General features: G+C 67.2%; 51 protein-coding genes (2 of these 51 cut by a window edge). 35 read left to right on the forward strand and 16 right to left on the reverse strand.

All coding sequences use genetic code 11. The features are described from left to right. The 3 genes from flgK to ACSQ3O_RS23750 form a co-directional block, all read left to right on the forward strand. Positions 1-1795: the 3' portion of a flagellar hook-associated protein FlgK gene (gene flgK, locus ACSQ3O_RS23740; protein WP_436140676.1), read on the forward strand. The gene continues 182 nt to the left of window position 1, outside the view; 1795 of the gene's 1977 nt are visible here — the last part of the coding sequence; the start codon falls outside the window, past its left edge; it ends in the stop codon at positions 1793-1795. A gap of 27 nt (positions 1796-1822) precedes the next feature. Beyond that, positions 1823-3076, forward strand: coding sequence for a flagellar hook-associated protein FlgL (flgL, locus tag ACSQ3O_RS23745; protein WP_137747637.1), 1254 nt, complete (start codon positions 1823-1825; stop codon positions 3074-3076). 72 nt (positions 3077-3148) lie between these two features. After that, on the forward strand, positions 3149-4393 hold the full coding sequence (locus ACSQ3O_RS23750; RefSeq protein WP_137747636.1) for an HDOD domain-containing protein: 1245 nt from the start codon (positions 3149-3151) through the stop codon (positions 4391-4393). A gap of 22 nt (positions 4394-4415) precedes the next feature. On the opposite strand, the gene ACSQ3O_RS23755 is transcribed toward ACSQ3O_RS23750, so the two are convergent. Next, entirely contained in the window at positions 4416-5897 is a 1482-nt protein-coding gene (locus ACSQ3O_RS23755) for a PLP-dependent aminotransferase family protein (RefSeq protein WP_436140677.1), read from the reverse strand. 137 nt (positions 5898-6034) lie between these two features. On the opposite strand from ACSQ3O_RS23755, the gene ACSQ3O_RS23760 reads away from it, so the two are divergent. From ACSQ3O_RS23760 to ACSQ3O_RS23815, 12 genes are all read left to right on the forward strand, one after another. Then, positions 6035-6649 (forward strand): LysE family translocator, encoded by a 615-nt coding sequence (locus ACSQ3O_RS23760; RefSeq protein WP_137747634.1) that lies wholly within the window; start codon positions 6035-6037, stop codon positions 6647-6649. Beyond that, positions 6646-7566: a DMT family transporter gene (locus ACSQ3O_RS23765; RefSeq protein WP_436140678.1), complete on the forward strand. Its 921-nt coding sequence runs from the start codon at positions 6646-6648 to the stop codon at positions 7564-7566. Before ACSQ3O_RS23760 ends, ACSQ3O_RS23765 begins: the two co-directional genes overlap by 4 nt. Next, complete coding sequence (locus tag ACSQ3O_RS23770) at positions 7563-7892, forward strand: DHCW motif cupin fold protein (RefSeq protein ID WP_137747632.1); 330 nt, start codon at positions 7563-7565, stop codon at positions 7890-7892. The genes ACSQ3O_RS23765 and ACSQ3O_RS23770 overlap by 4 nt, the downstream gene beginning before the upstream one ends. A gap of 72 nt (positions 7893-7964) precedes the next feature. Then, the gene (locus ACSQ3O_RS23775) at positions 7965-9170 is read left to right on the forward strand and encodes a PLP-dependent aminotransferase family protein (RefSeq protein WP_298453189.1); all 1206 of its coding nucleotides are present in this window, start codon (positions 7965-7967) and stop codon (positions 9168-9170) included. A 6-nt stretch (positions 9171-9176) separates the two neighbouring features. Then, complete coding sequence (locus ACSQ3O_RS23780) at positions 9177-9803, forward strand: glutathione S-transferase (protein WP_436140679.1); 627 nt, start codon at positions 9177-9179, stop codon at positions 9801-9803. Between the two features lie 6 nt (positions 9804-9809). Continuing rightward, positions 9810-10673: a PhzF family phenazine biosynthesis protein gene (locus ACSQ3O_RS23785; protein ID WP_436140680.1), complete on the forward strand. Its 864-nt coding sequence runs from the start codon at positions 9810-9812 to the stop codon at positions 10671-10673. Between the two features lie 168 nt (positions 10674-10841). Further along, positions 10842-11717, forward strand: a complete 876-nt coding sequence (locus ACSQ3O_RS23790) for a PhzF family phenazine biosynthesis protein (protein ID WP_436140681.1) — start codon at positions 10842-10844, stop codon at positions 11715-11717. A 23-nt stretch (positions 11718-11740) separates the two neighbouring features. Next, positions 11741-12427, forward strand: a complete 687-nt coding sequence (locus tag ACSQ3O_RS23795; protein WP_436140682.1) for a VOC family protein — start codon at positions 11741-11743, stop codon at positions 12425-12427. Positions 12428-12433: 6 nt separating this feature from the next. After that, a complete protein-coding gene (locus ACSQ3O_RS23800; protein ID WP_298453199.1) occupies positions 12434-13075 on the forward strand; it encodes a LysE family translocator in 642 nt (213 codons plus the stop codon). Continuing rightward, on the forward strand, positions 13072-14058 hold the full coding sequence (locus tag ACSQ3O_RS23805; protein WP_298453202.1) for a threonine dehydratase: 987 nt from the start codon (positions 13072-13074) through the stop codon (positions 14056-14058). Before ACSQ3O_RS23800 ends, ACSQ3O_RS23805 begins: the two co-directional genes overlap by 4 nt. Positions 14059-14130: 72 nt before the next feature. Next, entirely contained in the window at positions 14131-15948 is a 1818-nt protein-coding gene (locus tag ACSQ3O_RS23810; protein ID WP_436140683.1) for a hypothetical protein, read from the forward strand. 108 nt (positions 15949-16056) lie between these two features. Further along, positions 16057-16728, forward strand: a complete 672-nt coding sequence (locus ACSQ3O_RS23815) for a histidine phosphatase family protein (protein ID WP_436140684.1) — start codon at positions 16057-16059, stop codon at positions 16726-16728. Between the two features lie 126 nt (positions 16729-16854). On the opposite strand, the gene ACSQ3O_RS23820 is transcribed toward ACSQ3O_RS23815, so the two are convergent. Continuing rightward, positions 16855-17706, reverse strand: coding sequence for a creatininase family protein (locus ACSQ3O_RS23820; protein WP_137747623.1), 852 nt, complete (start codon positions 17704-17706; stop codon positions 16855-16857). 64 nt (positions 17707-17770) lie between these two features. On the opposite strand from ACSQ3O_RS23820, the gene ACSQ3O_RS23825 reads away from it, so the two are divergent. The 6 genes from ACSQ3O_RS23825 (at position 17771) to ACSQ3O_RS23850 (ending at position 27615) form a co-directional block, all read left to right on the forward strand. Beyond that, positions 17771-18529: an alanyl-tRNA editing protein gene (locus ACSQ3O_RS23825; protein WP_436140685.1), complete on the forward strand. Its 759-nt coding sequence runs from the start codon at positions 17771-17773 to the stop codon at positions 18527-18529. Positions 18530-18819: 290 nt separating this feature from the next. After that, entirely contained in the window at positions 18820-22650 is a 3831-nt protein-coding gene (locus ACSQ3O_RS23830) for a DUF748 domain-containing protein (protein ID WP_436140686.1), read from the forward strand. 113 nt (positions 22651-22763) lie between these two features. Next, entirely contained in the window at positions 22764-25013 is a 2250-nt protein-coding gene (locus ACSQ3O_RS23835; protein WP_436140687.1) for a protein-disulfide reductase DsbD family protein, read from the forward strand. Between the two features lie 51 nt (positions 25014-25064). Next, positions 25065-25679 carry a thioredoxin family protein gene (locus tag ACSQ3O_RS23840; protein ID WP_436140688.1) on the forward strand — a complete coding sequence of 205 codons (615 nt, stop codon included), beginning with the start codon at positions 25065-25067 and terminating at the stop codon, positions 25677-25679. A gap of 40 nt (positions 25680-25719) precedes the next feature. Continuing rightward, a complete protein-coding gene (locus ACSQ3O_RS23845) occupies positions 25720-26235 on the forward strand; it encodes a CoA-binding protein (RefSeq protein ID WP_298453224.1) in 516 nt (171 codons plus the stop codon). Positions 26236-26298: 63 nt separating this feature from the next. Next, positions 26299-27615 (forward strand): O-acetylhomoserine aminocarboxypropyltransferase/cysteine synthase family protein, encoded by a 1317-nt coding sequence (locus tag ACSQ3O_RS23850; RefSeq protein WP_436140689.1) that lies wholly within the window; start codon positions 26299-26301, stop codon positions 27613-27615. A gap of 20 nt (positions 27616-27635) precedes the next feature. Here the strand turns inward: ACSQ3O_RS23850 and ACSQ3O_RS23855 are convergent, their stop codons facing one another. The 4 genes from ACSQ3O_RS23855 to ACSQ3O_RS23870 all read right to left on the reverse strand — a co-directional run bounded on the left by ACSQ3O_RS23855 (position 27636) and on the right by ACSQ3O_RS23870 (position 31766). Further along, a complete protein-coding gene (locus ACSQ3O_RS23855; RefSeq protein WP_436140690.1) occupies positions 27636-28463 on the reverse strand; it encodes an HpcH/HpaI aldolase/citrate lyase family protein in 828 nt (275 codons plus the stop codon). A 4-nt stretch (positions 28464-28467) separates the two neighbouring features. Continuing rightward, a complete protein-coding gene (locus tag ACSQ3O_RS23860) occupies positions 28468-29460 on the reverse strand; it encodes a Bug family tripartite tricarboxylate transporter substrate binding protein (protein ID WP_436140691.1) in 993 nt (330 codons plus the stop codon). A gap of 83 nt (positions 29461-29543) precedes the next feature. Beyond that, positions 29544-30404 carry an FAS1-like dehydratase domain-containing protein gene (locus tag ACSQ3O_RS23865; protein ID WP_436140692.1) on the reverse strand — a complete coding sequence of 287 codons (861 nt, stop codon included), beginning with the start codon at positions 30402-30404 and terminating at the stop codon, positions 29544-29546. A 66-nt stretch (positions 30405-30470) separates the two neighbouring features. Beyond that, complete coding sequence (locus ACSQ3O_RS23870; protein ID WP_436140693.1) at positions 30471-31766, reverse strand: CaiB/BaiF CoA transferase family protein; 1296 nt, start codon at positions 31764-31766, stop codon at positions 30471-30473. Positions 31767-31851: 85 nt separating this feature from the next. Between ACSQ3O_RS23870 and ACSQ3O_RS23875 the strand changes: the two genes are divergently transcribed. Then, positions 31852-32739: a LysR family transcriptional regulator gene (locus ACSQ3O_RS23875; RefSeq protein WP_436140694.1), complete on the forward strand. Its 888-nt coding sequence runs from the start codon at positions 31852-31854 to the stop codon at positions 32737-32739. A gap of 47 nt (positions 32740-32786) precedes the next feature. Here the strand turns inward: ACSQ3O_RS23875 and ACSQ3O_RS23880 are convergent, their stop codons facing one another. Continuing rightward, a complete protein-coding gene (locus tag ACSQ3O_RS23880; protein WP_436140695.1) occupies positions 32787-33584 on the reverse strand; it encodes an IclR family transcriptional regulator in 798 nt (265 codons plus the stop codon). A 142-nt stretch (positions 33585-33726) separates the two neighbouring features. Here ACSQ3O_RS23880 and ACSQ3O_RS23885 point away from each other — a divergent pair, with 142 nt between their 5' ends. From ACSQ3O_RS23885 to ACSQ3O_RS23905, 5 genes are all read left to right on the forward strand, one after another. Then, on the forward strand, positions 33727-34686 hold the full coding sequence (locus tag ACSQ3O_RS23885; protein WP_436140696.1) for an MBL fold metallo-hydrolase: 960 nt from the start codon (positions 33727-33729) through the stop codon (positions 34684-34686). Between the two features lie 27 nt (positions 34687-34713). Beyond that, entirely contained in the window at positions 34714-36366 is a 1653-nt protein-coding gene (locus tag ACSQ3O_RS23890) for an FAD-dependent oxidoreductase (protein WP_436140697.1), read from the forward strand. 14 nt (positions 36367-36380) lie between these two features. Then, complete coding sequence (locus tag ACSQ3O_RS23895) at positions 36381-36638, forward strand: DUF2783 domain-containing protein (protein WP_296340281.1); 258 nt, start codon at positions 36381-36383, stop codon at positions 36636-36638. 99 nt (positions 36639-36737) lie between these two features. Beyond that, positions 36738-37706: a Bug family tripartite tricarboxylate transporter substrate binding protein gene (locus ACSQ3O_RS23900; protein WP_436140698.1), complete on the forward strand. Its 969-nt coding sequence runs from the start codon at positions 36738-36740 to the stop codon at positions 37704-37706. 79 nt (positions 37707-37785) lie between these two features. Beyond that, entirely contained in the window at positions 37786-38214 is a 429-nt protein-coding gene (locus ACSQ3O_RS23905) for a hypothetical protein (protein WP_436140699.1), read from the forward strand. 1 nt (position 38215) lies between these two features. On the opposite strand, the gene ACSQ3O_RS23910 is transcribed toward ACSQ3O_RS23905, so the two are convergent. Genes ACSQ3O_RS23910 through ACSQ3O_RS23920 form a run of 3 tightly spaced genes read right to left on the reverse strand, consistent with a single transcriptional unit; the run spans position 38216 to position 39946 of the window. Further along, on the reverse strand, positions 38216-38776 hold the full coding sequence (locus ACSQ3O_RS23910; protein ID WP_436140700.1) for a DUF2062 domain-containing protein: 561 nt from the start codon (positions 38774-38776) through the stop codon (positions 38216-38218). Between the two features lie 11 nt (positions 38777-38787). After that, on the reverse strand, positions 38788-38949 hold the full coding sequence (locus tag ACSQ3O_RS23915) for a hypothetical protein (RefSeq protein ID WP_171012227.1): 162 nt from the start codon (positions 38947-38949) through the stop codon (positions 38788-38790). 16 nt (positions 38950-38965) lie between these two features. Then, positions 38966-39946 carry a TerC family protein gene (locus tag ACSQ3O_RS23920; RefSeq protein WP_137747605.1) on the reverse strand — a complete coding sequence of 327 codons (981 nt, stop codon included), beginning with the start codon at positions 39944-39946 and terminating at the stop codon, positions 38966-38968. A 160-nt stretch (positions 39947-40106) separates the two neighbouring features. Here ACSQ3O_RS23920 and ACSQ3O_RS23925 point away from each other — a divergent pair, with 160 nt between their 5' ends. Beyond that, positions 40107-41009 (forward strand): LysR family transcriptional regulator, encoded by a 903-nt coding sequence (locus tag ACSQ3O_RS23925; protein WP_137747604.1) that lies wholly within the window; start codon positions 40107-40109, stop codon positions 41007-41009. Positions 41010-41087: 78 nt separating this feature from the next. Here the strand turns inward: ACSQ3O_RS23925 and ACSQ3O_RS23930 are convergent, their stop codons facing one another. The 4 genes from ACSQ3O_RS23930 to ACSQ3O_RS23945 all read right to left on the reverse strand — a co-directional run bounded on the left by ACSQ3O_RS23930 (position 41088) and on the right by ACSQ3O_RS23945 (position 45493). Further along, positions 41088-41816: an alpha/beta fold hydrolase gene (locus tag ACSQ3O_RS23930; RefSeq protein WP_436140701.1), complete on the reverse strand. Its 729-nt coding sequence runs from the start codon at positions 41814-41816 to the stop codon at positions 41088-41090. Between the two features lie 184 nt (positions 41817-42000). Then, complete coding sequence (locus ACSQ3O_RS23935; protein ID WP_436140702.1) at positions 42001-42972, reverse strand: helix-turn-helix domain-containing protein; 972 nt, start codon at positions 42970-42972, stop codon at positions 42001-42003. 84 nt (positions 42973-43056) lie between these two features. After that, positions 43057-44391 (reverse strand): sulfatase family protein, encoded by a 1335-nt coding sequence (locus ACSQ3O_RS23940; protein WP_436140703.1) that lies wholly within the window; start codon positions 44389-44391, stop codon positions 43057-43059. 148 nt (positions 44392-44539) lie between these two features. Then, complete coding sequence (locus ACSQ3O_RS23945; protein WP_137747600.1) at positions 44540-45493, reverse strand: Bug family tripartite tricarboxylate transporter substrate binding protein; 954 nt, start codon at positions 45491-45493, stop codon at positions 44540-44542. Between the two features lie 117 nt (positions 45494-45610). Between ACSQ3O_RS23945 and ACSQ3O_RS23950 the strand changes: the two genes are divergently transcribed. From ACSQ3O_RS23950 to ACSQ3O_RS23975, 6 genes are all read left to right on the forward strand, one after another. Further along, positions 45611-46162, forward strand: a complete 552-nt coding sequence (locus tag ACSQ3O_RS23950) for a MarR family winged helix-turn-helix transcriptional regulator (RefSeq protein WP_137747599.1) — start codon at positions 45611-45613, stop codon at positions 46160-46162. 127 nt (positions 46163-46289) lie between these two features. Continuing rightward, positions 46290-47870 carry an MFS transporter gene (locus ACSQ3O_RS23955; protein ID WP_298453287.1) on the forward strand — a complete coding sequence of 527 codons (1581 nt, stop codon included), beginning with the start codon at positions 46290-46292 and terminating at the stop codon, positions 47868-47870. Positions 47871-47971: 101 nt separating this feature from the next. After that, entirely contained in the window at positions 47972-49084 is a 1113-nt protein-coding gene (gene hemE, locus ACSQ3O_RS23960; protein ID WP_436140704.1) for a uroporphyrinogen decarboxylase, read from the forward strand. A 758-nt stretch (positions 49085-49842) separates the two neighbouring features. After that, positions 49843-51966, forward strand: coding sequence for a replication restart helicase PriA (gene priA / locus ACSQ3O_RS23965; protein ID WP_436141169.1), 2124 nt, complete (start codon positions 49843-49845; stop codon positions 51964-51966). A 370-nt stretch (positions 51967-52336) separates the two neighbouring features. Further along, complete coding sequence (locus tag ACSQ3O_RS23970; protein ID WP_137747595.1) at positions 52337-52546, forward strand: hypothetical protein; 210 nt, start codon at positions 52337-52339, stop codon at positions 52544-52546. 115 nt (positions 52547-52661) lie between these two features. Beyond that, entirely contained in the window at positions 52662-52997 is a 336-nt protein-coding gene (locus ACSQ3O_RS23975) for an RNA recognition motif domain-containing protein (RefSeq protein WP_137747594.1), read from the forward strand. A 129-nt stretch (positions 52998-53126) separates the two neighbouring features. Here the strand turns inward: ACSQ3O_RS23975 and ACSQ3O_RS23980 are convergent, their stop codons facing one another. Beyond that, on the reverse strand, positions 53127-54080 hold the full coding sequence (locus ACSQ3O_RS23980; RefSeq protein ID WP_436140705.1) for an AEC family transporter: 954 nt from the start codon (positions 54078-54080) through the stop codon (positions 53127-53129). Between the two features lie 228 nt (positions 54081-54308). Continuing rightward, a complete protein-coding gene (locus ACSQ3O_RS23985) occupies positions 54309-55586 on the reverse strand; it encodes an ABC transporter substrate-binding protein (protein ID WP_137747592.1) in 1278 nt (425 codons plus the stop codon). Between the two features lie 311 nt (positions 55587-55897). Here ACSQ3O_RS23985 and ACSQ3O_RS23990 point away from each other — a divergent pair, with 311 nt between their 5' ends. Further along, positions 55898-56758 carry the start of an ATP-dependent helicase gene (locus ACSQ3O_RS23990; RefSeq protein WP_137747591.1) on the forward strand. The gene runs 1215 nt beyond the window's last position, so only the first 861 of its 2076 coding nucleotides appear in the window; its start codon is at positions 55898-55900; the stop codon falls past the right edge of the window.

Consider the following 56758-nt stretch of genomic DNA (forward strand, 5'->3'; position numbering starts at 1 on the left):
CATCCTGCGCAACCAGAGCGAGCTGCTCACGCGCCAGTCGGCGGCGGCGGGCTCCACACAGGCCGCAGACATCGTGCGGGCCGAGCGCCTGCGCCAGCTGCAGGAGGTGTTCAGCGGCGGCACGGCCGGGCTGGGCGCCGCCATCAACGACATGATGAATGCGTTCACGGACGTCGTGAGCGCCCCGACAGACATCACGGCGCGCACAGTCGTGCTCACGCGCATTGACGAAACCGCCGCGCGCATGCGCACTGCTTCTGACCGCCTGAACGAACTTCAGTACACCGTCACCGAGCAATTGCAGAGCAGCGTCACGGCCATCAACGCACTGGCCAAGCAGATGGCCGGAATCAACGAGCAAATTGCACGCGCCAACGGCAACGGCCAGAGCCCCAACGACCTGCTGGACCAGCGCGACCAGATCATCCGCGACATCAACCAGTATGTGCAGACCACGCAGATCCCGGCCGACGATGGCACGGTAGGCCTGTTTGTGGCGGGTAGCCAGCCGCTGGTGCTGGGCACCACGGCCTCCAGCCTGTCCATCGACGATGCCACCCAGTTCCCCGCCAGCGGGCAGATCAAGCTGTTCTTCAACCGCACCGGGGCGCCCCCGGTGGAGATGGACGAAAACGTACTGGGTGGCGGCTCGGTCTCGGGCCTGCTGCGCTTCAACAACAACGACCTGACGGAAGGGCGCAACCTGCTCGGCCGCATGGCCATGGCCATCGGCATGACCATGAACGACCAGCAGAATCTGGGCCTCACGCTTGATGGCGTGCCTGGCAAGGACCTGTTTGCATTGCCCACCAGCATGCCGGGCTACACCAACGGCGCGGGCGTTGGCACCGTCTCGTTCACGGGGCCCACGCAGTTCGCAGCCTCGGACTACGAAATCCGCTTCACCACCGGCACGGCGGGACAGGTCGTGCGCCTGTCCGATGGCAAGGCCACCGCTTTCACCAGTGCCGCCAATCTGGCCACGTTGCAGATCGACGGGCTCAACTTCAACCTGACCACGCCCGGCAACCCCGGCGAGCGCATGTTGTTCAAGCCGTTCAGCACGGCGGCCAACAACATCCAGGCGCTGGTGTACTCGCCACGCGATCTGGCCGTTGCCAACCCCATCAATGCCGCCATGGGCACCGCCAACGGGGGCACCATGCAATTGGGGGGACTCAAGGCCACGGGCCTGCCCAATCCGCCGGGGCTGGTGCTGCCCGCCAATGCCAACCCCGCCGCCCTCCCACCCATCCTGGGCGGCGTGCAGCTGCAGTTCACCGCCGGCCCACCCACGACCTACGACGTGCTCGACCGGGGCACCGCCCCACCGACCGTGCTGGCCGCTGCACAGCCCTACACATCGGGTGCGCCCATCTCCATCAACGGGTGGGAGATCAAGCTGCAGGGCAGCCCCAAGACCGGCGACACGGTGGTCATCGGCAATGCGCTGGACCCCCAGTACGGCGATGCATTCACCCGCAACGCGGGCAATGCCAGCGCCCTGATGGGTCTGCGCGATGTGAAGATGTTCGACGAGTCCACGCTCTCTGACGGCTACGCCAGCGCCATCGCCCAGGTGGGCACGCGCACGCAGAGTTCGTTGTTTGCGGCCGAAATGTCCACCACCATCGCCACCAACCTGGAGCGCGACCGCACAGCGGTGTCGGGCGTGAACCTCGACGAAGAGGCCGCCCGGCTGATCCAGTACCAGCAGGCCTACCAGGCATCGTCCAAGATGATCCAGATTGCGCAGAATATCTTTGACTCGCTGCTGCAGGGCATGGGCCGCTGATCGCCATCCAGGAGCTAGGAGTTCGACATGAGCAACAGCATCTACCGCCTTGGCACTGCCAACATGTACGACAACGCCCTGCGCAACCTGGGCACGCGTCAGACCAACCTGTCCAACCTGCAGGAAAACCTCACCTCGGGCAAGCGCGTGGTGCGGGCCAGTGACGACCCCGTGTCGGCCGCCCAGGCCGAGCGTGCGCTCAACCGCCTGGCACGCATCCAGACCGAGCAGCGCGCGCTGGAGACCCAGCGCAATGCCATTTCTCAGGGAGAGTCCTCGCTGGGTGATGCTGTGGACCTGATCCAGCAGTTCCGCCAACTGGTGGTGAGCGCAGGTGATGCTGCGATGACACCCAACGACCGCGTCACGGTAGCCAACCAGCTCCAGGGCCTGCGCGAGCAACTGCTAGCGGTTGCCAATCGCAAGGATACCAATGGCATCCCGCTTCTGAGCGCGCTGGGCAGCGCTCTGGCACCCTTCCTGGGCCCGCAGAACGGCTCGCCGGACTACACTTTCGAGGGCCTGCCCGGTCAGACGGCCAGTACGGGAGTGACCCTCCCCGGGGCGCTGGACGGCGATTCGGCCTTCATGTTCGACCCCAACCGCGACGGCGTCTACACCGCCGGTGTAAGCGCCATTCCGGTGGGCCGCCAGCTCACCACCACGGCCATCACGCCAGGGGACAAGAGCCTGATCACTGGCGACAGCTACACCATCACCTTCAGCGCCGTGGGCCCGGGTGCCACCACTGGCACCAGCACGGCCACCTACACGATCACCAACACCACCACGGGCGCAGTGTCCGCTCCAGTGGTGGTGCCTGACTACCCCAGCGACAAGCCTGTGACGATCACGGTACCTGGCATTCCTGGCCTGAGCTTTGACATCAAAGGCAACCCAGCCAACGGCGACACCATCACCCTGCAGCCCAGCGCCAGCATGTTCAGCACGCTGGACAGCGCGATCAACGGCATCCGCAACTCCTCCAACAACAACGCAGCCATCCAGGCCGTGGGGCAGGCGCTGGCCAACATCGACATCGGGCTGGAGCGCGTGCACAACATGCGCAGCTATGCCGGTGAGCTGCTCAACCGCGCCGACCGCATCACGGGCGACCAGGAAAAGCGCTCCATCCAGCTCGAAGGTGACCGCTCGCGCGCCGAGGATCTCGATATGATCAAGGGCATTTCGGACTTCCAGAACCAGCAGGTGGGCTACGAGGCAGCGCTCAAGTCCTATGCCCAGGTTCAGAAGTTGTCGCTGTTCAATTTCATCAGTTAAAGCGGGTCTTCCCACGCCGCACAATCCGGGCAGGGGACAGGCCCCAACGACGAGACAACCGCCTGAGAGCACATGGTCCAATCTGTCCTTGGCAGCCTGATTCTGGGCTACCGCCCTCTGTGGAACCGGGCCCGCAAGCTCGCGGGCATCCAGCTGTATGCACACAACGAGGCCACAGCGGTGGTCGATGCCGGCCACCTGCTGCGCACGCTGCAGGAGCTGTGGTCTGCCAGCTCCCCGCCCCTGCTGATCTCCGCCCAGACGCGCCAGCTGCTGTGCGACCTGCTCGAAAACGCGCCGCGCGGCGCACCCTGGATCGAGGTGCGGGGCGACTGGCTCTCGGACTCGGCCATCTATTCCCGCGTCAAGGCCGCGCACCAGCGGGGCCTGCGCCTGGTGTGGCGCGGCGACGCCAACAAGCTCCCCGAGCCCGAGATTGCGCGCTGCTTTGACAACAGCCTGCTGACCCTGCGCCCCGAGGACGCCGTGGCGGCCCTGCAGACGGCCCCCGCGCGCCCCGGGGCCCCAGCAGCCCCCGCCCGGGCCGCCGCCAGCCCGGTGCTGGCCGGACAGATGTATGAAAACGTGGCCAGCCGCGCACTCATGGAGCATTGCCTGGACCAGGGCAATGCCATGGCCCTGGCGGGCTGGCCGTCGGAAGACGTGCTCTACAGCATGCGCCACCACCCGCAGCAGCCGTCGCACGCGGTGATCTTCAAGCTCATGAAGGCCATCGATGCGGAGCAGTCGCTGGAGACCTTTGAAGACATCATGGGCGAAGACCCGCTGCTCGCGTACCGCTTCATGGTCTATACCAACTCAGCAGCCCTGGGCCTGCGCACCGGCATCGACTCACTGCGCAGGGGCCTGGTGATGATGGGCTACAGCTCCATCAAGCGCTGGCTGTCCGACCAGTTGCCCCACGCCAGCACCGACCCCAACATGCTGCCCGTGCGCGCCGCCATGCTGATCCGCGCCCAGCTCACCGCCCACCTGCTGGACGCTGGCATCGAAAACGACCTGCGCCGCGAGATCTACCTGTGTGGCCTGTTCTCGCAGCTGGACGAGCTGCTCGGTGAGCCCCTGGGCACCATCTTGCGCCGCCTGCCGCTGTCCGAGCGCATATACGACGCCACCGTGCTGCGCACCGGCCCCTACACCAGCGGCCTGCAGATGGCCTGCGCGCTGGAGACCGACGACGCCAGCGCGATCCGCCAGCTCTGCGAGACCTATGAGATGGACCTGGAAGAGGTCAACCGCGCGCTGCTGCGCGTGTTGGCCGACCTGGAAGTCGAACGTCCTGCCGCCGGGCGCTGAGCGCCCCGCTCACCGCGCCTGCTCACCGCCCCTGCTCAGCCCGCACGCGCTCGAAGATGCGCCAGAACGTCGCATCCTGCGTGGTTGCAAAGTTGATGCGCATCAGCGTGCTGGGTTTGCGCTCAGCATGGAACAACGCACCAGGCGCGAGCAGGTAGCCTTCGTCCAGCATCCGCTGTGACAGCGCATCGGTGTCCACCCCCGTTTCCACCCAGCCAAACAGGCCCACGGGTTCGGCCGCAAATGTGCAGCCCGCGCTGAGCGCCAGCTTGACGCTGCGCGCACGCGCCGCATCGAGCCGGGTGCGGATGCGCTCGGCATGGCGGCGCAGCTGGCCCTGCTCGATGCACAGGGCCAGGGCCTTTTCCAGCAGCGCGGGGGTGGTGAGCGTGGCCAGCAGCTTGGTGTCGAGCAATTGCTCCACCAGCGTGGGCGGTGCAGCCAGGTAACCGATGCGCCAGTTGGGCGCGAGGATCTTGGCAAAGCCGCTCACGTAGATGGTGCGCGAGAGGCCATCGAGCGCGGTGAGGCGTGTGGCGTGCTCGGGCGCGATGTGGCTGTAGGTGTCGTCCTCCACCACATGGAAGTTGTGCTGGTTGGCCAGCTGCAGGATGCGGTGCGCGCTGCCCGGCGTGAGGCAATAGCCCGTCGGGTTGTGAAACACGCTCACGCTCACATACAACTTGGGCTTGTGCACCTCGCAGTACCGGGCCATCACGTCCAGATCCGGGCCATCTGCGCGGCGCGGCACAGGCAGGATGTGCATGCCCAGGGCAGCCAGGCGCGCAAACTCCACGGCCCAGCCGGGCTCCTCCACCATCACCGGGTCACCGGGGCGCAGCAGCGTGCGGCTCACGATGTCGAGCGCATGCGTGGCGCCCACGGTGGTGATGATGTGCTCGGGCGCGGTGTGCACATTGAGCGTGGCCAGCTTCTTGGCCAGCAGGCGGCGCAGGCCCGCGTCGCCCAGGGGTTCGCCGTACTGCAGCGAAAAATCCTGCAGGCTGCGCGAACTGGTCACCTTGCGCACGGCGGCGGGCATGAAGGTGGACTCCAGCCAGTCCGGCGGAAACACGCCCATGCCGGGCTGGGGTTTGTCACTGACCTTGTGGAACATGCCGCGTATCAGCGCCGTGGCATTGACGGGCGACACCCCTCGGCGCCCTGCGGCCCGCGCGGCAAACCAGTGGGCCGTGCTCCAGTTCGCGGCAGCGCTCTCCAGCCCCGGGTCCACGGGCGGCACGTCCTCTTCGTCGGCCGCGTGGGCGGCACGGCCGCTCTCGCGCACAAAAAAGCCCCGGTTCTTGCGCGCCTCCACCAGGCCCTGCGCCAACAGCTGGTCATACGCAGCCACCACGGTGGAGGGGCTCACCCCGTTTTGCTGCGCACACTGACGCACCGACGGCAGGCGCGCGCCCGGCGCCAGCAGGCGGTTGCGGATGCGCTCGGAGATCCGGGCCGACAACTGCTCGGTGAGAGACTGGGTGGAAGATTTCATCAACATGGCAAGGCCCCGGGCGGTGTACTGTCTTCGCAACCAGTACAGATTCAGCACTGCGCTGAATGACTGTACTGGTGATGTATTGGTTTGCAAGATTACATTGAACCCACACAACCGACAAGACCCCCCTGCCATTCCCCATGAGCGCCGCCGAACTCACTGCCCTGCTGCTGTTTTGCACCGCCATGAGCTTTTCGCCGGGGCCCAACACCACCTTGTCCACCGCGCTGGCGGCGAACCTGGGCCTCAAGCGCGCACTGCGCTTTTGCCTGGCCGTGCCAGCGGGCTGGACGCTGCTCATGCTGGGCAGCGGCCTGGGCCTGGGCGCCCTCATCACCGGCGTGCCCGCCCTGCGCTGGGCCGTGACCTTGCTGGGCGTGGCCTACATGCTCTGGCTGGCTTTCAAGCTCAGCCGCGCCGGGCAACTGACCGAAGTGGACAGCCACCGCCTGAACGTGACCTTCTGGCAGGGCGTGGGCCTGCAGTTCGTGAACATCAAGGCCTGGATGCTGGCGCTCACGCTCAGCGCGGGCTGGGTGGTCAACGCGGCCGGTCAGCCCGCCACCAACCCCGGCGAGCGCCTGGCCATCATCTGCGGCGTGATGATGGTGTTTGCGTTCACGAGCAACTTTGTCTATGCCCTGGTGGGTTCGCTGCTGCGCCAGTGGCTGGCCCAGGGCGCACGCCTGCTGTGGTTCAACCGTGCGCTGGCCCTGGTGCTGGTGCTCACTGCCTACTGGATGCTCACGCTATGAACCGCTCACAGGAAAAAGAAGCGTTGCTCTGGGGCTTGGTCGGCGTCACGCTGTTTGCAGCCACCCTGCCCATGACGCGGCTGGCGGTGGGCTCCACCGACGCGCCGCAGCTGTCCCCCTGGTTTGTCACTTTTGGCCGCGCCGCCGTGGCAGGGCTGCTGTCCATCGGTTACCTGCTGTGGCAACACACGCAGGGGCGCCTGAACCGGCCTGTGCGGGCCGAGTGGCCGCTGCTGGGCATTACCGCGTTTGGCGTGATCGTGGGTTTCCCGCTGTTTCTGGCGCTGGCGCTGCGCCACGTGCCCAGCACCCACGGCGCCGTGGTCACGGCCCTGCTGCCGCTGTCCACGGCTTTGCTCGGCGCGCTGTGGTACCGGCAGCGGCCCTCGGCAGGCTTCTGGGCCTGCGCGGTGCTGGGTAGCGGCCTGGTGCTGGGCTTCATGGTGTGGCGTGCGGGAGGGCTGTACCTGGGCGCGGCCAACATCTACCTGCTGATTGCCATGACCACGGGCGCGCTAGGCTACATCGGCGGCGCCCGCCTCACGCCCCGCCTGGGGGCCGAGCAGGTGATCTGCTGGGTGCTGGTGTGTTGCCTGCCACTCACGCTGCCAGTCGCCTGGTGGTTTGCCCCCACCGTGCCCTCCAGCATTGGTGCGATGAGTTGGGCGGGCTTTCTGTACGTGGCCTTGTTCTCGATGTGGATCGGCTTCTTTGCGTGGTACCGCGCCCTGGCGCTGGGTGCTGTGCGGGTCAGCCAGATCCAGCTGGTGCAACCCTTCCTGAGCCTGCTGTTTGCCGTGCCGCTGCTGGGTGAACACCTGGATGCCATCACCCTGGTGTTTGCCGTTGCCGTGATTGCCACGGTTTTTGTGGGCAAACGCATGCCTGTCCACACCGCAGAAAGACCCGCCACATGAAGATGAGCAACATCCCCTTTGCCACCACCGACTGGGCGACCGTGCCGCGCGAAGAAAAAAGCGCACAGGCGGGCCAGGCCTTCTGGCGCACCCAGACATTTGGCGATGTGCGCGTGCGCATGGTCGAGTACACGCCCGGCTATGTGTCCGACCACTGGTGCGTCAAAGGCCACGTACTGCTGTGCCTGAGCGGCGAGTTGCACACCGAACTGCAGGACGGCCGCCAGTTCACCCTGACAGCGGGCATGAGCTACCAGGTGGCGGACAATGCAGAACCGCACCGGTCCACGGCACCCCAGGGGGCCACCCTGTTTGTGGTGGACTGAGCTTTGATTTTTTGGCGTGATTGATTTTGCAACGCGGGTGGCCACTTGGGCACCACCCCTAGGAGAACGAGAGTGAAACTGAACGACCTTCCACAGACCAGCACCTGGACCCTGGCCCGCCGCGCCGAGCGCATGAACCCCTCGGTCATCCGCGAAATCCTCAAGGTCACCGAGAAGCCCGGCATCATCAGCCTGGCGGGGGGCCTGCCCTCGCCCAAGACCTTCCCCGTGTCGGCCTTTGCCGCCGCCTCCGCCGCCGTGCTGGCCAACGACGGCCCTGGCGCCCTGCAATACGCCGCCAGCGAAGGGTATGCCCCGCTGCGCCAGGCGATTGCCGACTTCCTGCCCTGGGACGTGGATGCCGACCAGGTCCTGATCACCACCGGATCGCAACAGGCGCTGGACCTGATCGCCAAGGTGCTGATCGACGAAAACAGCCGCGTGCTGGTCGAAACCCCCACCTACCTGGGCGCGCTGCAGGCCTTCACGCCCATGGAACCCGCCGTGGTGGCCGTGGCCAGCGATGACGAAGGCGTGCTCATCGACGACCTGAAAGCCAAGATCGGCACAGGCGCTGACAAAGCGCGTTTCCTGTACGTGCTGCCCAACTTCCAGAACCCCACGGGCCGCACCATGAGCGAAGCCCGCCGTGCCGCGCTGGTGAAGGCTGCCGCCGAGCTGAACCTGCCGCTGGTGGAAGACAACCCCTACGGCGACCTGTGGTTCGACAACCCGCCGCCCGCCCCCCTCACGGCCCGCAACCCCGAAGGCTGCATCTACATGGGCTCGTTCTCCAAGGTGCTGGCCCCCGGCCTGCGTCTGGGTTTCGTCGTGGCCCCCAAGGCCGTGTACCCCAAGCTGCTGCAGGCCAAGCAGGCGGCCGACCTGCACACCCCCGGCTACAACCAGCGCCTAGTGGCCGAGGTGATGAAGGACGGCTTCCTGGACCGCCACGTGCCCACCATCCGCGCGCTGTACAAGCAGCAGTGCGAGGCCATGCTGGCCGCGTTGACCCAAGAAATGGCGGGCCTGGACGTGCACTGGAACCGCCCCGACGGCGGCATGTTCCTGTGGGTGCGCCTGCCCGAAGGCATGAGCGCCATCGAGCTGCTGCCCAAGGCCGTGGAACGCAACGTGGCCTTTGTGCCCGGTGCAGCCTTCTATGCCGACAACGCCGATCCGCGCACGCTGCGCCTGTCGTTCGTCACCTCCACCGTGGAGCAGATCGCCACCGGCATCGCAGCGCTGGCGGCAGCCATCCGCGAGAACAAGGGCTGATTCACCATGCTGAGGCTCTGGGGCCGCCTGTCGTCCATCAACGTGCGCAAGGTCGTCTGGGCCGCGCAGGAGCTGGGCATTACGCTGCAGCGCACCGACGCGGGCGGCCAGTTTGGCATCGTGCGCGAAGCACGGTTCCTGGGCCTCAACCCCAACGGCCTGGTGCCGTTGATCGAAGACGAAGACACGGGCGTGACGCTGTGGGAGTCCAACCCCATCGTGCGCTACCTGTGCGCCCGGCATGCGCCGGGCAACCTGTACCCCGAAGACCTGCCCACGCGTTTTGCCGCCGAACAGTGGATGGACTGGCAGCAGACCACGCTGAACCCCGCCGGGCGCGATGCCTTCCTGCAGTGGATTCGCACGCCCGCCGCGCAGCGCAATGAGGCGCTCATTGCCGCATCGGTCGCCCTGACCGAGCCGCTGATGGCGATGCTGGATGCCCACCTGGCGCGCCAGCCCTTCATGGCGGGCGAGCGCTTCACCATGGCCGACATCCCGGTGGGCTGCGAAATCCACCGCTGGTGGGGCCTGCCCCAGGCGCGCCCCGCGCGGCCGCACCTGGAGCGGTGGTACAACACGGTCAGCACCCGCCCCGGCGCCCGGGGCGTACTGGACCAGCCACTTTCCTAAGCAGCCATGCACCAGCGCCCTTTCAAGCAGATCGATGTCTTCAGCGACCGCCCCGGCTACGGCAACCCCGTGGCCGTGGTGCTGGACGCCGACGGCCTGAGCGACAGCGACATGCGCCGCTTTGCTGCCTGGACCAACCTGTCGGAAACCACCTTTCTGATGCCGCCCACCGACGCCGGACGCACGGCCGGGGCCGACTACCGCCTGCGCATCTTCAGCCCCAATGGCGAGCTGCCCTTTGCGGGCCACCCCACGCTGGGCACCTGCCATGCCTGGTTGCAGGCGGGCAACACCCCGCGCCAAGGCGGCATGGTGATCCAGGAATGTGCGCTGGGCCTGGTGCGCATTGCGCACGCCGATGGCACCCTGGCCTTTGCGGCACCACCGCTCAAGCGCAGCGCGCCCAGCCCCGCGTTGGTGCCCCTGATCGCCAGTACCCTGGGCCTGCGCCCGCAGCAGATTCTGGGCGCGCAGCTGCTCGACAACGGCCCGGTGTGGCTGGGCCTGCTGCTCGACAGCGCCGACACCGTGCTGGGCCTGCACCCCGACCACGCCCGACTCAAGGACCTGGGCCAGGATGTGGGCGTGATCCACGTCAGCCCCACGGCCAGCAACACCAGCCAGCCGGGCGCCGTGGTGCGCGCCTTTGCAGCGCCCATGGGCAACCCCGAAGACCCCGTCACCGGCACCCTCAACGCCAGCCTCGCCGAGTGGCTGATTGCCGACGGCCTGGCCCCCCGCAGCTACCTGGTGGCCCAGGGCGAATGCCTGGGCCGTGCGGGCCGCGTGCACATCCGCCAGGACGATGACCACCAGCTGTGGGTGGGCGGCCGCGCCGTCACCTGCATTGAAGGCACGGTGCTGCTATGAGCCTGCGCCGCCCTGCCCCACACCCCAGCGGCTGATTCGACCCGGGCCCCGCGCGCAACGCGGGCCGAGCCACCACAACCCATTCCCCACCGGGATGCCCCCGGTGAGCCCCCGGCGTGCCCGGCCCACCCCACTTCACTGCTTTTTGTTTCCAAGGACCTGCCCACCATGCACCAACGCCCCTTCCAGCAAGTCGATGTGTTCACCGCCACGCCCTACCGTGGCAACCCCCTGGCCGTGGTGCTGGACGGCACGGGCCTCACCACCGAAGCCATGCAGGACTTCACCGACTGGACCAACCTGTCCGAAGCCACCTTCCTGCTGCCCCCCACCCCGGAAGGTCGCGCCGCCGGGGCCGACTACCGCGTGCGCATCTTCTGCCCCGGGCGCGAGCTGCCTTTTGCGGGCCACCCCACGCTGGGCAGCTGCCACGCCTGGCTGAAGGCCGGTGGGCAGCCCCAGGTCGCGGGCCAGGTGGTGCAGGAATGTGGCGTGGGCCTGGTCACGCTGCGGCAGGATGGCGAGCGCCTCGCGTTTGCCGCACCGGCACTCATCAAGAGCGGCCCGCTGGCCGAAGACGACGTGGCGCTGATCGCACGCGGCCTGGGCGTGGCGCGCAGCGACATCCTGCACCACGCCTGGTGCGACAACGGCCCCAACTGGCGCGGCGTGATGCTGCGCAGCAGCGAGCAGGTGCTGGCGCTGAAGCCGGACGCCAGCATCCTTGGCCAGCTGGACGTGGGCGTAGTGGGCCCGCGCGGCAAGGTGGGGGTGATTGGCAGCACCGACGCCGAAGGCATCGCCTTTGAAGTGCGCGCCTTCTTCCCCGGCAACAACGGCCTGGCCGAAGACCCCGTGACAGGCAGCCTGAACGCCGCGCTGGCCCAGTGGCTCATCGGCGCCGGGCTGGCCCCAGCTCAGTATGTGGCCGCCCAGGGCACCTGCCTGGGCCGCGCAGGGCGGGTGTACGTGCAGCAGGACGGCGACACGATCTGGGTGGGCGGTAGCTCGGTCACCTGCATGGCTGGCGAGGTGCTGCTGTGACGGCGCCCAGCCAGCCCCCTTGCGTGGACCACCTGGTCGTGCTGGCGGCCGACCTGGCCAGCGGCGTGGCCTGGTGCGAGCGCACGCTGGGCATCACTCCCACGGCGGGCGGCGAGCACCCGCTGATGGGCACACACAACCGCATCTTCAACGTCGCAAGCCCGGCGCATCCGCGTACCTACCTGGAGATCATTGCTATCAATTCAGGAGCTTCTACCGCAATACCAGCGGGCGGAAAGCGCTGGTTTGACATGGATGACGCTGCCCTGCGGCAACAGGTGGCGCAACACGGCCCGCAGCTCATCCACTGGGTGGCCAGCGTGCCCGATGTGGCCGAGCGCTGCGCCGCGCTGGCGGCGCTGGACGTGGAGCGCGGCGCCGTGATCACCGCCAGCCGCCCCACGCCCAACGGCCTGCTGCAGTGGCAGATCACGGTGCGCAGCGACGGCCTGCGCCTGATGGACGGCTGCCTGCCCACGCTCATCCAGTGGGGCGCCGTGCACCCCTGCGACAGCCTGCCCGCAAGCGGCGTACAGCTGCAGCAACTCGCGCTGCAACACCCGCAGGCGGCCACGCTGCAGGCGGCGTGCGATGCCGTGGGCGTGGCGGCCTCCGTCCTCGTCGCGCCGGGTGCCAGACCCCGCCTCTCGGCACAGTTGAGCACCCCCCGGGGCGCCGTCGCCCTCACTTCGTTCATCCCCCAGGAGTAAAACGCCATGCTGTTTTCCTTGCAGGAGCTGCTGCTCTTTGCGCTCGCCGCCCTCGTGCTGGTGCTCACGCCCGGCCCCAACATGGTGTACTGCGTCTCGCGCAGCCTCACCCAGGGGCCCCGCGCCGGGCTCATTTCACTGACCGGCGTGGTGCTGGGTTTTGTTGTGCATCTGCTGGCCGCAGCGCTGGGCCTTACCGCGCTGCTGGCCGCCGTGCCGCTGGCGTTTGACGCCATCCGCTACGCCGGGGCCGCCTACCTGCTGTGGATGGCCTGGCAGGCCGTCAAGCCCGGTGGCGCCGCGCCTTTTGAAGCACGCAACCTGCCACACGACAGCCCGCGCACGCTGTTCCTCATGGGCTTCATGACCAACCTCTTGAACCCCAAGGTGGCCATGTTCTACCTGTCGTTCTTCCCCCAGTTCCTGCACCCCGAACGCGGCCAGCTGCTGCAGCAAAGCCTGACGCTGGGCGCGGTGCAGATCAGCACCAGCGCTGCCGTGAACGCGCTGCTGGTGCTGGGCGCCGCACGCGTGGCGCTGTTCCTCAACCGCAACGCTGCCTGGATGCGTGCGCAGCGCTACTTCATGGGCACCGTCCTCGGTCTGCTCGCCCTCAAACTGTTGACTGAAAAGAAAGCCGCCGCATGAACGCCCGCCTCGACATCACATCCCTCTTGCCCACCCTGGCCGACATCGAAGCCGCTGCCCAGGTGGTGTACCGCGACTTCGCCGCCACGCCCCAGTACCGCTGGGCGCTGCTCAGCCAGCGCCTGGGCACCGACTGCTGGCTCAAGCACGAGAACCACACGCCCGTGGGCGCGTTCAAGATCCGGGGCGGTCTGACCTACTTCGACCAGCTGGCCCAGCGCGGCGCGCTGCCCAAGGAGGTCATCAGCGCCACACGCGGCAACCACGGCCAAAGCATGGGCTGGGCCGCGCGCCGCCACGGCGTGGCCTGCACCATCGTCGTGCCGCGTGGCAACTCGCTGGAGAAGAACGCCGCCATGCGCGCCCTGGGCGTCACGCTCATCGAACACGGCGACGACTTCCAGGAAGCGCGTGAACACGCAATCCAGCTCGCGGCCCAGCGCGGCGCCCACATGGTGCCCAGCTTCCACCCCGACCTGCTGCGCGGCGTGAGCACCTACTGGTGGGAATTTTTGCGCGCCGTGCCCCAGCTCGACGTGGTGTATGTGCCCATCGGCCAGGGCTCGGGCGCGTGCTCGGCCATCGCCGCCAAGCTGGCGCTGCAGCACCCCGTGCGCGTGGTCGGCGTGGTCAGCAGCCACGCCACCACCTACGCCGATTCCCTGGCCGCTGGCCGCGTGGTGGAGGCACCCGTCACCACCCAGCTCGCCGACGGCATGGCCTGCCGCGTGGCCGACGCCGAGGCGCTGGCCGTGATGGCGCCACACATCGACCACATCGTGCAGGTGAGCGACGCCGAGGTGGCCGACGCCATGCGCGCCCTGTTCACCGACACCCACAACGTGGCCGAAGGCGCAGGCGCTGCTGCCCTGGCGGCCGCCCTGCAGGAGCGCGATGCCCTGAAGGGCCAGAAGGTGGGCCTGGCGTTGACGGGCGGCAACGTGGATGCGCCCATGTTTGCCAACACCCTCGCCAAGCACTGACAGTCTGCTGGACAATGCCCCTCGCGCGGCCACCACCACGGTGGCCGTGACATAACAAGAGAGGGAGTGTCCATGGCAAGCCAAGCACCGTCCGGCTATCGCTGGGGCCTGCGCGCGGTCATCGCGTTGCAGTGCCTGCTGATTCTCGCGTTCATCTACCGGGGGCTGTCCGCCCCCGGCCCCTTCGGGCCCCGCCTGCCCGCCGTGCAGGGAGAAACGCTCTGGCTCGAAAGCCATGGCGCCTTCCACCAGTTCGACGCTGCAGGCCGGCGGCTGCAGCAGATCCCGCTGGGCGAGCTGAAGATTTCCGACAGCCCGACCAGCCTGCAGTTCACGCAGGCGCATGTGGCCTGGGTGCATGACGAAAGCCGTGTGGTGCGCTGCGACCTGCCACAGCGCCAGTGCCTGCCCGTGGAACTGGCCGGGCTGGACACCCGCCGGGGCTACCGCTGGGTGCGGGTGAGCGACGACGAGTCGGAAATCGTGGTCTCCGACGCCTCCGGGCACCGTGTGCTGGTGTACCGGCGCGACCCCATCACCGCACGCTACGCCCTGGCGCGCACCGAGGCGCAGGGCATGCGCTTTCCCAACCAGACCCTGCAGGTGGGCGACGCACTGTGGGTGGCCAACACCAACCGCCACCAGATCGTGCAGCTGCGCACCGGCCCGGACGGCAAGTCCGTGGGGCAGCAGCACGCCATCGCCCACCCCGACCTGCGGCCCGGGCGCGCGTTCCCGTTTGCCATGGCACAAGACCCGCGCGGGCAGCTGTGGGTGCTGGTGGCCAGCGTGGACATGCAAAACGCCGACCTGCTCATGATGAGCCCGCAGCTCCAGCCCGAGCGGGTGATTCCCCTGGCCGCGAAGCAGGACCCGAACGCGATTGCGCTGTTCCAGCAGCACATGCTGATCACCGACATGAGCAACTTCCTGGTGCGCAGGCTGGACCTCCACGGGCGGGTGCTCGCGCCGTTTGGTGACGCCGACTTCCAGGCAGAGCTGGCGACGGCGCGCAACCAGGCCACCTGGTCGCGGCGCATGCCCACGCTGCTGCTGGGCAGCGTGGCTGTGCTCATGCTGGTGGCCCTGTGGCTGGCCTGGAAGGCGGGCGAGCTGCGGCAGCTCCAAGGCACCGCATGGCGGACCGACCCCGACGACGCCCCGCAGGACGAAACAGCCCCTGCGCCCATGACCACGGCCACCACCACCGCCCAAGATGCGGCCCCCGCGACGTTGGCCGACGGCCCCCTCCCCATCCCACCCGGCCGGGTGACCATGGTCAAGGCGCTGCCCGGCAGCACCCGCACGCGCCGCCGCCTGTTGCTGGCCACCAGCGCCCTGGCACTGGGGGTCATGGGCGCCCTGCTGTACTGGATATGGCCCATGTTCTACCAGCACGACTGCGCCCCCGGCAAAGCCTGCCCTATGTGGCTGCCCTATGGCCTGGCAGTGCTGGCTCTGGTGCCGGCGATCGCGCCCCTGGCCCTGTGGCGCAGGCTGAAGGCGCTGGAAAGCATCCGCATCGGCACCGATGGCCAGCAGGTGCAGGCCCGCGTGGGCAACAAGCGCTACCAGGCCCCGGCGCACCAGGTCACCTGCACGCGCCAGCAGCTCCTGATCGGCCTGGGGGTGGTGCCACTGCGCCTCAACGGCCAGGCCCTGTTTGACGAAGCGCTGCTGCGCCGCGACTTCATCCACCGCCTGCCCCAGATGCAAATGCACAACAGCCCCTGGAGCGCCGGGCTGCTGGGCCACTGGTGGAAAAACGGTGGCTGGCAGGGGCGCGCTCTTGTCTTCGGATTCGGCGCCCTGTGTGTGCTGCTGGCGTGGTTGATGGTGGGGCTGCTGGTGCTGCGCGGGCTGTCGGCGTGGCTGGCCACGCTGCTCTGAGCCGGACAACATCCGACTGCTGCAGCGCAGCATCCAAAACTCTCAAATTGATAGCACCGGTCGCACTAGCGACAAGCGCGCTGCGCCGGGTTGATCACAATCCGGCGCATGGGAACCCTCTACCTCGTGCGCCATGGCCAGGCCTCGTTTGGCGCAGAAAACTACGACCAGCTCAGCCCCGTCGGCCACCAGCAGGCGGTGCGGCTGGGCCAGTTCTGGCGCGAACGCGGCCAGCGCTTTGACGCCGTCATCACCGGCACGCTGCAGCGCCATGTGCAGACGCTGGACGGCATCGTGGAGGGCCTGGGCGCCGCCCCCGAGGCGCTGCAGTTACCCGGCCTCAACGAATACGACAGCCACGCGCTGATTGCCGCCATCCACCCCCAGCCGCTGGGCCCCGCCGACACGCCCGAGCGCTACCGCGCGCACTTCCGCATCCTGTGCGACGCGCTGGCGCAGTGGATGGCCGGTGTCATCAGCCCCCAGGGAATGCCCAGCTGGAACGAGTTTTCGGCCGGTGTGCGCAGCGCGCTCGACCATGTGCGCCACCACCACGCGGGCCAGAACGTGCTGCTGGTGAGCAGCGGCGGCCCCATCTCCACCGCCGTGGGCGAGGTGCTGGGCACCGCGCCCGAAGTAACGATTGCGCTGAACATGCGCATCCGCAACAGCGCGGTGACGGAGTTCACGATTGCGCCCAAGCGGTTGATGCTGCAGACGTTCAACACCCTGCCGCACCTGAACGAGCTGGAGCATGCGGGGTGGGTGACACATGCCTGAGATTCTGAGGTTTTCAGGCCGTCTCCGCGCTATGGATAACGATTGATAGCTATATTTTTAATAGCGAATCAATCACCTGCCGCACAGCGGCAACCCGAGCAACCCACGGCCCGTGCCACCTGGCTGTTACAGCGGCCCCACACCGTCCACCAGGGTGGACAACGGCAGTGCCTGCAGTTCCTGCAGCAGCGCCACCAGTTGCTGCGCGGCAGCATCCACCACCGCCCGCCCCTTGTCGGCCGTGGCCGCAGCGGCATGGCCCACCGCCCCGGCCGGGTGGTAGTCCTGCATCTGCCAGCCCAGCTTGGCGGTTTTTCCGTTGCCCAGGATGGCGTAGCGCTCGGCGCGGTTCTGCGAGCTGGAGCGGAAGTTTTGCGCATGTTCCATGTGCACCGTGGCGGGTGCCAGGTGCAGCATCATCGATGTCTCGATCTCGCCCGCATGGATGCCAAAGCGGTGCTCCTGGGCGCTGAACTGGCCCGCCACCGCGTCGGGCAGCGGCAGGCTGAACCAGCTGGCGCTGTAGACGATGAGATCGCATCGCGTGCGCAGCTCGCGCGCCACGATGTCCATCACGCTCACCTGGCCGCCGTGGCCGTTGAACAGCAGCAGCTTCTTGATGCCCGCACGGGCCACACATTCGCCAAGCTCGGTCCACAGCGCGATCACCGTGGCGGGCGACAGCGTGAGCGTGCCGGGGAAGCGGATGTGCTCCGGGCTCAGGCCCACGTTCTGTGGCGGCAAGAACAGCACAGACAAGTCGGCGGGCAGTTGCGGCAACGCGGCATCAATCACGCCCTGCAGCAGCGTCGCATCCACCGACAGGGGCAGGTGCGGCCCATGCTGCTCAATGGCCGCCACGGGCAGCACGGCCACCACCTCTTCAGCCTGCCCGCTGGCCTTTAGCGCCGCGAAATCACGGGTGGACAAGTCGGCCCAGAAGCGGGAGGGCAAGGGAGTCAATGCGGCAGAAGTCATGCGTGCATGGTAGCGGCGCTGTTGGCGCCTGGGAAACTGCCAGCAGCGCCGCTAACATGCCACCATGACCCAAGACCTCTTCCGCCAAGACGCCTACCTGCGCGAATGCAGCGCCCACATCACCGCCACCGCCGATGCCGATGCCGGCATCGTGCTGGACCAGACCGTGTTCTACCCCCTGGGCGGCGGCCAGGCCGGTGACAGCGGCGTGCTGGTGCTGGCAGACGGCACGCAGATCGCCATTGCCGACACCCGCAAGGGCAAGGACGCCGACGGCAACCCCACCAGCGACATCGTCCACATCCCCGCACCCGGGCAGGAAGAGCGTGTGGCGCAGCTCACGCCCGGTACGGCCGTCACCGCCCGCATAGACTGGGAACGCCGCCACCGCATGATGCGCCTGCACACCACCAGCCACCTGCTGTGCCACGTAGTGCCGCAGCTGGTCAACGGCTGCTCCATCACGCCCGACTACGCGCGCCTGGACTTTGCGATGACCGACCCGCTGGACAAGGAGCAGCTGACCGCCGCCATCGCCACCCTGGTGGCCGCCGCGCACCCGCTCACCGTGGCCTCGATCAGCGACGAAGAACTGGACGCCAACCCCGCCCTGGTCAAAAGCATGAGCGTGCAGCCGCCCCGGGGCACGGGGCGCATCCGCACCATCCGCATCGGGGGCGACGGCGACGCCCCGCTGATCGACCTGCAGCCCTGTGGTGGCACACATGTGGCCAATACGTCGGAGATTGGCGCCATCGTGGTGACGAAGATTGAAAAGAAAAGCGCCACCACCCGGCGGGTGGTGCTGGGCTTCGCCCAGTGAACGAAGCGAAAAGCGCTTTTCTTTGGTGCGGAATCATTTGCACGCAGTGCAAGAGAGGCCGCACCAAAAGCCTTGGCATCAACCACCACCCGCCGGATGGTGCTGGGCTTTGCCCAGTGAGCGAAGCGCAGAGCGCAGCACCCCACTGTCAACAATCTTGAACCACCCACCTCCACCTGTTGCAATGGCTTACCTCGGCTGACGCACTGCAGGGACAATAGCGGCTCGCGCGCGACCCCTCTGGTTTTTCGCCAGCCCCGGGGCTGCAGCGCCCACCCTAGCCTGCCGCCATGCCGATCTCCCTGCGCTCCGTCTCGTTTGCAACCCTGCGCCAGCACCGCTGGTTCCGCCCCGCCGTCCGCGCGCTGGCGGGTCTGATCGCCCTGTGGCTGGTCACCTGGCTCGCCATTCCACCGCTGATCAAGGGCCCGCTGGAGCGCATCGCGTCCGAGCAACTGGGGCGCACGGTGACCATTGGCGGCATCGACTTTCAGCCCTGGAGCCTCGAATTTGCGCTGCGTGACGTGGCCGTGGCGGGCGCCGACGGTGGGCCTCCGCAACTGACCATTGGCCGCATCTATGCCGATGGCGAGTTGCAGTCGCTGCTGCGCCTGGCGCCCGTGGTGGACGCCTTCACCATCGACAACCCGGTGCTGCGCATCACCCACCTGGGCGATGGCCGATATGACGTGGACGACATCATCGCCAAGGTCACCGCGCCCAAGAACGACCCCGAGCCCGACACCGGCCCCGCGCGCCTGGCGCTGTACAACCTGGCGCTCACGGGCGGCAGCATCGACTTCATCGACAACACGGTCACCGAGACCCACGAGGTGCGCGCGCTGACGCTGAAGGTGCCGTTCATCAGCACCCTGCCCTCGCAGCGCGAGGTCAAGGTCGAGCCCCACCTGGCGTTCACGCTGGACGGCAGCCGGTTTGACTCCTCCGCCGAGGGCACGCCGTTTGCGCAGACCGGCAAAGCCGACGCGCAGATCCGGCTGGATGGTCTGAACCTGGCGCCCTACCTGGGCTACCTGCCCGCCAACCTGCCCGTGAAGGTGCAAAGCGCCACGCTGGATGCGGACGTGAAGGTGGCCTTTGAGCAGCACCCGCGCATGGCCGTGAAGCTGAGCGGCACCGTGCAAGCCAGCGGCGTGCGCATGGCCGACCGCCAGGGCGCCGACCTGCTGAGCTACGAGCGCCTGAAGATTGACATGGCCGATGTGCGCCCGCTGGAGCAGATCGTGCGCCTGCAGCATGTGGAGCTGACGGCGCCGGTGGTCACGGCCACGCGCGATGCGGCGGGCCAGATCAACCTGGCGCAGCTGGCAGCGCCTGCGCAGGCTGCAACGCCCGCCAAGGGCAAGGCCACCCCACCTGCAGCGCCAGCATCTGCCGACGCTGCATCTTCGCCACGGGCCAGCACCGCCTCCGCCCCTGCGGCCCCCGCCTCTGCGGGCAATGCCAAAGCCAAGGCAGCCGATCCCGCCTGGGCGGTCGAAGTGGCCACCGCCGCCGTGCGTGGCGGCACCCTGCGCTGGGCCGACGCCACCACGCGCCCCGCTGCAGCCCTGCAGGCCACGGAACTCACGCTGGAGGCCGCCGACATCGCCCTGCCTTTCGCCAAAGACAACGCCAAGCCGTTCACCTTCAAGGGCGGGCTCAACCTGCAGGGCAGCACGCTCAGCTTCACCGGCGAAGCCACAGACCAAAAGGCCCAGGTCAACACCACCCTGAACGCACTGGCCCTGCAACTGGCTGCGCCCTACCTGGCCCAGGCGCTGGAACCCACGGTGACCGGCCAGCTCAGCGGTGATGTGGGTGTGACTTGGCAAGCCCCCACGGGCGTAGCCGCACAGGCAGGTGCCACGGGTGTCACCCTCAAGGCGGGCCCCCTGGCGCTGGAGCAACTCGCCGTCAAGCAGGGCAAGACCACCTTGGCCAGCCTGGGCAAGCTGGAGATTGCAGGCGCCGAAGTGCCTCTGGACGCACGCACCGCCACACTGGAGCGGCTGGCCATCAGCCAGCCACAACTGGCGGTGGAGCGCGGCGCGGACGGGCGCTGGATGTTTGAACGCTGGCTGAAGGCTGCTCCTGCCGCGCAAGGCAGCGCCACCGCAACTGCTGACTCAGCCCCCGCCAGCAACGCCGCGCCCTGGAAGCTGCGCGTGGCCGATTTCTCGCTGCAGGGCGGCACCGTCTCGCTGGCCGACAACGCCCAGCCGCGCCCCGTGGCGCTGGACGTGACGGCCCTGGGCATCACCGCCCGCAACCTGGCCAGCGACGGCAGCAAGCCCGAGGCCTTCACGCTCACCGCCCGCGCCGCCGCGCCGGGCAAGGGCAACAACAAGGCCGCACCCGGCAAGATCGACTACCAGGGCACGCTGGCCCTGCAGCCCCTGACCACCCAGGGCCAGCTGGAGGCATCCCGCCTGCCGCTGCATGCGCTGGACGGTTACCTGGCCAGCCAGCTGTCGGTGGAACTGCTGCGCGCCGATGTGGGCTACCGGGGCCAGGTGGCGCTGGCGCAGTCCGACAAGGGCGTCAGCCTGCGCCTGGCGGGTGATGCCGTGGTCGAAGACCTGCAGGCCAACAGCACGGCCGCCTTCACCCCCAAGACCGAGGCCCAGGTGGGCGAGGAACTGCTGGCCTGGAAGAGCCTGAACCTGCGTGGCCTGGCAGTAGCCACCGCCCCCGGCACCGCGCCGCGCGTGGAGGTCAAGGAAACCAGCCTGGTGGACTTTTTTGCGCGCGTCACCGTGAATGAGGTCGGCCGCATCAACCTGAGTGACATCGCCAAGACACCGGAAGAAGCCCGTGCCGCCAATGCCGCCAGCGCCTCGGCCAATGCGCCCCCCGCCAGCACAGCGGCTGCGCCCGCAGCCACCGCAGCAGCATCTGCAGCCTCTGCCCCGGCCGCCGTCGCGCAAGTCAACCCGCTCGCGCCCGTGGTGCAGTTCGGCCCGGTGAGCCTGGTCAATGGCCGGGTGGCGTTCTCGGACTTTTTCATCAAGCCCAACTACGCGGCCAACCTCTCGGAGCTGACCGGCAAGCTGAGCGCGTTCTCGTCGCAGGCGCCCGGCGGCGATCCGGTGCTGGCCGACCTGGAGCTGCGCGGCCGCGCCGAGGGCTCGGCCTCGCTCGAAATCACCGGCAAGCTCAACCCCCTGGCCCAGCCCCTGGCGCTCGACATCACCGGCAAGGTGCGCGACCTGGAACTGCCCCCGCTCACGCCCTACGCCGTCAAGTACGCGGGCCACGGTATCGAACGCGGTAAGCTCAGCGTGGATGTGAACTACAAGGTGCTGCCGAACGGCCAGCTCACCGCCAGCAACCGGCTGGTGCTCAACCAGCTGACCTTTGGCGAGCCCGTGGAGGGCGCACCCAACAGCCTGCCGGTGAAACTGGCCGTGGCCCTGCTGGCCGACCGCAACGGCGTGATCGACCTGGACCTGCCCATCAGCGGCTCGCTCAACGACCCGCAGTTCCGCATCGGCCCCGTCATCTTCAAGATCGTCGTCAACCTGATCGGCAAGGCGCTGACCTCGCCCTTCAGCCTGCTGGCCAGCGCCTTTGGTGGTGGCGAGGAGATGAACCATGTGCCCTTTGCCCCCGGCAGCGCCACCCTCACGCCCGAGGCGCAGCAGAGCCTGGACAAGGTGGCCAAGGCCCTGGCCGACCGCCCCACGCTCAAGATCACCGTGACCGGCACGGCCAGCCTGCCGGACGAACGCGAAGGCCTGCAGCGCGAAAGCCTGCAGCAACGGGTGCTGGCCGAAAAGCGCCGCGCCAACCCGGCGGACACCCCCCCCGTGTCGGCCGCCGAGTACCCCGCCCTGCTCAAGGAGGTGTACCGCCGCGCCGACATCCCCAAGCCGCGCAACCTGGTCGGCCTGGCCAAGGACCTCACGGTGCCCGAGATGGAAGCCCTGCTGCTGGCCCACCAGCCCGCCACCGAGGCCATGGCCGCCGAGCTGGCTACGCAGCGCGGTCAGGCGATCCGCACCTATCTGGTTGCGCAGAAGCTGCCGGTGGAGCGCCTCTTTGTCGCAGCCCCCAAGGCGGGCAAGCAGCCCGAAAAGTGGACCCCGCGTGCGGATTTGAGCCTGGCCACACAATAGGCGGCTGGCTGGCGGGAGGATTCCGGGGAATCCCCCCGCCAGTCTGATCGCCCCGCAGGCAGAGCGCAGGGGCGCTGGAACCAAACCCGCCCCGCCCGCTCCCACACTGCACCATGCCTTCACGCCTGCTTCACCGCCTCGCAGCCACTCTTTTTTTTATAGCTGCAAGCGCTCTATGGACGGGCGCAAACGCCCAATTTAGCCCCAAAACTGGCGGCCAGGGCACCAGCGTGGTCACCACGCCCTATGTGCGCGCCGAGCTGCTGGCGCATGCGCCGCAGGGCGTGGCGCCCGGCCAGCCGCTGTGGCTGGGCCTGCAGATTACCCACCAGCCCGAGTGGCACACCTACTGGAAAAACCCCGGCGACTCCGGCCTGCCCACCGACCTGGCCTGGACCTTGCCCGCCGGGCTGGACGCGGGCGAAATCGCCTGGCCCCTGCCCAAGAAGATCCCCATCGGCACGCTGGCCAACTATGGCTACGAAGGCACGGTGCTGCTGCCCGTGCCCGTGACGGTGGCCAGCACGTTTGCGCCCGGTCCGCTGGCCAAGGACGCGACGATCAAACTGCGCGCCTCGTGGCTGGTGTGCCGCAAGGAGTGCATCCCTGAGGAGGGCGAGTTCACGCTGCAACTGCCCATTCAGAGCACCACCGCACTGAGCGGCGCTGCGTTTGAAGCCGCCTCCAAGGCGCATCCCCGGCCGGTGCTGGCGGGCACCAACGGCATCGTGCCCGACAGCCAGGCGCAGTTGGCCGCCGAGGGCAACACCCTGAACGTCAGCGTGCAGGGCCTGCCCGTGGCGCTGCGCGGCAAGACGCTGGACCTGTTCCCTGAAACCGCCGAAGTCATCGACAACGCTGCGCAGTGGAAGCAGGCCTGGAACGGCAGCGTGTGGACCGCGCAGATTCCCCTGTCCACCCAGCGCAGCGCCAGCCCCAGCCTGATGCCCGTGGTGCTGGCCGAGCAGGCAGCCCCAGGCCACGGCACTGGCCCCGACACCCGCACCGGCTACCGCGCTGAGCTGAAGGTGCTGGGCACCTGGCCCCAGGGCGCGTCGGTGGCTGCAGTGTCGCCTGCGCTGGAAGCCGCCCTCAAGGCCAACGCAGCGCAGGCAGGCGGTGCGGCAACACCGGCTGCAGGCTCCGGCGCCTCGTCACTCACCCTCACCGCCGCATTGCTGGGCGCCTTGCTCGGTGGGCTCATTCTTAACCTCATGCCCTGCGTGTTCCCGGTGCTGGCAATCAAGGTGGTGGGCTTTACCCAGCATGCACAGGACCGGCGCGCGCACCGCATTAGCGGCATGGCGTACACGGCGGGTGTGGTGCTGTCGTTCATCGCGCTCGGCGCGCTCATGCTGGGCCTGCGTGCGGCGGGTGAGGCGGTGGGCTGGGGCTTCCAATTGCAGTCGCCCGCCGTGGTCGCATCGCTCGCGGCGCTGTTCACGCTGATCGCACTCAACCTGGCGGGTGTGTTCGAGTTCGGGCATTTCCTGCCGTCCTCGGTGGCCAGCCTGCAGGCGCGCCACCCGGTGGCCGACAGTTTCCTCACCGGCGTGCTGGCCGTGGCCGTGGCCTCGCCCTGCACCGCGCCGTTCATGGGCGCGTCACTGGGCCTTACCGCCACGCTGCCAGCGCCCCAGGCGCTGGCCGTGTTTGCCGCGCTGGGCCTGGGGCTGGCGCTGCCGTACCTGGCGGCGAGCTTGGTGCCCGCCGTGGCGCGCGCCCTGCCCCGCCCCGGCGCGTGGATGGACACCTTCCGCAAGCTGATGGCCTTCCCCATGCTGGCCACTGTGGTCTGGCTGGTGTGGGTGTTGGGCCAGCAAAGTGGCATCGATGGCGCGGGTGCACTGCTGATCCTGCTGGTGGGGCTGTCGCTGGTGGTGTGGGCGCTGTCGCTGGCCGGGCGTGCGCGGGTGTGGATGGCCAGCGTGTCCATCGCGGCGATGGCCTTGCTGGTCTGGTCTTTTGCGCCGCACATCACCAACGTGCCCACCACGCAAAGCGCGACCCAGGCGTCGTCGGCCACCGGCTGGCAGCCCTGGGCACCCGGCGCGGCCGAGCAGATCGTGGCCAGTGGCCGCCCTGTGTTTGTGGACTTCACCGCCGCCTGGTGCGTGACCTGCCAGTACAACAAGAAGACCACGCTGGCCGACGCCAACGTGCTCGCCGATCTGCAAACGAAAAACGTCGCCCTGCTGCGCGCCGACTGGACGCGCCGCGACCCTGCCATCACCGCCGCCCTGGCGTCGCTGGGCCGCAGCGGCGTGCCCGTGTACGTGTTCTACCGCCCCGGCAAACCGCCGGTGGTGCTGACCGAGGTGCTCAGCGTGGACGAGGTGCGCGCCACCATCGCCCAGTTGTAGGCCCACCTTTCAGCTTTCGACCACCCGCCAACCCCTTCAGGAGACCCCGCCATGAAGCTGCTTCGCCGTACGTTGATCGCCACCGCCGCCCTGGTCGCCCTGGGCGCCCAGGCCGCCGCCACCGTGGGCCAGCCCGCGCCCGACTTCACGCTCAAGGACACCAGCGGCAAGACCGTGCGCCTGTCGGACTTCAAAGGCAAACACGTGGTGCTGGAATGGACCAACCCCGGCTGCCCCTTTGTGCGCAAGCACTACGACAGCGGCAACATGCCCGCCACGCAAAAAGACGCCACCGGCAAAGGCGTGGTGTGGCTGTCCATCAACTCCACCGAAAAAGCCAGCAGCGACTACCTGGAGCCCGCCAAACTCGCGGCCTGGAAGACCGAGCGCAAAGCCGCCCCCACCGCCGTGCTGATGGACGAAGAAGGCACCGTGGGCAAGAGCTACGGCGCGCGCACCACGCCCCACATGTACATCGTCAACCCGCAGGGCATGCTGGTGTACGCAGGCAGTATCGACAGCATCCCCTCGGCCCGCCCGGCCGACATCGAGAAGGCCACCAACTATGTGAAGGTGGGGCTGGCCGAGGCACTGGCTGGCAAGCCCATCTCGGCGGCGACAACGGCGCCGTATGGGTGCAGCATCAAGTACAAGTCGCCGGCCTGACCCTCCGCTGCAAACCAGAGGGCATGCGTACACTGTTTGCATGCTCCACACCCCCGACACCATCAGCACCCTGCGCCACCTGCTCACCGCCTGCCGCACCATCGCGGTGGTGGGCCTCTCGCCGCAGTGGCACCGCCCCAGCTACTTTGCCGCCAAGTACATGCAGGCGCACGGATACCGCATCGTGCCGGTCAACCCGCTGGTGGCGCGCGAGGGCGGGCAGATCCTGGGCGAGACGGCCTATGCCAGCGTGACCGAGGCAGCCGCCGTGCTGGCGGCGCAGGGCCAGAAGATCGACATGGTGGACTGCTTTCGCAAGAGCGAGGACATCCCACCGCTGGCCGAGGAGGCCGTCGCCATCGGCGCACAGTGCCTGTGGCTGCAGCTTGGCGTGTTCAACGAGGCCGCAGGCCAGCGCGCCGAGGCTGCCGGGCTGCAGGTGATCCAGAACCGCTGCGTGAAGATCGAACACGCGCGGCTGTTTGGTGGCCTGGGCTGGATGGGCGTGAACACACGCGTGATCAGCGCCAAGCGCTTGCGGCAGCTGCCTTACTAGCAATTTGATAGCTGCAACCGCTTATCCATAGCGCGGAAACGGCCATTTTTTCTTCAAAAAACCATGTCTTCCAACCCACCCTCCGGCGCCGACCGCGCCTTTGGCTTTGGCACCCGTGCCATCCACGCCGGTGCCCAGCCCGACCCGGTGACCGGCGCGCGTGCCACGCCCATCCACCAGACAACCAGCTTTGTCTTCGACAACGCCGAACACGCCAGCAGCCTGTTCAACCTGCAGACCTTTGGCAACGTCTACAGCCGCATCAGCAACCCCACGGTGGCGGTGTTGGAGGAGCGCATCGCCAGCCTCGAAAACGGCCGCGCGGCCCTGGCCTGCGCCAGCGGCATGGCGGCGCAGATGGCGGCACTGCTGGCTATCCTCAAAACCGGCGACCACATCGTGGCGGCCAGCACGCTCTACGGCGGCACGGTGGGGCAGCTGGGCGTGGGCTTCAGCCGCCTCGGCATCGAAACCACCTTTGTGGACCCTGCCGATCCCGAGAACTTTGCGCGCGCCATGCGCCCCAACACCCGCGCCGTGTATGGCGAGACCATCGGCAACCCGCTGGTCAACGTGCTCGACATCGCGGCCGTGGCCGAGGTGGCGCATGCGCACGGCGTGCCGCTCATCATCGACAACACGGTGGCCAGCCCGTACCTGTGCAACCCGCTGGCCCTGGGCGCCGACATCGTGGTGCACAGCGCCACCAAGTACATCGGCGGCCACGGCACCACCATGGGCGGCGTGGTGGTGGAGGGTGGCAAGTTCCCGTGGGACAACGGCAAGTTCCCCGAGATGGTGGAGCCCAGCCGCGCGTACCACGGCGTGAAGTTCTACGAGACCTTTGGCGACTTTGGCTACACGATGAAGGCGCGCATGGAGGTCAACCGTACCTTTGGCGGCGTGCTCTCGCCCATGAACGCATGGCAACTGCTGCAGGGCGCCGAAACCCTGCACCTGCGCATGCGCGAGCACTGCCGCAACGCGCTGGCCGTGGCGAAGTTTTTGCAGAGCCACCCGCAGGTGGCGTGGGTCAACTACCCCGGCCTGGCCGATTCGCCGTATTTCGACCTCGCGCAAAAGCAATTCCGCGCGGTGGATGGCACACCGGGCGCATCGGGCATCCTCACGTTTGGCGTGAAGGGGGGCGCTGCGGCGGGCGAGAAGTTCATCGACGCCTGCGAATTCTTGAGCCACCTCGCCAACATCGGCGACGCGAAGACGCTGGTGATCCACCCCGCATCGACCACACACCGGCAGCTCAATGAAGAAGAGCTGGCCCGCGCGGGTGTGAGCGCGGACATGGTGCGTTTGTCGGTAGGCATTGAGGACCTGGACGACATCCTGTGGGACATCGACCAGGCGCTGGGGCGCAGGTAACTCTGTGGCAGCAGCCAGCCTCAATGCGCTCCAAGCAGCTCGGATGCCCGCTTCAACACGGGGGCATCCACCATGCGCCCTTCGAACTCGAACGCCCCGCTGTAGCGCGCGGCGGCTTCAGTGACCTGTCGGGCCCATTCCAGCCGCCGCGCGTCGGGGACGAATCCGCGATGCACCGCAGCGATCTGCGAGGGGTGGATGCACAACTTTCCGCCAAAGCCCGTGCGGTATGCGCGTTGCGCATCATGCAAGCCGCGCTGCGCATCCCGGATGTCCAGCGTCACGCCATCCACGGGGGGCGCCAGGCCGGCAGCACATGAGGCCAACACGATCTGGGCACGGTAAGGCGCCAGCACGTTGTCCAGGTCACCGTCAGGCATGTCGTGGTCGATGCGCAGGTCCAGGCAGAAGTCCACCGTGCCGAACAGCAGTCTGACAACCCCAGGACATTGCGCCAGAAGTTGAACGTTTTGCAGGCCAGCAGCTGTCTCCACCAGCGCAAGCAGCGGCACGGGGCGGCCAATAGACCGGCGCACGAGGTCCAGTTGCCCAGGCGTCTCTGCCTTGGGGACCACCACAGCGGCCACGCCCAGATGTCCGCACAAAGCCAAGTCTTCGTCGATCCACGGCGTATCTGTGGCGTTCACGCGAACCAGGCCGGTACCACCCCGCTCCAGGTAGGCATGGCAGGCAGCACGCGCACGCGCCTTGTCATCCATCCGCACGGCATCCTCCAGATCGAGAATCACCGCGTGCGCGCCACTGTCGGCGGCCTTGGCAAAACGTTCAGGACGATCGCCCGGAACAAACAGCAGCGACCGGGCCGCGGACAGCTTGGAGGTCCACATCGGGTCAATCCAGACTGACTTTGGCATTGCGGATGATGGTGCGCCAGCTGCTGATATCTTCATTCAGCAAGCGGGCCAGTTGGGCCGCGCTGGAGGGCATGGGCTGCGCACCTTGCTCCTCCATTCTTTTGGTGTATTCGGGGTTGGTCAGCACCTTGTGTATGGCCTGATTCAGCCGGGTGCGAAGCGTCTCGGGCACAGCGCCAGGCGCGAAAACTGCGAACCACGAATCCACAATCATCGGAGGGTAGCCACTTTCGAGGGCTGTGGGCAGCTCGGGGAACAACCGCGAACGCTGCCCGCCGGTGACCGCGATGGCGCGCAGTTTTCCCGAGCGAATGTGGGGAAGCGCTGCAGGAATGGTTGAGATCATGAACTGCGTCTGCCCGGCCATCAGATCGACCAGAGCGGGGGCCGCGCCCTTGTAGGGTACATGCGTGATCTTCAGGTCTGCCAGTTGGGCATACATCTCACCGGCCAGGTGAAAAATGCTGCCAGCCCCTGCCGAGCCGTAACTGACCTGACCGGGGTGGGCTTTGGCGTAGCTGCTCAGTTCCTGCAGCGTCTTCACTGGCAATGCAGGATTGACAACGACAACGTTGTTGACACGCGCCACCAGGGAAATCGGCGCGAAACTGGTGACCGGGTCCCACGGGATCTTCTTGTACAGGGACGGGTTGATGGCATTGGTGCCGTTGTACCCAAGAAGCAGCGTGTATCCGTCGGGCACGGCCTGCGCCACCACAGAGGCGCCGATATTGCCGCCCGCACCACCACGGTTGTCTACCACCACAGGCTGCCCTAGTTCTTTGCCTAGCCCATCGGCCAGGATGCGCCCGACGATGTCGGTAGTCCCCCCAGCCACGAAGGGCACGATCAAGGTGACAGGTTTGGCAGGGTAGCTGTTCGCAAAGGCAGAGGTGGCGCAAAAGGCTGCCGCCAAGGCGAGCAGAACGCGGCGGCCCACTGGGCGAAGAGAGTTGCGAGGCGTGGTCATGGGTTGTCTCCTGGTAGTGCTCGTTGTATTGCTAGGTTGCGTAAGCCATGGTTTCTTGAAAGGTGCTGCCATCTCTAGCGCGCCTAAAACAAGGCCTCGGCCTGCATGGAAACCGCGCCGCTCTCCAGCGTGACCCACACCATGGCTGTACCGGCGCTCTCGCCCCAGTGCAGAGTCAGCGTCTGGCCCAGCAGTGCAGGGCGCAGGCCCCTGTAGCGGAATTCGCGCAGCGGACACCCGGCGACTTCTTGCGCCCAGGCCGCCAAAAGGGTTGCATTGAGCGGGCCATGGATGACCAGGTTGTCGTAGCCTTCAACCCCACGGCAGTAGTCCAGGTCATAGTGAATGCGATGGCCATTGAAAGTGAGCGCGGAGTAGCGGAACAACTGCGTGGCGTCGGGTCGGTAGGTACGCGTACGGGTAGAAATGGGCAGGCCCGCATCGGTGGGCACCACAGCGCCAACGGGTGGGGCGGGATGGGCCGGTGCGGCGGACTTGTAGACGATGTCGTGAAGCTCCCGGAGCGCTAGTTGCCCTTGGTGCCAGATCTCATGCGCCACCGTCACGAAGACCAGATCGCCGCTGCGCCCCGCCTTGTGCTGCACCGACGCAATGCGCGAGCGCTTCTCCACCGCAGCCCCTAACGGCAGGGGGGCATCAAAGTTCACTACGCCGCCAGCCCACATGCGGTTGGGCAGAGGTACGGGGGGCAGGAAGCCGCCGCGCGCTGGATGGCCGTCGCGCCCCAACTCAGTGGGCGGCAGGCCCTCCAGGAAGTAGGTCCAGTGCCACAGGGGAGGCAAAGCGGCGCCAACACCCAGAGCATCGCGGGACAGTCCGAGTGTGGCGGCCATCAGACCGGCGTGGCGCGGCGCCAACAGGTCATGTGTAGTGGTTTCGCGGCCCACCCAGTTTTGCAAGTAGGCAAGATTGATCTCATTCATGGCAAGGACTCTCCGATGGCAACTTGGTGCAAGGGGCTGGCAAATGAGCAGCCGACGATTTCCGGGTCAGGCAGACTTCTGGGCAGAACGCGCTTCGTCGAAGTCCGTTGGCCGTTCGGCAAACTCCCTGCGTAACACCTCCGTGTGCTGTCCAAGCTCGGGGGCCGGGGCAAAGCGGCCAAGATCCCAGGGGCCGCGCACGGGCGGTGCAACCATGTCCACCGCCCGTCCCTGCACCGGCATGGACCAGGTGCGCAGTGCCGGGTGTCGCGCCATATCTCCCACCGATCGCACCTGGCCATAGGCAGTGTTGGACTGATTGAGCCGTGCAAGCGCCGCTTGCAGTGGAAGCGCGGTGAATGCCTGGACGATGATGGCGTCCAGCTGTGCCCTGTGGCGCACCCGATCGGAGTTGCTGGCAAAGCGTTCATCTGCCGCCAGTTCCGGTTGCAGCAGGAACCTGCTGCAAAACATGCCCCACTCGCGCTCGTTCTGGATGCTGATCACCACATCCTTGCCATCCTGCGTGGTGTACGCCCCATAGGGTGCAATAGAGGGATGCCTCAGCCCTTGGCGACCTGGCGCCCCGTCGCCCTGGGTCTCGTGCAGATAGGGAACGGTCATCCAGTCGGCTGCACCGTCAAACAGCGACACAGATACCCCACATCCCTTACCAGTGCGCTCACGCAGTGCCAGCGCGGAAAGGACGGCAATGGTGGCATTCATACCTGCACCGATATCGCAGATCGACACGCCAATGCGCCCGCACGCCTCCGGAGCGCCACTTATTGCGGCCAGACCGCTTTCACACTGCACCAGCAGGTCATACGCCTTGAGCCCGCTGGCGGGACCATCGGCACCATAGCCCGTGATGTCGCAAGTAATCAGGCGCGGATACCGTGCACGCAAGCCCGCACTGTCAAAGCCAGCGCGCTCCAGGGCGCCTGGCGCCAGGTTCTGTACAAAAACATCGGCCTGGGCGAGCAAACCACGCAGAAACTCGGCATCTGCGCTTTGCTTGAAATCCAGCACCAGCGACTCCTTGCCGCGATTGGTCCACAGAAAGTATGAGGAGCTGCCATGGACAGCATGGTCGTAACCTCTTGCGAAGTCGCCTTCTGTGCGCTCGACCTTAATGACCCGTGCACCCATTTCAGCCAATCGGCCAGTGCACAGTGGAGCGGCCAGCGCCTGCTCAATGGAGACGACCAAGAGGCCGTCCAGAGGGCGAACAGAAGTCTCTGAGACGAAGGAACTTTTACGGGTAGAGGAGTTTTTTGCTTGCATGGCGCAAGTTTCTCCAGGCAGCCCCAGCACGAAAAGCGAATTCTTGCAAAACCATCGTTCGCGTAAAACGAACAAGCAACATCAAGGATGTCTCCCATGGCCCTGCTACGGTTCGGTTCCAATCGGACCGTTCCAACAGAGAAAGCGGAGACAGCGAAACATGCGCTATGAACTCACCGACCTGAAGGTTTTCCTCGCCGTGGCGCAGGAGGGACACCTGTCACGCGGCGCGCGGCGCTGCCACTTGGCACCATCCTCTGCGAGCCTGCGCCTCAAGGGATTGGAGGAGGCTGTCGGCACGCCGCTTTTTGTACGCCATGCGCGGGGAGTCACTTTGACCCAGGCAGGCAACGTGATGCTGGAGCACGCTCGGCGCTGCATCGCTCAGCTGGAGCAGATGCACGCCGACCTGCAGCCTTACTCGAAGGGACTGGCAGGACATATCACCCTGTTCGCAAACAACAATGCCATCAGTTCGTTCCTGCCCGATGATCTCGCCCAGTTCTTCACGGCCTACCCGGCTGTGCGCATCACCATGGAAGAACGGCTGAGCCTGGACATCGTCTCCGCCGTGGCCGCAGGACGCGCGGATGTGGGGGTTGTTGCCTTTGAGGAGGAACACATCGGCCTCGCGTTCCTTCCCTACCGCGATGACCAACTTGTACTGCTAGCTCCGTTGCAAAGCGCACTAGGGAGCCGTCGTTCAGTGCGGTTCGCAGACTGCCTGGACCAGCCGTTTATCAGCCTGCAATCAGGAGCCGCTCTGCACACCTATCTCATGAACCATGCAGCGGCGCTAGGTGCCCGTCTGGATGTGCGAGTGCAGGTATCAGGCTACCGGGCAATAGCTCGCTTGGTGGCGTCCGGAGCAGGTGTCGGTGTGGTGCCACGGTCAGCGATGGGGCGAGGAGATCACGGGAAGTTGGCCTGCCTTGCAATCGAAGAGCCCTGGGCCCAACGACGGCTCAAGGTCTGCTTTAAGGAAGGCATAGAGCAAATCAACCCCTTTGTGCCACAGCTTGTCAGCATCCTGCGCAAACAAAAATGAAGAGACAGCGCCCCAAGAGCTTTTGAGCAAAAAAGCCCACAACTTCGCTATGGCGCTCCCAGCCGCTGCGACAGGCTGCGCGCGGTATCGCGCAGATGACAGGCTGCAATGCTGTCCGGCCCCGTCTGCAGCGTCGCGCTGGGGCCGATCACGGCGATGCACAGCACCAGTTGCCCAAACCCATCAAACACCGGCGTGGCCAGCGCGCTGATGCCGGGCAGGAGCTGGTCGGTCACCTCGCTGATCTGGTGCTGGCGCACCGCCTCCAGTTCGGCCGCAAAGGCGGGCTCGTCCAGTGCTCCCGCAAACCCTTCGGCCGCCAGCGCAGCCGCAGCGCGCTCGCGCGGGCCGAAGGCTGCGAACACCTTGCCCGTGGCCGTGTGCCGCACCGAGGCCGTGGTGCCGTGGCGCATGGCCACGTACACGGCCGTAGGGCCTTCTTCCACCCGAATGATGGTGGGGCCGTTGTCGCCCCAGACCGAGGCCGACACGGTGTAGCCGATGCGCTGGGCCAGCGCGGGCAGCTCGGCAATGGCCAGACGCACCGGGTCCACCTGCTGCAGGCTGATCAGGCCGAGTTGCATGGCGAGCGGGCCCAGGCCGTAGTGGCCGCTCACGGCGTCTTGCTCGATCAGGCCCAGCTTGCCAAAGCTCACCAGGTAGGGGTGGGCCTTGGCGGCCGTCATGTCCGCCGCGCGGGCCAGGTCCTTGAGCGCCATGCGCCGGCCGGTGCGGGCCAGCACCTTCAGCAGCTGGCCGCCCACCTCCACGCTCTGGATGCCGCGCGAGCTGCGGGGCGTGTCTTCGTCGTCGGCGGGGGGCAGGTCGGGGGTCGTGGTGGGCATGGGGCGATTGTCCACGCAGCGCAGTCACCCGCACCCCTTCGGGTTTACACCTAAACAAATGCGTTAGACATAAACGAACTTCTTGCCTAACATCAACAAATTCCGTTTAGATAAATGCATTCACCATTAACAAATTCCCACCATGAGCACCGTCAAAACCTTTGCCTCCGCTGCTGACCTCGAAGTGAAGAAGGTGAGCTTCGACAAGCTCTCCGACCACGCCTATGCCTACACGGCCGAGGGCGACCCCAACACCGGCATCATCATTGGCGACGACGCGGTGATGGTCATCGACACCCAGGCCACGCCCGTGATGGCGCAGGACGTGATCCGCCGCATCCGCGAGGTGACGGACAAGCCCATCCAATACGTGCTGCTGAGCCACTACCACGCGGTGCGCGTGCTGGGCGCCAGCGCCTATGGGGCCGAGCACATCATTGCCAGCGAGGACACGCGCGACCTGATCGTGGAGCGCGGCCAGTTCGACAAGGACAGCGAGATTGGCCGCTTTCCGCGCCTGTTCCAGAACGTGGAGAGCGTGCCCGACGGCCTGACCTGGCCGACCATGACCTTCAACCGGAAGATGACCCTGTGGCTGGGCAAGCTCGAAGTGCAGATCCTGCAACTGGGCCGGGGCCACACCAAGGGCGACACCGTGGCCTGGCTGCCGCAGGAAAAGATCCTCTTCAGCGGCGACCTGGTGGAGTTCGACGCCACGCCGTATGCGGGCGATGCGTACTTCCAGGACTGGCCACAGACGCTGGACAACATTGCGGCCCTGAAGCCCGAAAAGCTCGTGCCCGGCCGGGGCGCCGCGCTGCAGACGCCCGAGCAGGTGCAGGCCGGCCTGGCGGGCACGCGCGCCTTCATCAGCGACCTGTACGACAGCGTGAAGGCCAGTGCGGCCAAAGGCGAAGACCTGCGCAAGGTGTACGAGGCCACGTTTGCCAAGCTGCAGCCCAAGTACGGCCACTGGGTCATCTTCAACCACTGCATGCCGTTTGACGTTACCCGTGCCTACGACGAGGCCACGCAGTACCCCGACCCGCGCATCTGGACTGCCGAGCGCGACATCCAAATGTGGAAGGCTTTGGAAGGCTAGGCCGCTGAGGTTGGAGGAGACACAACAATGAACCCCAGAGACATCCCCCCAGAGGCCTTTCACGCCAGTGGCGCCGAGGTGCAGGCCCTCGATTTTGGTTATGTGCGCTCGCCCGATCAGGACGGCGCCACGCCCGCAGAACATCCCATCGTGGTTATTGGCGCGGGCCCTGTGGGCCTGTCGCTCGCCATCGACCTGGCCCAGCGCGGGCAGCGTGTGGTGGTGCTGGACAACGACCACAAGCTCTCCATCGGCTCGCGCGCCATCTGTTTTGCCAAGCGCACGCTGGAGATCTGGGACCGCCTGGGTGTGGGCCAGCGCATGGTGGACAAGGGCGTGTCGTGGAACCTGGGCAAGGTGTTTTTGAAGGACGAGCAGCTGTATGAATTCAACCTGCTGCCCGAAGAAGGCCACGAGCGCCCCGCCTTCATCAACCTGCAGCAGTACTACGCCGAGGCCTACCTGGTGGAGCGTGCGCTGCAGCTGCCGGGCATCGACATCCGCTGGCACAACAAGGTGACGGCCGTGCAAAGCCGCGCGGACGGCGCGCTGCTGAGCATCGACACGCCCGAGGGCGCCTACCAGATGGATGCGCAATGGCTGGTGGCCTGTGACGGCGCGCGCTCGCCCACGCGGCAGATGCTGGGGCTGGAGAGCAAAGGGCGGATTTTTCAGGACCGCTTCCTGATCGCCGATGTGAAGCTGGCGGATGAAGCGAACTTCCCCACCGAGCGCTGGTTCTGGTTCGACCCGCCCTTCCATCCCGGCCAGAGCGTGCTGCTGCACCGCCAGCCCGACAACGTGTGGCGCATCGACTTCCAGCTGGGCTGGGACGCCGACCCTGAGGAAGAAAAGAAACCCGAGAACATCATCCCGCGCGTGCAGGCGCTGCTGGGTGCGGATGCACAGTTTGAGCTGGACTGGGCCAGCGTCTACACCTTTGCCTGCCTGCGCATGGACCAGTTCGTGCACGGCCGCGTCATCTTTGCGGGCGACAGCGCGCATGGTGTGTCGCCCTTTGGTGCGCGTGGTGCCAACAGTGGCGTGCAGGACGCCGAGAACCTGGCCTGGAAGCTGGACTGGGTGCTCCAGGGCCGCGCCACCCCCGCGCTGGTGAATACGTATGGGCCGGAGCGCGAATACGCCGCCGACGAGAACCTGTGCAACTCCACCCGCGCCACCGACTTCATCACGCCCAAGAGCGAGGTGAGCCGCCTGTTCCGCGACGCGGCGCTCCACCTGGCGCGCGAGCATGCGTTTGCAAGGCGCATCGTCAACAGTGGCCGCCTGTCGGTGCCCGCCACGCTGCACCAGTCGCCGCTGAACACACCGGACACGGATGCGTTTGTGGGCAAGCAGGTGCCCGGCGCCGTGCTGCTGGATGCGCCGTTGACGAAGCAAGGCCAGCCCACCTGGCTGCTGCGCGAGCTGGGGCCGGACTTCACGCTGCTGGTGTTTGGCGCGGCCCCTGCCTGGGCCCGTGACCTGCCCGGGGTGAGGGTGCTGCAGATCGGCATCGATGTGATCGACCACCAGGCGCTGGCCGCCCAGCGGCTGGACGCGTTGCCGCGCACCGTGTACCTCGTGCGGCCCGACCAGCATGTGTGCGCACGCTGGCGTACGCCCACCGAAGCAGCGGTGCGCAGCGCACTGGTGCAGGCCACGGCCGCAGCACTCTGACAAGGAACATGCCCATGCTGAACACCCAACCGAACCTGCAGGCCTGCGACGACTTTTATGAAGCGCTGATTGCAGCGCACCAGGGCCTGTCCACGCCCGAGAGCCACGCCATAAACGCACGCCTGGTGCTGCTGCTGGCCAACCACATTGGCGACCAAGCCACGCTGCAGCACGCGCTGCAACTGGCGCGCGGCAGTGCCGTGCCCACGGCTGACCGGCGCACCACCCCAGCCATCACGCCAGTGGTGCCCACCCACGCGGTGGCGGCCTAGCCGCAGCCCCCTTTTATCCCCACAGCTTCAGCACCGCGCAGACGGTGCAGGGCCCGGGCTTTGCCTTGATCTTTTTGACAACACCACGGAGACAACACCATGCAGCGCAAACATTTCCTCGCCACCCTCGCGGGCCTGGCCCTGGCCACCACCCTGCCCTTGGCCCACGCCCAGGACTCCAAGCCGCTCGAATGGGTGGTGGGCTACGCCGCAGGCGGCGGCTCGGACATCGTGGCACGCACCATTGCCGAGTCGATGTCGGCCACGCTGGGCCGCACCATCATCATCAACAACAAGCCCGGCGCGGGCACCAACATTGCCGCCGAGTACAGCGCACGCAACAAGGACTACGGCAACCTGATGTTCTCGGCCGACTTCGCCACGCTGGCGGCCAACCCGTTCTTGTTCAGCAAGCTGAGCTACAACGCCGAAAAGGACTTCCAGCCTGTGGGCCTGCTGGTGCGCTTTCCGATGTTTCTGGTGGTGTCCAACAGCGTTCCCGCCAAGAACCTCAAGGAGTTCATGGCCTGGGCCAAGGGCCTGCCCGATGGCGTGAACTGGGCGTCCGCCGGGCCGGGCAGCCCGCACCACCTGGTGGGCGAGCTGTTCCGTGAGCAGAGCGGGCTCAAGCTCACGCACGTGCCGTACCGGGGCGCGGCACCGGCCATCCAGGATGTGATTGGCGGCCAGGTGCCCGCGATGTGGATTGACAGCGCGACGGTGTACCCGTTCCTCGCAGGCAACAAGGTGCGCGCAATTGGTGTGGCCAGCCCGCAGCGCGTGACGACCATGCCCGATGTGCCCACGATTTCCGAACAAGGTTTGCAGGGGTTTGAAGGGTTTGCGTGGCAAGGCCTGGTGGTGCCCACGGGCGCGTCGGCCGATGTGGCGGCGACCTTCAGCAAGGCGCTGCAGACGGCCCTGGCCGACACGCGCACCAAGGCCCGGCTGCAGGCGCTGGGTGTGGAGCCCATGCCCGGCACGGCCGCCCAGATGGGCAGCTTTGCACGCACCGAACGCGAGAAGTGGGGCCGGGTCATCACCAAGGTGGGCGTGAAGCTGGATTGACGCAGGGCAGGCGTTGCAGCCGCTGGCGCCGGTGGCGCCGGTGCCGCATACCATGGCGGCCATACTCAGCGAGAGCCCCATGCCCGACGCCACCACGCCCCCAGCCGCTGCCACTGCCTGCGCGCCCCCGCAGTGGATCAGCATGCGCAAGCTACCCGCCTGCAACCTCTACCCGTGCCATATCGACAACCACCCTTTCGATGACGCGCTACGGTTGTTTGCAGCCCGCAGCACCCGGTTTCGTTCGACCCAGGGCGCGCCACGGGCGGGGCGTCAGTTTGCGCTGCGGCTGGCCAGTGGCCGACATGCGCTTGTCACCAACTACGACGACTTTCCCTACTCGCTGGAGTTCTCCCTGCAGATCACACAACCAGCCCGGGGGCAGGCTGCCGCGTATCTGGCCGACCTGGAGGATCTGCTGAAGCCCCTGGGGCTGCCCGTCCCGGACAAATCCCACGACGGCGCACTCCAGTGGCGGTCGGCAGACACCCATCGGCGAGCCCGCTGAACTAGCCTGCCGCCTTCTGGCCCCGTACCAGCCGCCGCTTGCGCTGCAGCGCGGGTGCCAGCCACAGCAGCTGCACCGTGGCATAGCCCAGCACGGCCATCACCAGCCCCAGCGTGGGCAGGCCCACCAGCAGCGGCGTGCCCAGGGCCTGCATCCAGGCCCCCAGCGCCTGCACCGAGAAGTCCCCGCCTGGCACCGCGCTGCTCCACTCGGGCAGGGAGTGCGAGCCAGGCATGACCAGTGCGCCCAGATAGAACGCCAGCACATACAGCGGCACGGCGGTGAGCGGGTTGGTATAGAACGTGGCCACGCCACCCGCCACGATGTTGCCGCGCAGCCAGGCGCACACCAGCAGCGTGCCCGGGATCTGCAGCGGGCCGGGGATCAGGCCGCAGAACATGCCCGCCGCCACCCCGCGTGCCAGCGGCTGGCGCTGAAAGCGAAACAGCGCACGCTGCTCCAGCCAGGGCTGGTAGCGCGACAGCCAGCCGCGCTCCAGGTAGGCACGCGCCCGGGGCTCCAGCCCACGCAGCCAGCGGCGCAAGGTGCAGAGCATCTGCATCGGCGCCCCTCTCAGCCCCAGGCCAGCGCGGCGGCGGCACCGGCGCCACACAGGGCCGACAGCCCCATCAGCAGCCGCACATCGCGCCGCTCATTGCCCGCCCGGTGGGCGATGACGGTAGCCGCGACCAGGCCCCCCAGGAGAAAAAGCAGAACAGAGTCGAAGAGTTCCATGGTGCGTGGCCTTGTTTCAGTCTTTGGGTGGCAGGGCGGGGGCACCGTGGGCGCTTTCGCCCGAGCTGCGCAGCGACAGGTAGATGGAACCGGCGATCAGCCCGGCGGTGACCAGCAGCGCATAGCCGATCGGGATCTTCACGAGGTCGATGAGCAGCATCTTGCTGCCGATGAACACCAGCACCAGGGCCAGGCCATAGGCCAGCAGGTGGAAGCGGTTGGCCAGGTCAGCCAGCAGGAAGTACAGCGCGCGCAGGCCCAGGATGGCGAAGATGTTGGCCGTGAGCACGATGAACGGGTCGCTGGTGATCGCGAAGATCGCAGGGATGCTGTCCACCGCAAAGATGATGTCGGTGGTGCCGATGAGCACCAGCACCACAAACAGCGGCGTGAAGTGCTTGACGCCATTGATCATGGTCGAGAGCTTTTCGCCATCGAACTTGTCGGTGATGCGGATGCGCTTCTTCAGGAACTTGAGCACCGGGTTGGTGGCGATGTCAGGCTCCTGCCCGGCGGCAAACCACATCTTGATGCCGGTGATGACCAGGAACGCGCCGAACACATACAGCAGCCAGTGGAAGGTGGCCAGCAGCCAGGCACCGGCCAGGATGAGCAGCGTGCGCAGCACGATGGCGCCGATGATGCCGATGATGAGCGCGCGCTTCTGGTACTGCGGCGGCACGGCAAAGTAGCTGAACAGCATCAGGAAGACGAAGATGTTGTCCACCGACAGGCTCTTCTCGACCAGGTAGCCGGTGATGAACTGCATCGACACCGTGTTGGCCACCTCGCGGCCCTGGCTTCCGTCCAGGTACCACCACAGGATGGCCACGAACACGAAGGCCAGCGAGAACCACAAGAGGCTCCAGCGCAGCGCCTCTTTCATCGTGACCTTGTGCGCGCCCTGGCGCTCCATCACCAAGAGGTCGATGGCGATCGCCACCACCACAAAGACGGCAAAACCCGCCCACATCCACCAGGTGCCTATTGTTTCCATGCTCTTTCTCCAAAGGGGTATTGCTCTGGCCAGGCGCTAGCCCAGCGGCAGACCCGCACTGTAGGGACGCAGGAGATTCTTTAAAACCTGTCATATTGGTAGCATTGGTTCGGTTTTTACGAACCAACCACCTTTTTGACCAAACCGTCACGCCAACATCATGAGCCAGAGCTTCAACTACCGCCATCTTTTCTACTTCTGGGTGGTGGCCAAGGAGGGCGGCATCGCGCGCGCCGCCGAGCGGCTGGACATGGCCGTGCAGACCATCAGCGCCCAGGTGCGCGAGCTGGAAAAGTCGCTGGGCGTGAGCCTGCTGCGCTCCGAGGGCCGCAACCTGGTGCTGACCGATGCGGGCGTGGCTGCGCTGCACGAGGCCGACCACATCTTTGCGCTGGGTGAGTTGCTGCCCGTGCGCGTGCGCGAGGCCGCCAGCGGCCAGACGCTGCGGCTGAACCTGGGCATCTCCGACGGCATTGCCAAGCTGGCCGTGCACCGGCTGCTGACCCCCGTGCTGGACGAGCCCCACCTGCGCCTGCTGTGCCACGAGGGCGAGTTCCAACCCCTTTTGGGCGAGCTGGCGCTGCACAAGCTCGACGCCGTGCTGGCCGACCGCGCCGCGCCCCCCAACCCCGCCCTGCGCACCACCAGCCAGCTGCTGGGCACCAGCGCCATCGCCTGGTACGCGCCCCCGCTGTGGGCCGAGGCGGCGGCCAACAGCTTCCCCCACAGCCTGGCCGTGGTGCCCGTGCTGCTGCCCACCGACCACGCCGCCATGCGCGCGCGCATCGACCACTGGCTGGAGCGCGAACGCATCCGCCCGCGCATCGCGGGCGAGTTTGAAGACAGTGCGCTGCTGAGCACCTTTGCCGCCACCGGCATGGGCGTGATGCCCGCGCCGGTATCGCTGGGCGAGCACTTGGCGCAGACCCACGGGCTGGTGCAGGTGGGCACCACGCCCGACGTGCAGGAGCAGTTCCACCTGATCTACAGCGCCCGCAAGGTGATGCACCCGCTGCTCACCCGGCTGCTGGAGGCGGGAAGCAGCGGATCACTCCTGAATTGATAGCTATCAGCGCTTACCCATCAGGCGGAAGAGGCCAAAAAAGCCTAAACCTCAGCGCACACAGAACCCTGCTGCCCGTCAGTCGCGCCCAGCCCGCTCGATGTGCAGCGCCGCCGACGCAGGGTCGGAAAAGCACAGCTCGTGGCTGCCCGCGCACTCCACCAGGCGGAACAGGCCCAGCCGCTCCGACAGGCGCGGATGCCAGGGCAGGCTGTGCGGCAGCGCGGTGTCCTGCTGCGCGTTCAGGTAGCTCTTGCCCACCTCCAGCGCGGCCAGCGGCACGGGCAATTGCGCGGGTTCGGTGAAGGTGCGGTAGGGGTGGGGGTTGAGCAGTGCGTAGCTGCTTTGCGCCAGGGCCTCGTCGGCGTCGTTAATGAAGGCCTCGCGCCAGATAGGGTACGGCAGCATCACCGCATTGCCGCTGCTGGCCGCCACCTGGTCGAACAGCGCGCGGTAGTGCGGCGGCACCAGGTCGTTCAGGCACTCGCCCGGCTGCGGCACAAAGGCGTTCCAGTACACCAGGCGGCGGATGCGCCCGGGCAGGCGCGCAGGCATGTGGCTGATGACCATGCCGCCATAGCTGTGGCCCACCAGGCGCACCTCGCTCAGGCCCTGGCCTTCGATGAAGGCCGCCAGCGAATCCACCGCGTCGGCCAGGCCGATGGCCGCGCGGTCGTCGCCAGGGTTGTTGCCCGCGAGCGTGGGGCAGTGCACGGTGTGGCCCCGCGCGCGCAGGTGGGTGGCGGTGGCTTCCATCTCGGCACCGGTGTGCCATGCGCCATGGACCAGGACATAGGTATCCGGCATGTGTGTGTCTCCTTGAGGTTGTGTTGCAGGACCGGGCAATCCGCCCTACCGTTACCTTAGAAACACCGGGCGGCGCTGAATGGCCCGCGCGTGCCAGCCCGCTGTGCTGGGTGTGCCAAAAGCTCCACCGCCGTGCAGCACGGCAAGGCGAAGCAACAACGACTCGGAGGATGGGGAGACGGAATCAGCCGCCGCGCCGCCACTGCGCGGGCGACACGCCCATGGCGCGCTGGAAGGCGCGTGCGAAATGCGAGGGGTCGGCAAAGCCGCAGCGCCGCCCGATCTCGCCCACGGCCACATGGGCCAGCTGGGGGCGGCGCAGCAGCTCGCCCGCCCGCGCCAGGCGCAGTTCGCGCAAGGTGCCCGCAAAGGTGTGGCCCTGCGCCGCAAACGCCCGGTGCAGGGTGCGCAGCGACACGCCCGCCTCCTGCGCCAGCACTGAGGCCGAGAGGCCGGGCTGGTCGATGCTCGCCCGCAGCAGCGCACACAGATGGGCATGCAGACTGCCTGCTGCCGTGGGGGCGGGTGGCTGGGGTGGCTCCAGCGCCGCGCACAGCAGCGCGCCCAGGTGATCGGACAGCAATGCGGGCGGCAGGGCCTGCGCCGAGGCCGGGTCACGCGCCAGCTGCATGGCCAGCGCCCCCAGGCTCTGGCCCCAGCCCTGGTCGCGCCAGGCCACACGCGGGCCGGGCGCCTCGGCCTGCTGCAGCCACTGCCCTACCCAGGCGCGCGGCAGCTGCAGCGACACACAGTGCACGCCGTCGGGAAAGTGCAGTTCGTACGGCCGGGCCGAATCCAGCAGCACCACGTCGCCCGGCCGCAGGTGGGCCACATGGCCATCCTGGCGCACATGCCATGCGGTCTCGGCCTGGCCGATCAGGTAGAAGGGCAGCTGGCGGCTGCGCGCAATGCCGGCGGGCGTGCGAAACACATCCTGGGTGGAGGCCCGCACGCGGTTGATGGACAGCGTCTCCACCGGCAGGCTTTGCAGCTCGCCGCCAAACAGCGGCGCCTCGCGGGAGCTGCAATCCATCTCCAGAAACGCCTCGCAGATCGCGCCCACCCAGTAGTCCAGGCGCGCGGGCGGCGCCACCACGTCGGTGGTCCACTGGCGCAGAGCAGTGGGGGACGAGGGCGCGGGGGCGAAGGCGGGCATGGCGCCCAATCTACCGGCAAGGGTGTCTGGCGGGCAACAGGGCAAGCCCTGCCGTCCGCCCGCTAACTTGCATGCCCGCCGGGTTCAGCGCTGCGGCATGTCCTTGACGGAGTACCCCAGGCTCACCGTGGCGTCGTCAGGAATGGCGGGCATGGATGCGTTCCACGCCTCCCACGCGGCGCGCATGGCCTTCAGGCGGTCGGGCTCCACGGGCGCACGGTTGGCGCGCTCGCGTTCGTCGTCGGCCAGGTTGAACAGGTAGTCGTTGCCATCCACGTGCAGGTACTTCCACACGCCCTGGCGCATGGCGCGCTGACCTCGGTGGTTCATGCGCCAGAACAGCGGGGGCTCGTCAATCATGTTGGCATCGCGCAGCAGCGGCATCAGCGAGCGGCCGTCCAGCGGGTAATCCGCATGCGCGGCGGCCCCTGCGGCGTCGAGCATGGTGGCCGACCAGTCCATGGTCATGCAGGTCTGCGCGCTCACGCCGCCGGGGGCAATCACCGCAGGCCAGCGGGCGATCCAGGGCACGCGGATGCCGCCTTCGGTCAGGTCCATCTTGCCGCCCACCAGCGGCCAGTTGTCCGAGAAGCGCTCGCCGCCGTTGTCGCTGGTGAACACGACCAGCGTGTCGCGGTCGATGCCGTGGCGCTGGAGCGCGGCCATGATGCGGCCGATGCCCTCGTCCATGTGGTGGATCATGCGGCGGTAGGTCTCGATGTTGCCGCCGTGCAGGTGGAACAGGTTCGTCTTCACCTCCTGCGCCAGCGCCTCGTCGTCGCGGGTCTCCCACGGCCAGTGGGGCGCGGTGTAGTGCAGGCTCAGGAAGAACGGCGTGCCGTCCTTGGCACCCTCAGCCATGCGCTGCACATAGTCGAGCGCGTGGTCGGTGATGAGGTCGGTGAGGTAGCCGTCCTGCTGCTTTTCTTCCTCGCCCAGGTACAGGTCGTGCGTGCCATTGGAACTGCAGTGGGTGAAATAGTCCACCCCGCCCGACATGGGTCCAAAGAACTCTTCATAGCCCGAGCGCAGCGGCCCGAACGCGGGCGGGTAGCCCAGGTGCCACTTGCCCATCAGCGCCGTGCGGTAGCCCGATGCGCGCAGCAGCGAAGGCAACGTGGGGTGCTCGGGCGGCAGGCCCAGGGTGGTGCTGCCCCGGCTCTTGCTGTTGATGGGCTCCTCGGCCGCGCCGCGCAGGCGGTACTGGTAGCGCGCGGTCATGAGCGCAAAACGTGTGGGCGAGCAGACGGGCGAATTGGAGTAGCCCTGCGTGAGCTTGAGGCCCTCGGCCGCCAGCTGGTCGAGCACCGGCGACACGGGGCCAAAGGCTGCATCGCGGCCGCCATAGCAGCCCAGGTCGGCATAGCCGAGGTCGTCGGCAACGATGAAGATGATGTTGGGACGGGGGTGCGTTTTCATCTCTGAGATCCAATGTCACTGAACGTGGGCTGCGACCTGCGCAACTGGCACGGCCCACGCGAGGGGCGGCAAGCAAGGGCCGCCCCGCAGCGAGGCCGCCGTCCCCCTTGAGGGGGAAGCGGCGCAGCCGCTCAGGGGGCGCTTCCTATCAAGGTTTGAAGCCCGAGCGCTGCACCACTGGCGCCCATTGCGCGCGGTAGGCCTTGAGCATCGCTTCGGTCTGCGCCATGGTTGCCACAACGGGCTCCATCTTGGCGGCTTCGAACTTGCGCTGGGTGTCCGGGTCCTTCATCACCTCATGGATCAGACTGGCCAGGCGCTCGGCCTGCGCCTTGGGCATGCCCATGGGGGCAAAAAAGGTGTTCCAGCCGGTGGCGGCCAGGTCCAAACCGCTTTCCTTGAACGTGGGGATCTTGGGGTCCAGCGCACTGCGCTTGGCGCCCGACACCGCCAGGATGCGGATCTTGCCCGCCTCGTGCTGGGGCAGCAGGGTGTCAAACGTGTCGAACGCCACGGGCACCTGGCCGCCCAGCAGGTCATTCAGCAGCGGCGCCGAGCCCCGGTAGCCCACCACCTCGGCGCGCACCTTGGCGGCGTCGCCCACCATCAGGCCAAAAAAGTGCGGCAGGCTGCCGGTGGCGGGCACGCCGAAGTTGGCCTTGTCCGGGTTGGCCTTCAGCCAGGCCATCAGGTGCGGCAGCTCCTTGACCGGCACGGCACTGCCCACGGCCACGCCGAATTCGTAGCTGTTCACGTGGCTCACAGGGCGGAAGTCGCGCTCGGGGTCGTAGCCCGCGTCAGGGAACACCAGCGGCGCTACCAGCATCACGGCGGGGTTGGCCAGCAGCAGCGTGGGCTGGTTGGCGGGCGCGGCTTTGACGGCCTGGGCCGAGAGGCGGCCGCCCGCGCCGGTCTTGTTCTCCACGATCACGGGCGTGCCAAGCTTGCTGCCCAGCTTGTCGGCCACGATGCGGGCCACGCGGTCGGTCGCGCCGCCGGGTGCGTAACCCACCACGATGCGCAAGGGGGTCTCCTGCGCCTGGGCCAGGGTGGCGCACAGGGCGAGTGTGGCGGTCAGCACAAAAGCAAGGGGTTTGCGCATGGTCGAAATCTCCAGGGGCGATGGCAGGGCCCGCGCAGCCGCGCGGGGGGTGGATGGCCGGACTGTATTGGGCACACAATCAATTGATCTAATCAATCATTGCCCGGAAATACCCTGATGCCCGCGCCTGCACCGGCCCCCTCACCACCCACCCCGCCCGGCCACCGGCTGGCCCACCCGCAGGCCGCCAACGACCTGCTGATGTACCGCCTCAACCGCCTGCTGGCCGTGGCGGGCAGCCTGGTGGTGCGGCTGTGTGAAGGTGGCTACGGAATCACCCGGCGGGAGTGGGGCCTGCTGATGATGCTGGCGCAACACCCGGGCATGCCACCGGCCGAGCTGGCCCAACGGCTGGGGCTGGACCGGGCACGCACCTCGCGCGCCATCACCTCGCTGCTGGCCAAGAAGCTCATCACCCGCGACGCCATGCCCGGCGACCGGCGCCAGGCCGTGCTGACCCTCACGCCCGCAGGCCAGGCGGTGCACGATGGCCTGTTCCCGCAGGTCAAGGCGCTCAACCAGGAGTTGCTGGCCGGGCTCGAACCCGAGGCCGTGTCGGGCCTGGACCAGGCCCTGGCCGACATGCAGCAGCGCGCCGAAGCGCTGGTCGCCACCCGCACCGACGTGCCGCGCACCTACCGGCTGCGGGGCGGACGGCATGTGGATTGAGGGACATCCCCCGCAGTGCGCCCCAAAACGGGGAGACGGCGATATCCTCCAAGACGCCTTGTAACACCCCTGCAGGTCCGCCCGCGCTTTCCGTCCGACCACGACCCACGCCCTACCACCCGCCCTCATGTCCCAGCACTCGACCTCTTTGTGGAGCCCTCTGCGCCAACCCGCGTTCCGGGGCCTGTGGATTTGTGGTGGCATCTTTTTTGTAGGCAGTGGCATGCAGACCATGGCAGCCGCCTGGCTCATGGTCGAGCTGACGGGGTCGTCCTTTCTGGCCGCGCTGGTGCAGACAGCCGTGTTCATGCCCATGTTCCTGCTGGCGTTGCCTGCCGGTGTGCTGGCCGACACCACGGACCGGCGGCGCCTGATCTCAGGCGCTTTGCTGGCGCAGGCGGGGGCCAGTGCGCTGCTCACGCTGCTGGTGCTGGGCGGCTGGGGCGGGTCGGCTTCGGTGCTGTTCCTGGTGTTTGTGTGCGGCTGCTGCACGGCGGTGCTCACGCCCGCATGGAACTCCTCGGTCATCGACCCGGTACCGCGCGACGAATGGCCCCAGGCCATCACCGCCGTGAGCATTGCCTACAACGCGGCGCGCGCCATCGGGCCTACGCTGGCGGGGCTGGTGTTTGCCCAGCTGGGCGCCGGGTGGGTGTTTGCCGTTACGGTGACCACCACGCTGGTGATGTGGGACTCCATCCGCCGCTGGCCGCCCAAGGCACACCCACCCTCCAAGCTGCCCGCCGAGCGCCTGTGGGGCGGCACCCTGAGCGGCCTGCGTTTTGCCTGGCATTCGCGCATGATCCTCGCGCAGCTGGTGCGCGTGATGGCGTTCAGCGCTGCAGGCTCGGCCCTGTGGGCGCTGCTGCCGGTGATTGCCCAGCGCCTGGGCACGGGAGCGCCAGGCTTCGGTTTGCTGATGGGCTGTCTGGGCACGGGCGCCGTAGGCGTGGGCCTAGTGCTGGGGCGGCTGCGCGCGCGTTTTGGCATGGAGATCATCGTGGGCACGGGCGGCATCGTGTTTGGCGCGGCCATGCTGGTGGCGGCCCTGACCAAGATCACGGGGGTGGTCTACATCGCCATGCTGTTTGCGGGCGCGGCCTGGATGTCGGCCATGTCCACCTTCAACACCGCCACCCAGGCCAGCGCGCCGCAGTGGGTGCGCTCGCGCGCCGTGGCCATGCACATGGTGGCGGCGCTGGGTGCGTTTGCGATGGGCTCGGCGTTCTGGGGCGCGGCGTCGGACATCCTGGGCCTTACGCCCACGCTGTGTGTGGCCGCCGCGCTCATGGGCGTGGGCCTGCTGCTGGCCCGCCCCATGCCGCTGCGCATGGGTGCGCTGCACGAGGTGACCCAGGCCACGCCCTGGGATGAACTGTTCATCGAAGCCGAGCCCCTGCCCGAAGCAGGCCCCGTGGCCGTGGAGGTGGGCTACCGCATCGCCCCCGGCACCGACGCTGCGTTCCTCGACACCATCAGCCGCATGAAGGCCCCACGCCGCCGCGACGGCGCCACCTTCTGGCGCGTGTACAAGGACCTGGGCGAGCCCTCGCGTTATGTGGAGCGCTTCATCGTCGAGTCCTGGGCCGACTACCTGCACCAGCGCGCCCGCGCGACCATGGCCGACCAGGCGCTGGAGACGGAAGTGCGGGCGTTTTTGGCGCCGGGCGAGGTGGTCCGCATGTCGCACTACATCGCAGAGCGATAGGCGCCCTGGAGCCGACCCTCGGTGGTTTCGGCTTGATGCGCGTCAATTTCTACCGCCTCGTCGGATGCCGAGGCGCGTGGTCGGCCTGCGACAATCGCAGGATGACCTTCGCCCCCCTTGCCAACGACACCTTCCTGCGTGCCTGCCGCCGCCAGGCCACCGACTACACGCCCCTGTGGCTCATGCGCCAGGCGGGGCGCTATCTGCCCGAATACAAGGCCACACGTGCCCAGGCGGGCAGCTTCATGGGCCTGGCCACCAATGTGGACTACGCCACCGAAGTGACCTTGCAGCCGCTGGAGCGTTTTCCGCTCGACGCGGCCATCCTGTTTTCCGACATCCTCACCGTGCCCGACGCCATGGGGCTGGGCCTGTCGTTTGCCGAGGGCGAAGGCCCGCGCTTTGCCAAAGTGGTGCGCGACGAGGCTGCGGTGAATGAACTGGCCGTGCCCGACATGGACAAGCTGCGCTACGTGTTCGACGCGGTCACCAGCATCCGCAAGGCATTGAACGGCCGCGTGCCGCTGATCGGTTTCTCGGGTAGCCCCTGGACCCTGGCCTGCTACATGGTCGAAGGCAAGGGCAGCGACGACTACCGCCTCGTCAAGAGCCTGATGTATGCCCGCCCCGACCTGATGCATCGCATCCTGGCCATCAACGCAGACAGCGTGGCCGCCTACCTCAACGCCCAGATCGACGCGGGCGCCCAGGCCGTGATGATTTTTGACAGCTGGGGTGGCGTGCTGGCCGATGGCGCTTTCCAGGAGTTCAGCCTGGCCTATACCAAGCGCGTGCTGGGGCAGCTCAAGCGCACCGGCGTGGATGGCACCGACGTGCCGCGCATCGTCTTCACCAAGGGCGGCGGCATCTGGCTCGACGACATGAAAGACATCGACTGCGAAGTGCTGGGCCTGGACTGGACGGCCAACCTGGGCAAGGCGCGCACCATCGTCGGCGGGCAGGTGGGCGGCCCCGGCAAAGCGCTGCAGGGCAACATCGACCCCAATGTGCTGTTTGCACCGCCCGCGCAGATCGTGACCCAGGTGCATGCCGTGCTCGACAGCTTTGGCACACCCCACACCGACCGCAGCACCACCGGCCCCACGCACATTTTCAACCTGGGCCATGGCATCAGCCAGTTCACCCCGCCCGAACATGTAGCGGCGCTGGTGGAGGCCGTGCACAGCCACTCGCGCGCGCAGCGCCAGGGGTGAAGGCGCCCGGCCCGCAGCAGCGTGGCAACGGGCTGCGTGGCGCCCTGCGGGTGCATCTTCTGCAACAGAAGAAAAACCGCAGGGCGGCAATACCCGAGCGGCTCGAAGGGCCTACTTATGCACAAAAATGGCGCAGCACCGGGGCCTCTGCGGCCCCCGTGCACACAAAGTGGGCAGGGCAGAAAATATTCTCATCAACGACGTAAGTAGTTGATTTAAAACGATTTCGCAAGGCTGCTTTTTTGGCGGGCATTCCAGCCAAAGCACGGCCCGTCAAGGACTTGCGTGGCAAACACAGGGGATATCAACAAAGTTATCCACAGGAATTCTGGATTTCTTGCAAAACCCCAGTCAAATCAAGCACTTGCAGCCTACATCGCAGAAAAGACTGAGCATGCGGGGGCATCACTAACACAAATTAAGGGTTTTCCCGGCCATTGACGCCCTGCTGGCTGCCTGACTTATGCACAAAAATCTTGATGCGGCGCAACATGGGCGGCCCACCAGGCGCTAGCACAGAAAATGCACCCAAAATTCTTCAGATGATTGATTCATAAGGATTTTTTCTCACTGCCAATTTTGTGGGCATTCTGTTCAGGGCCAGTATTCATGCGGGTTGGCGGGCGGTGGATGCAGGATGTCAACAAAGTTATCCACAGAAAGACGGGATTACTCACACGGCACGCCAAATCAAGCACTTAGCTGCCAAACCTCCACTCGGCCTCCACAAGCCCCCGTAACTGCCATAGCCTGTGCCTATCCATTCCGCCATCGTCCACGTTGCCTTGCACACCCCATCGCACAGCGGCGTGGGGGACCTGCTCAGCTATGCCAGCGCGCAGCCCCTTCCCCCTGGCACGCTGGTGCGGGTGCCGCTGGGCAAGCGCGAGGTGCTGGGCGTGGTGTGGGACGCTGCGGAGGCCACGGGCGAGCTGCCCGAGGGTGCGGCCATGCGGGCGGTGGCTGGGGTGCTGGAGGGGGTAGAGCCACTGGCCCTGCCCTGGCGCCGCCTGGTGGCCTTTGCCGCGCGCTATTACCAGCGCGCGCTGGGGGAGGTGGCCCTGGCCGCCCTGCCTCCCCAGCTGCGCGACCTGCAGCCCGACCAGCTGGCGCGCCGACTCAAGCGTCCCGCCAAGTCGCAGGAAGGGAACAGCAGCGGAAACGCTATTCAATCAATAGCACTCACCGCAGAACAGGAGCGCGCAAGGGCCCAAATTTCTTCTGAATCCGGCCCCTTTCTGCTGTTTGGCAGCACAGGCAGCGGAAAGACCGAGGTCTACCTGCGCTGCGTGCAAGAGGCGCTGGAGTCCGACCCCACGGCGCAAGCGCTGGTGATGGTGCCCGAGATCAACCTCACCCCGCAGCTGGAAGAGCGCTTCACCGCCCGCTTTGCGCCGCGCTTCGGCAGCCAGGCCGTGGTCTCGCTGCACAGCGGCATGACCAACCCGCAGCGCCTCAAGAGCTGGCTGGCCGCGCACAGCGGCGCTGCCCGCATCGTGCTGGGCACGCGCATGGCGGTGTTTGCCAGCCTGCCGGGCCTGAAGATCATCGTGGTGGACGAGGAGCACGACCCCAGCTACAAGCAGCAGGAGGGCGCGCGCTACTCGGCGCGCGACCTGGCCATCTGGCGCGGGCGTGAGCAGGGCGCCAAGGTGCTGCTGGGCTCGGCCACGCCATCGCTGGAGAGCTGGCACGCCAGCCGCCCGCCCACGCCAGAAGACCCCGACGGCGGGCGCTATGTGCGCCTGGCCATGCCCAGCCGGATCGGCGCCGGGGCCCTGGCCAGGGTGCGCCGCGTGGACATGAACCAGCAGCCGCGCCGCGCGATCTTCAGCGCGCCGCTGCTGGCCGCCATCACCGAGCGCGTGGCGCGCGGCGAGCAGAGCATGGTGCTGCTCAACCGCCGGGGCTACGCGCCCGTGCTGCACTGCGCCGACTGCGGCTGGAAAAGCGACTGCCCGCACTGCAGCGCCCACCAGGTGTTCCACAAGGCCGATCGCACGCTGCGCTGCCACCACTGCGGCTACACGGTGCGGGTGCCCCGCGCCTGCCCCACCTGCGGCAGCCCCGACATCCACTCCATGGGCCGGGGCACCGAGCAGCTCGAAGAACAGCTTGGCGACCTGCTGTCCGAGGTGCTGCGGCCCGACCGCACCCCCGCGCGCATCGCCCGCATCGACGCCGACACCACCAAGGCCAAGGGTGCGCTGGAGGCGCAGCTGGCGCAGGTGCATGCAGGCGAGGTGGATGTGCTGGTGGGCACGCAGATGATCGCCAAGGGCCACGACTTCCGCCGCATCACGCTGGTGGCCGCCGTACAGCCCGATGGGGCGCTGTTCAGCAGCGACTTCCGCGCGCCCGAGCGGCTGTTTGCGCTGCTCATGCAGGCGGCAGGCCGCGCCGGGCGGGACGCCGCCTACATGGCGGCCCAGGGTACGCAGTGCGAGATGTGGGTGCAGACCTTCCACCCCCAGCACGCGGTGTACGAGGCGCTGCGCAAACACGACTACGAGGCCTTCGCCGCCCAGCAGCTCAAGGAGCGCGAAGAAGCCGCCATGCCCCCGTTTGCCTACCAGGCCCTGGTGCGGGCCGACGCCCGCACGCAGGAGGTGGCCCAGGGCTTCCTCACCGCCGCCACGGCCGCCGCACACGCGGCGGGCCTGCCGGGGCTGGAGGCGGTGACGTTGTTCCCGCCGGTGCCGCTGACGATCCAGCGCGTGGCCAATGTCGAGCGCGCCCAGATGCTCATGGAAAGCCCCAGCCGCGCCGCCCTGCAGCGCTTCCTGGCCGCCTGGCAGCCCGTGCTGCAGGCCACGCGCAGCGCGCCCGAGCACAAGGGGCTGGTGCGCTGGTTGGTGGACGTGGACCCGCTGGTGATTTGAAGCTTTTCAGGGCCCTGCCGCGCGTTGCACAAGCGCAAACAGCTATCAAATCAAGAGCATCTAGTTTCCAGAAACGAAGGGTTTGCAGAGTCCCGAACTTCCACTTTTTAAAACCAAAAATAATATTGATTTGAATTTAAATTCAAATACCAATATACTTCAGGCGTGTTGTACGCAGGGCGCCTTGTTCGGCCTGTCACCGCAACGCCTGTCATGGGGTGCATTCCGCCCCACGCACCGCACCTTTTTGCGACCTGTGTCGCCCAGTGGATCTGTCGAGCTGCAGCCCACCGCGTTCCTTGATGCTCACGCGGCCCTTCCTTGCGGCCCGCGCTCCTGATTGATCCAGATTTCACCCACTGCCATTTCCATGGGCCGCTACGTCGTTTCGCCCACGACACACCCCACCGACTGCGGCCGCTTTCGCGCCTCCTTCTCGGTCCACCGCTCGCAGGGCAACGGCAGCTACTGCCGCGTGTTCCGTTTTGACAAGGCCTTTGCCTCGCGCGAAGCCGCACGGCTTTTTGCCGTGACCCAGGGCTGGCTGCAAACGAGCATGCAGCATCCGCCCCAGTGCTGATGGCCTGCCCCACGCACCTGCCATCCAGCGCGCCCCCGCTGCGGACTTACTGTCCGCCACACAGAACCCCAACGGTGCGCGAATCGTTGCGCGCCATTTTTAGAAAGGCTCTTCCATGAGCAGCAAAATCTATGTGGGCAACCTGCCCTATTCCGTGACCGACGCCAGCCTGAACAGCAACTTCGCCGAGTTTGGCGGCGTGTCGTCTGCCAAGGTCATGATGGACCGCGACACGGGCCGCTCCAAAGGCTTCGGCTTTGTGGAAATGGCCAACGCCGACGTGGCCCAGGCCGCCATCAAGGCGCTGCATGGCATGTCCGTGGATGGCCGCACGATTGTGGTGAACCTGGCCCGCCCGCGCGAAGAGCGCAGCGATGCAGGTGGCTACACCGCCAGCAAGCGCTCGGATGTGGGCTACGGCACCGGCGGCTACGGCGGCGGTCGCTACTGAACCCGGTAGCCTCCACAAAAAACCGGCTCGCCTGAGCCGGTTTTTTTTCGCCCCGACGCAAAGAATCAGGCCTTTTTTCAGCCTCTGCGCGCATGGGGCGGGCGCGACAAGCTACAAAATCAGTAGCAATCAGGTCAGCAGCGCCACCGCCGCAGAAAAGCTCAGGAAGGCGAGCGCGGTGGACACCAGGATGATGCGCGCCACCCGCCCGTTGTTGGCGCCGAACTTCTCGGCCAGCAGCGAAACGTTGCTGGCACTGGGCAGCGCGGCCAGCAGCACCAGCACCGTGAGCGCAAACGGCGTGAGCGGCACGCCCATCGCCATGGCGGCCGTGCCCACGCCCCACACCAGGAGTGGGTGCACCAAAAGCTTGGCCAGCGCCACGGGTACGTAGTCCCGCGCGGGCACCTGCTCGTGCTGGTTCATCTGCGAGCGCGCCAGCACGGCGCCGATGGTGAACAGCGCCACGGGCGATGCTGCGTCGGCGAGCATGGCAATGGTCTTGTCCACCGGGCCGGGCAGCTGGAACTGCAGGGCCGAAGCCAGCGCACCCAGCGCAATCGACCAGGGCATGGGATTGGTCGCCATTCCCTTGAAGGCGTTTTTCAGCGCCACGCCCACGCCGTGGGTACCGGCGCCATCGAGGCGCGACAGCGCAATGCACAGCGAGCTGGTGATGACCATGTCCACCACGATGGTCACGATGGCCGGGCCCGCGCTCTGCGCGCCCAGCAGCGCCACCAGCAGCGGCACGCCCATGAAACCGGTGTTGGGGAAGGCAGCCACCAGCGCGCCGAAGGCGGCATCGTTCCAGCCGATGTGCGCCTTGCGCGTGAGCGCCACGGTGGCGCCCACCATGACCAGCGCACACAGCACGTACACACCCGCCACGGCCGGGTCGAGCAGCTGGGCGATGGGCGTGCTGGCGCCAAAGCGGTACAGCATGCAAGGCAGCGCAAAGTACAGCACGAAGGCGTTGAGCCCCGGGATGGCTGGTTGCGGCAGCACGCCGCGCCGCGCGGCGAGGTAGCCGCAGAGCACAAGCGCAAAGAAGGGGAAGGTGATGAGGAGGACGGAGAGCACGAAAGCTATTGTCGGGCGGCCTGCGCCATGCCGGGCCGCACCGTCAGCGCAGAGTCAGACGGGGGTCATCGCACACAACGCATGCAGCAGAAGCAAAACGCACCTCGGCGTCTCCACGGATTGGCATTCAATCGGACAACCAGGCGGGGAGCCGCAGACACTGCTGTAGCACGGCAAGGCTCCCTCCACCCCCAAAAAGGACGTTAGCCGGTTGAAGGCCAATCCGCATCACTGCTTGCGCTGGATGATGAGGTTGCGCTTGGCATCCTCGGGGTAGGCAAAGGTGATGGCACCGTTCTTGACCATGCCCATGACCAGCATGTTGCGCGTGATCGCGTCCTTGTCCTGCGCGCTGAAGGGCTTGTCGTAGGTGGTTACCACGCCGTAGTAGGTCTTCATCTTGCCCTCCAGCGACTCCTTGATGGCCTTGCCGCTCAGGTTGCCGTCGCGGATGCCGAGGAAGGAATACATCAGCAGGTAGGTGGCGTCGTAGGCGTTGGCCGCGGCCATGGGCACGGCCACCTTGCCCTGGAACTTGCGCGTGTAGCCCGACAGGAAGGATGCACGGCGCTCGTTGCTGGGCTCGGCGATGAAGGTCTGCACCATCAGCGCGCCCTCGGCCGCGTCCTTGGCGCCTTCGAGGAAGAACGGGAAGGACAGCGGCCACGGCCCCACCTGCGGCACCTTCCAGTTGAGCGCCTTCTTGCCGTTGGCGATGGTGGCGTTCTCCGGCCCCACGGTGTAGCTGTAGACCACATTGGCACCCGCGTTCCGCGCCGCTGTCAGCTCGGCCGTGAGGTCCTTCACCCCCAGGTCAAAACGCGCCACGTGCACGGGCTTGAGGTTCTTGGCGGCCAGCGCGGCCACCACATCGTTGTAGCCGCCTTCGCCATAGCCGGTCTTGTCGGCAAAGATGGCGACCTTGTCCCAGCCGCGTTTGACGATGTCGTCCACCAGGAAGGGCGCCTGGATCGCGTCGCGCGCCTGCACGCGGAAGATGTAGCTGTCAGGCGCAGGGTATTTGGCCGTCACGGCCGTGCCCGTGGCGCAGGGCACGATGAGCGGGCTTTTGGCGTCCTGGAACAGGTCGATGGCCTTGAGCGCCACGCCGGTGTTGCAAAAGCCGATGGTGGCGACGACCTTCTCGGCCAGCAGCTCCTGCGAGACCTTGCGGCCCTGGTCGGGGTTGGCCGTGTCGTCCTTGACGACCAGCTCCAGCGGGCGGCCCAGGTAGCCGCCCACGGCGTTGATCTCGTCCACCGCCAGCTTGATGCCGTTGAGCATGGGCACGCCAAAGTCGGCCGAGGGCCCGGTGAACGGCCCCACCACGCCAATGCGCACGGGGGTGGTGCTGCCGATCTGGGCGTGCGCCGGGGCCAGCGCCACACCGGCCAGCAGGGCTGCGGCCACCACCGCCCCAGGCCGCCAGCAGCGGGCCTGCGGCCGGGGACGGCCAGGGCCCGATGGCGCAAACGGAAGGGCGGAAGACAAAACAAAAGAGATCATGGGCGTGCGACCGGGGGCTTGGAGTGGGGGGCAACACCGCCTGCAAGCAGGCGGAGGGGTCGCAGCCAGTATCAAATTGCAAAAACAAAGCCCCTAGCGGGGTTTCCCGGAGCGGCCAGCCCACGGCCCTTGCTGCACACCCGTCCGTCAGCGCCTTGTCAGCCCGGGGCAGAGCCCCCAGGCCGGTGGCTGGCACGGGCGCGCCGGTATCATTGCGCGCTTCGCAGCGGGGCCCGCCCCTGCCGCCGCCGTCCTGGCCCGCCCTCCCCGATTCCCTTTCTTTTTTCTGCGTTCCGCGCCCCCCTGCCCCCATGTCTGCCGGTCTCAATCTCGCCCAGCTCCAGGCTGTCCACTACACCGATGGGGCCTGCCTGGTGCTCGCGGGCGCGGGCTCGGGCAAGACGCGGGTGATCACCATGAAGATCGCCCACATGATCGAAAAGGGCATGGACCCCAAGCGCATTGCGGCCATCACCTTCACGAACAAGGCGGCGTCGGAAATGCGCGAGCGCGCCGGGCACCTGATCGGCCGGCGCGCCAAGGACGTGCTGATCTGCACCTTCCACGCGCTGGGCGTGCGCATGGTGCGCGAGGACGGCCATGTGCTGGGCCTCAAGCCCCAGTTCAGCATCCTGGATGCCGACGACGTGACGGGCATCCTGAAGGAGGCCTCGGGCGGCACCACCGACATGGCCACCGCGCGCCAGTGGCAGTGGGTGATCAGCAAGTGGAAGAACATGGGCCTGACCTCGGCCGAGGCGCTGGCCCAGGCGGCAGACGACAACGAACGCATCATCGCCACGCTGATGGCGCGCTACGAGGAGCGCCTGGCGGCCTACCAGAGCGTGGACTTTGACGACCTGATCGGCATGCCGCTGCGCCTGCTGCGCGACTTCCCAGAAGTGCGCGCCAAGTGGCAGGCGGCGCTGGGCCACGTGCTGGTGGACGAATACCAGGACACCAACGCCACGCAGTACGAGCTGCTCAAGCTGCTGGTGGGCGCCAACGGGCACTTCACGGCCGTGGGCGACGATGACCAAAGCATCTATGGCTGGCGCGGTGCCACGCTGGACAACCTGAAAAAGCTGCCGGTCGATTACCCGCACCTCAAGGTCATCAAGCTGGAGCAGAACTACCGCTCCACCAGCGCCATCCTGCGCGCGGCCAACAAC

Source organism: Acidovorax sp. LjRoot74 (assembly GCF_964254355.1).
In the GTDB taxonomy this organism is placed as follows: Bacteria; Pseudomonadota; Gammaproteobacteria; order Burkholderiales; family Burkholderiaceae_C; genus Acidovorax.

Excerpts from the sequence above, each read along its gene's own strand:
- flgL (WP_137747637.1), top strand. The coding sequence starts at position 1,823 with ATGAGCAACAGCATCTACCGCCTTGGCACTGCCAACATGTACGACAAC.
- ACSQ3O_RS23750 (WP_137747636.1), top strand. The coding sequence starts at position 3,149 with ATGGTCCAATCTGTCCTTGGCAGCCTGATTCTGGGCTACCGCCCTCTG.
- ACSQ3O_RS23755 (WP_436140677.1), bottom strand. The coding sequence starts at position 5,897 with ATGTTGATGAAATCTTCCACCCAGTCTCTCACCGAGCAGTTGTCGGCC.
- ACSQ3O_RS23760 (WP_137747634.1), top strand. The coding sequence starts at position 6,035 with ATGAGCGCCGCCGAACTCACTGCCCTGCTGCTGTTTTGCACCGCCATG.
- ACSQ3O_RS23765 (WP_436140678.1), top strand. The coding sequence starts at position 6,646 with ATGAACCGCTCACAGGAAAAAGAAGCGTTGCTCTGGGGCTTGGTCGGC.
- ACSQ3O_RS23770 (WP_137747632.1), top strand. The coding sequence starts at position 7,563 with ATGAAGATGAGCAACATCCCCTTTGCCACCACCGACTGGGCGACCGTG.
- ACSQ3O_RS23780 (WP_436140679.1), top strand. The coding sequence starts at position 9,177 with ATGCTGAGGCTCTGGGGCCGCCTGTCGTCCATCAACGTGCGCAAGGTC.
- ACSQ3O_RS23785 (WP_436140680.1), top strand. The coding sequence starts at position 9,810 with ATGCACCAGCGCCCTTTCAAGCAGATCGATGTCTTCAGCGACCGCCCC.
- ACSQ3O_RS23790 (WP_436140681.1), top strand. The coding sequence starts at position 10,842 with ATGCACCAACGCCCCTTCCAGCAAGTCGATGTGTTCACCGCCACGCCC.
- ACSQ3O_RS23800 (WP_298453199.1), top strand. The coding sequence starts at position 12,434 with ATGCTGTTTTCCTTGCAGGAGCTGCTGCTCTTTGCGCTCGCCGCCCTC.
- ACSQ3O_RS23805 (WP_298453202.1), top strand. The coding sequence starts at position 13,072 with ATGAACGCCCGCCTCGACATCACATCCCTCTTGCCCACCCTGGCCGAC.
- ACSQ3O_RS23810 (WP_436140683.1), top strand. The coding sequence starts at position 14,131 with ATGGCAAGCCAAGCACCGTCCGGCTATCGCTGGGGCCTGCGCGCGGTC.
- ACSQ3O_RS23815 (WP_436140684.1), top strand. The coding sequence starts at position 16,057 with ATGGGAACCCTCTACCTCGTGCGCCATGGCCAGGCCTCGTTTGGCGCA.
- ACSQ3O_RS23820 (WP_137747623.1), bottom strand. The coding sequence starts at position 17,706 with ATGACTTCTGCCGCATTGACTCCCTTGCCCTCCCGCTTCTGGGCCGAC.
- ACSQ3O_RS23825 (WP_436140685.1), top strand. The coding sequence starts at position 17,771 with ATGACCCAAGACCTCTTCCGCCAAGACGCCTACCTGCGCGAATGCAGC.
- ACSQ3O_RS23830 (WP_436140686.1), top strand. The coding sequence starts at position 18,820 with ATGCCGATCTCCCTGCGCTCCGTCTCGTTTGCAACCCTGCGCCAGCAC.
- ACSQ3O_RS23835 (WP_436140687.1), top strand. The coding sequence starts at position 22,764 with ATGCCTTCACGCCTGCTTCACCGCCTCGCAGCCACTCTTTTTTTTATA.
- ACSQ3O_RS23840 (WP_436140688.1), top strand. The coding sequence starts at position 25,065 with ATGAAGCTGCTTCGCCGTACGTTGATCGCCACCGCCGCCCTGGTCGCC.
- ACSQ3O_RS23845 (WP_298453224.1), top strand. The coding sequence starts at position 25,720 with ATGCTCCACACCCCCGACACCATCAGCACCCTGCGCCACCTGCTCACC.
- ACSQ3O_RS23850 (WP_436140689.1), top strand. The coding sequence starts at position 26,299 with ATGTCTTCCAACCCACCCTCCGGCGCCGACCGCGCCTTTGGCTTTGGC.
- ACSQ3O_RS23855 (WP_436140690.1), bottom strand. The coding sequence starts at position 28,463 with ATGTGGACCTCCAAGCTGTCCGCGGCCCGGTCGCTGCTGTTTGTTCCG.
- ACSQ3O_RS23860 (WP_436140691.1), bottom strand. The coding sequence starts at position 29,460 with ATGACCACGCCTCGCAACTCTCTTCGCCCAGTGGGCCGCCGCGTTCTG.
- ACSQ3O_RS23865 (WP_436140692.1), bottom strand. The coding sequence starts at position 30,404 with ATGAATGAGATCAATCTTGCCTACTTGCAAAACTGGGTGGGCCGCGAA.
- ACSQ3O_RS23875 (WP_436140694.1), top strand. The coding sequence starts at position 31,852 with ATGCGCTATGAACTCACCGACCTGAAGGTTTTCCTCGCCGTGGCGCAG.
- ACSQ3O_RS23880 (WP_436140695.1), bottom strand. The coding sequence starts at position 33,584 with ATGCCCACCACGACCCCCGACCTGCCCCCCGCCGACGACGAAGACACG.
- ACSQ3O_RS23885 (WP_436140696.1), top strand. The coding sequence starts at position 33,727 with ATGAGCACCGTCAAAACCTTTGCCTCCGCTGCTGACCTCGAAGTGAAG.
- ACSQ3O_RS23890 (WP_436140697.1), top strand. The coding sequence starts at position 34,714 with ATGAACCCCAGAGACATCCCCCCAGAGGCCTTTCACGCCAGTGGCGCC.
- ACSQ3O_RS23895 (WP_296340281.1), top strand. The coding sequence starts at position 36,381 with ATGCTGAACACCCAACCGAACCTGCAGGCCTGCGACGACTTTTATGAA.
- ACSQ3O_RS23900 (WP_436140698.1), top strand. The coding sequence starts at position 36,738 with ATGCAGCGCAAACATTTCCTCGCCACCCTCGCGGGCCTGGCCCTGGCC.
- ACSQ3O_RS23905 (WP_436140699.1), top strand. The coding sequence starts at position 37,786 with ATGCCCGACGCCACCACGCCCCCAGCCGCTGCCACTGCCTGCGCGCCC.
- ACSQ3O_RS23910 (WP_436140700.1), bottom strand. The coding sequence starts at position 38,776 with ATGCAGATGCTCTGCACCTTGCGCCGCTGGCTGCGTGGGCTGGAGCCC.
- ACSQ3O_RS23915 (WP_171012227.1), bottom strand. The coding sequence starts at position 38,949 with ATGGAACTCTTCGACTCTGTTCTGCTTTTTCTCCTGGGGGGCCTGGTC.
- ACSQ3O_RS23920 (WP_137747605.1), bottom strand. The coding sequence starts at position 39,946 with ATGGAAACAATAGGCACCTGGTGGATGTGGGCGGGTTTTGCCGTCTTT.
- ACSQ3O_RS23925 (WP_137747604.1), top strand. The coding sequence starts at position 40,107 with ATGAGCCAGAGCTTCAACTACCGCCATCTTTTCTACTTCTGGGTGGTG.
- ACSQ3O_RS23930 (WP_436140701.1), bottom strand. The coding sequence starts at position 41,816 with ATGCCGGATACCTATGTCCTGGTCCATGGCGCATGGCACACCGGTGCC.
- ACSQ3O_RS23935 (WP_436140702.1), bottom strand. The coding sequence starts at position 42,972 with ATGCCCGCCTTCGCCCCCGCGCCCTCGTCCCCCACTGCTCTGCGCCAG.
- ACSQ3O_RS23940 (WP_436140703.1), bottom strand. The coding sequence starts at position 44,391 with ATGAAAACGCACCCCCGTCCCAACATCATCTTCATCGTTGCCGACGAC.
- ACSQ3O_RS23945 (WP_137747600.1), bottom strand. The coding sequence starts at position 45,493 with ATGCGCAAACCCCTTGCTTTTGTGCTGACCGCCACACTCGCCCTGTGC.
- ACSQ3O_RS23950 (WP_137747599.1), top strand. The coding sequence starts at position 45,611 with ATGCCCGCGCCTGCACCGGCCCCCTCACCACCCACCCCGCCCGGCCAC.
- ACSQ3O_RS23955 (WP_298453287.1), top strand. The coding sequence starts at position 46,290 with ATGTCCCAGCACTCGACCTCTTTGTGGAGCCCTCTGCGCCAACCCGCG.
- hemE (WP_436140704.1), top strand. The coding sequence starts at position 47,972 with ATGACCTTCGCCCCCCTTGCCAACGACACCTTCCTGCGTGCCTGCCGC.
- ACSQ3O_RS23970 (WP_137747595.1), top strand. The coding sequence starts at position 52,337 with ATGGGCCGCTACGTCGTTTCGCCCACGACACACCCCACCGACTGCGGC.
- ACSQ3O_RS23975 (WP_137747594.1), top strand. The coding sequence starts at position 52,662 with ATGAGCAGCAAAATCTATGTGGGCAACCTGCCCTATTCCGTGACCGAC.
- ACSQ3O_RS23985 (WP_137747592.1), bottom strand. The coding sequence starts at position 55,586 with ATGATCTCTTTTGTTTTGTCTTCCGCCCTTCCGTTTGCGCCATCGGGC.